49 protein-coding genes (1 of these 49 only partly in view) are annotated in these 51,745 nt (G+C 59.8%); 25 read left to right on the top strand and 24 right to left on the bottom strand.

Going from position 1 to position 51,745, the window contains the following annotated elements; translation table 11 throughout:
- Positions 1–282: 282 nt before the first annotated feature.
- Positions 283–1,482, bottom strand: coding sequence for a tyrosine--tRNA ligase (gene tyrS / locus AACY52_RS14720; protein WP_339415447.1), 1,200 nt, complete (start codon positions 1,480–1,482; stop codon positions 283–285).
- A 209-nt stretch (positions 1,483–1,691) separates the two neighbouring features.
- On the opposite strand from tyrS, the gene AACY52_RS14715 reads away from it, so the two are divergent.
- On the top strand, positions 1,692–3,101 hold the full coding sequence (locus AACY52_RS14715; RefSeq protein ID WP_339560573.1) for a peptidoglycan DD-metalloendopeptidase family protein: 1,410 nt from the start codon (positions 1,692–1,694) through the stop codon (positions 3,099–3,101).
- A 3-nt stretch (positions 3,102–3,104) separates the two neighbouring features.
- Positions 3,105–4,196 (top strand): anhydro-N-acetylmuramic acid kinase, encoded by a 1,092-nt coding sequence (locus AACY52_RS14710; RefSeq protein ID WP_339415445.1) that lies wholly within the window; start codon positions 3,105–3,107, stop codon positions 4,194–4,196.
- A 77-nt stretch (positions 4,197–4,273) separates the two neighbouring features.
- Here the strand turns inward: AACY52_RS14710 and erpA are convergent, their stop codons facing one another.
- Both erpA and argC read right to left on the bottom strand, forming a co-directional pair.
- The gene (erpA, locus tag AACY52_RS14705) at positions 4,274–4,624 is read right to left on the bottom strand and encodes an iron-sulfur cluster insertion protein ErpA (RefSeq protein ID WP_003176443.1); all 351 of its coding nucleotides are present in this window, start codon (positions 4,622–4,624) and stop codon (positions 4,274–4,276) included.
- Positions 4,625–4,777: 153 nt separating this feature from the next.
- Positions 4,778–5,812 (bottom strand): N-acetyl-gamma-glutamyl-phosphate reductase, encoded by a 1,035-nt coding sequence (gene argC, locus AACY52_RS14700; protein ID WP_339428458.1) that lies wholly within the window; start codon positions 5,810–5,812, stop codon positions 4,778–4,780.
- A gap of 135 nt (positions 5,813–5,947) precedes the next feature.
- Between argC and hemJ the strand changes: the two genes are divergently transcribed.
- The 6 genes from hemJ (at position 5,948) to coq7 (ending at position 10,395) form a co-directional block, all read left to right on the top strand.
- Positions 5,948–6,376, top strand: a complete 429-nt coding sequence (gene hemJ / locus AACY52_RS14695; RefSeq protein ID WP_339415443.1) for a protoporphyrinogen oxidase HemJ — start codon at positions 5,948–5,950, stop codon at positions 6,374–6,376.
- 24 nt (positions 6,377–6,400) lie between these two features.
- Positions 6,401–7,363 (top strand): nitronate monooxygenase family protein, encoded by a 963-nt coding sequence (locus tag AACY52_RS14690; protein ID WP_339438163.1) that lies wholly within the window; start codon positions 6,401–6,403, stop codon positions 7,361–7,363.
- 69 nt (positions 7,364–7,432) lie between these two features.
- On the top strand, positions 7,433–8,395 hold the full coding sequence (locus tag AACY52_RS14685; RefSeq protein WP_339415441.1) for a DUF805 domain-containing protein: 963 nt from the start codon (positions 7,433–7,435) through the stop codon (positions 8,393–8,395).
- 62 nt (positions 8,396–8,457) lie between these two features.
- On the top strand, positions 8,458–9,246 hold the full coding sequence (locus AACY52_RS14680) for an SDR family oxidoreductase (RefSeq protein WP_339415440.1): 789 nt from the start codon (positions 8,458–8,460) through the stop codon (positions 9,244–9,246).
- 46 nt (positions 9,247–9,292) lie between these two features.
- Positions 9,293–9,631: a histidine triad nucleotide-binding protein gene (locus AACY52_RS14675; RefSeq protein WP_003194682.1), complete on the top strand. Its 339-nt coding sequence runs from the start codon at positions 9,293–9,295 to the stop codon at positions 9,629–9,631.
- Positions 9,632–9,747: 116 nt separating this feature from the next.
- Positions 9,748–10,395: a 2-polyprenyl-3-methyl-6-methoxy-1,4-benzoquinone monooxygenase gene (gene coq7, locus AACY52_RS14670; protein WP_339438164.1), complete on the top strand. Its 648-nt coding sequence runs from the start codon at positions 9,748–9,750 to the stop codon at positions 10,393–10,395.
- Between the two features lie 65 nt (positions 10,396–10,460).
- Here the strand turns inward: coq7 and AACY52_RS14665 are convergent, their stop codons facing one another.
- Complete coding sequence (locus AACY52_RS14665; RefSeq protein WP_005792019.1) at positions 10,461–10,883, bottom strand: OsmC family protein; 423 nt, start codon at positions 10,881–10,883, stop codon at positions 10,461–10,463.
- 246 nt (positions 10,884–11,129) lie between these two features.
- Between AACY52_RS14665 and crp the strand changes: the two genes are divergently transcribed.
- Complete coding sequence (gene crp, locus AACY52_RS14660) at positions 11,130–11,774, top strand: cAMP-activated global transcriptional regulator CRP (RefSeq protein WP_065871978.1); 645 nt, start codon at positions 11,130–11,132, stop codon at positions 11,772–11,774.
- On the opposite strand, the gene AACY52_RS14655 is transcribed toward crp, so the two are convergent.
- The 14 genes from AACY52_RS14655 to AACY52_RS14590 form a co-directional block, all read right to left on the bottom strand.
- Entirely contained in the window at positions 11,771–12,466 is a 696-nt protein-coding gene (locus AACY52_RS14655; protein WP_339428460.1) for a lipoate--protein ligase family protein, read from the bottom strand. The two genes, crp and AACY52_RS14655, sit on opposite strands and share 4 nt — an antisense overlap.
- A gap of 160 nt (positions 12,467–12,626) precedes the next feature.
- Complete coding sequence (trpC, locus tag AACY52_RS14650) at positions 12,627–13,463, bottom strand: indole-3-glycerol phosphate synthase TrpC (RefSeq protein ID WP_339415436.1); 837 nt, start codon at positions 13,461–13,463, stop codon at positions 12,627–12,629.
- Positions 13,460–14,509, bottom strand: a complete 1,050-nt coding sequence (trpD, locus tag AACY52_RS14645) for an anthranilate phosphoribosyltransferase (RefSeq protein WP_339415435.1) — start codon at positions 14,507–14,509, stop codon at positions 13,460–13,462. The genes trpC and trpD overlap by 4 nt, the downstream gene beginning before the upstream one ends.
- Before the next feature lie 9 nt (positions 14,510–14,518).
- The gene (locus AACY52_RS14640) at positions 14,519–15,112 is read right to left on the bottom strand and encodes an aminodeoxychorismate/anthranilate synthase component II (RefSeq protein ID WP_339415434.1); all 594 of its coding nucleotides are present in this window, start codon (positions 15,110–15,112) and stop codon (positions 14,519–14,521) included.
- Positions 15,113–15,121: 9 nt separating this feature from the next.
- Positions 15,122–16,603 (bottom strand): anthranilate synthase component I, encoded by a 1,482-nt coding sequence (gene trpE / locus AACY52_RS14635; protein ID WP_339428461.1) that lies wholly within the window; start codon positions 16,601–16,603, stop codon positions 15,122–15,124.
- A gap of 70 nt (positions 16,604–16,673) precedes the next feature.
- Positions 16,674–17,492, bottom strand: coding sequence for a phosphoglycolate phosphatase (locus AACY52_RS14630; protein ID WP_339415432.1), 819 nt, complete (start codon positions 17,490–17,492; stop codon positions 16,674–16,676).
- The gene (gene rpe, locus AACY52_RS14625; protein WP_034101050.1) at positions 17,489–18,163 is read right to left on the bottom strand and encodes a ribulose-phosphate 3-epimerase; all 675 of its coding nucleotides are present in this window, start codon (positions 18,161–18,163) and stop codon (positions 17,489–17,491) included. Before rpe ends, AACY52_RS14630 begins: the two co-directional genes overlap by 4 nt.
- An 84-nt stretch (positions 18,164–18,247) precedes the next feature.
- Positions 18,248–19,396, bottom strand: a complete 1,149-nt coding sequence (locus AACY52_RS14620) for an iron-containing alcohol dehydrogenase (RefSeq protein ID WP_339415431.1) — start codon at positions 19,394–19,396, stop codon at positions 18,248–18,250.
- A 153-nt stretch (positions 19,397–19,549) separates the two neighbouring features.
- Positions 19,550–20,374: an ABC transporter permease gene (locus tag AACY52_RS14615; protein WP_339428463.1), complete on the bottom strand. Its 825-nt coding sequence runs from the start codon at positions 20,372–20,374 to the stop codon at positions 19,550–19,552.
- 12 nt (positions 20,375–20,386) lie between these two features.
- Positions 20,387–21,634: an ABC transporter permease gene (locus AACY52_RS14610; RefSeq protein ID WP_339415429.1), complete on the bottom strand. Its 1,248-nt coding sequence runs from the start codon at positions 21,632–21,634 to the stop codon at positions 20,387–20,389.
- Positions 21,635–21,745: 111 nt separating this feature from the next.
- Positions 21,746–22,786, bottom strand: coding sequence for an ABC transporter substrate-binding protein (locus AACY52_RS14605; protein ID WP_339415428.1), 1,041 nt, complete (start codon positions 22,784–22,786; stop codon positions 21,746–21,748).
- Between the two features lie 44 nt (positions 22,787–22,830).
- A complete protein-coding gene (locus AACY52_RS14600) occupies positions 22,831–23,943 on the bottom strand; it encodes an ABC transporter ATP-binding protein (RefSeq protein WP_049711272.1) in 1,113 nt (370 codons plus the stop codon).
- Between the two features lie 214 nt (positions 23,944–24,157).
- Complete coding sequence (locus AACY52_RS14595; protein ID WP_339415427.1) at positions 24,158–24,787, bottom strand: response regulator transcription factor; 630 nt, start codon at positions 24,785–24,787, stop codon at positions 24,158–24,160.
- A gap of 18 nt (positions 24,788–24,805) precedes the next feature.
- Positions 24,806–26,800 (bottom strand): transporter substrate-binding domain-containing protein, encoded by a 1,995-nt coding sequence (locus tag AACY52_RS14590; protein WP_339436905.1) that lies wholly within the window; start codon positions 26,798–26,800, stop codon positions 24,806–24,808.
- Positions 26,801–26,877: 77 nt separating this feature from the next.
- Between AACY52_RS14590 and AACY52_RS14585 the strand changes: the two genes are divergently transcribed.
- Positions 26,878–27,852, top strand: coding sequence for an alpha/beta hydrolase family protein (locus AACY52_RS14585; RefSeq protein WP_339560572.1), 975 nt, complete (start codon positions 26,878–26,880; stop codon positions 27,850–27,852).
- 140 nt (positions 27,853–27,992) lie between these two features.
- Here the strand turns inward: AACY52_RS14585 and AACY52_RS14580 are convergent, their stop codons facing one another.
- The 3 genes from AACY52_RS14580 to AACY52_RS14570 are packed head-to-tail and all read right to left on the bottom strand — an operon-like array spanning position 27,993 to position 30,458.
- On the bottom strand, positions 27,993–28,760 hold the full coding sequence (locus AACY52_RS14580) for a TerB family tellurite resistance protein (protein WP_339415424.1): 768 nt from the start codon (positions 28,758–28,760) through the stop codon (positions 27,993–27,995).
- A gap of 1 nt (position 28,761) precedes the next feature.
- On the bottom strand, positions 28,762–29,436 hold the full coding sequence (gene murU, locus AACY52_RS14575; RefSeq protein ID WP_339415423.1) for an N-acetylmuramate alpha-1-phosphate uridylyltransferase MurU: 675 nt from the start codon (positions 29,434–29,436) through the stop codon (positions 28,762–28,764).
- Positions 29,433–30,458, bottom strand: coding sequence for a phosphotransferase (locus AACY52_RS14570; RefSeq protein WP_339415422.1), 1,026 nt, complete (start codon positions 30,456–30,458; stop codon positions 29,433–29,435). Before AACY52_RS14570 ends, murU begins: the two co-directional genes overlap by 4 nt.
- A 130-nt stretch (positions 30,459–30,588) precedes the next feature.
- Between AACY52_RS14570 and AACY52_RS14565 the strand changes: the two genes are divergently transcribed.
- The 11 genes from AACY52_RS14565 (at position 30,589) to AACY52_RS14515 (ending at position 44,631) form a co-directional block, all read left to right on the top strand.
- The gene (locus AACY52_RS14565; RefSeq protein WP_339560571.1) at positions 30,589–33,399 is read left to right on the top strand and encodes an LPS-assembly protein LptD; all 2,811 of its coding nucleotides are present in this window, start codon (positions 30,589–30,591) and stop codon (positions 33,397–33,399) included.
- On the top strand, positions 33,374–34,714 hold the full coding sequence (locus AACY52_RS14560; RefSeq protein ID WP_065871786.1) for a peptidylprolyl isomerase: 1,341 nt from the start codon (positions 33,374–33,376) through the stop codon (positions 34,712–34,714). Before AACY52_RS14565 ends, AACY52_RS14560 begins: the two co-directional genes overlap by 26 nt.
- Positions 34,711–35,700 (top strand): 4-hydroxythreonine-4-phosphate dehydrogenase PdxA, encoded by a 990-nt coding sequence (gene pdxA / locus AACY52_RS14555; RefSeq protein WP_339428467.1) that lies wholly within the window; start codon positions 34,711–34,713, stop codon positions 35,698–35,700. Before AACY52_RS14560 ends, pdxA begins: the two co-directional genes overlap by 4 nt.
- Positions 35,697–36,509: a 16S rRNA (adenine(1518)-N(6)/adenine(1519)-N(6))-dimethyltransferase RsmA gene (gene rsmA, locus AACY52_RS14550; RefSeq protein WP_065891382.1), complete on the top strand. Its 813-nt coding sequence runs from the start codon at positions 35,697–35,699 to the stop codon at positions 36,507–36,509. Before pdxA ends, rsmA begins: the two co-directional genes overlap by 4 nt.
- Positions 36,510–36,615: 106 nt before the next feature.
- Positions 36,616–36,996 carry a Co2+/Mg2+ efflux protein ApaG gene (apaG, locus tag AACY52_RS14545; protein ID WP_339560570.1) on the top strand — a complete coding sequence of 127 codons (381 nt, stop codon included), beginning with the start codon at positions 36,616–36,618 and terminating at the stop codon, positions 36,994–36,996.
- Positions 36,996–37,835, top strand: coding sequence for a symmetrical bis(5'-nucleosyl)-tetraphosphatase (locus tag AACY52_RS14540; RefSeq protein ID WP_339496713.1), 840 nt, complete (start codon positions 36,996–36,998; stop codon positions 37,833–37,835). Before apaG ends, AACY52_RS14540 begins: the two co-directional genes overlap by 1 nt.
- A 9-nt stretch (positions 37,836–37,844) precedes the next feature.
- A complete protein-coding gene (glpE, locus tag AACY52_RS14535; protein ID WP_339428469.1) occupies positions 37,845–38,174 on the top strand; it encodes a thiosulfate sulfurtransferase GlpE in 330 nt (109 codons plus the stop codon).
- A 284-nt stretch (positions 38,175–38,458) separates the two neighbouring features.
- Positions 38,459–40,381 carry a PrkA family serine protein kinase gene (locus tag AACY52_RS14530; RefSeq protein WP_003194732.1) on the top strand — a complete coding sequence of 641 codons (1,923 nt, stop codon included), beginning with the start codon at positions 38,459–38,461 and terminating at the stop codon, positions 40,379–40,381.
- Positions 40,382–40,504: 123 nt separating this feature from the next.
- Positions 40,505–41,776 carry a YeaH/YhbH family protein gene (locus AACY52_RS14525; protein WP_339560569.1) on the top strand — a complete coding sequence of 424 codons (1,272 nt, stop codon included), beginning with the start codon at positions 40,505–40,507 and terminating at the stop codon, positions 41,774–41,776.
- Positions 41,773–43,338 (top strand): SpoVR family protein, encoded by a 1,566-nt coding sequence (locus AACY52_RS14520; RefSeq protein ID WP_049711259.1) that lies wholly within the window; start codon positions 41,773–41,775, stop codon positions 43,336–43,338. Before AACY52_RS14525 ends, AACY52_RS14520 begins: the two co-directional genes overlap by 4 nt.
- Before the next feature lie 63 nt (positions 43,339–43,401).
- Positions 43,402–44,631, top strand: a complete 1,230-nt coding sequence (locus AACY52_RS14515) for a multifunctional CCA addition/repair protein (protein ID WP_339436910.1) — start codon at positions 43,402–43,404, stop codon at positions 44,629–44,631.
- Between the two features lie 55 nt (positions 44,632–44,686).
- On the opposite strand, the gene folK is transcribed toward AACY52_RS14515, so the two are convergent.
- The gene (folK, locus tag AACY52_RS14510) at positions 44,687–45,205 is read right to left on the bottom strand and encodes a 2-amino-4-hydroxy-6-hydroxymethyldihydropteridine diphosphokinase (RefSeq protein ID WP_339415412.1); all 519 of its coding nucleotides are present in this window, start codon (positions 45,203–45,205) and stop codon (positions 44,687–44,689) included.
- Positions 45,196–45,549 carry a dihydroneopterin aldolase gene (gene folB / locus AACY52_RS14505; protein ID WP_032883867.1) on the bottom strand — a complete coding sequence of 118 codons (354 nt, stop codon included), beginning with the start codon at positions 45,547–45,549 and terminating at the stop codon, positions 45,196–45,198. Before folB ends, folK begins: the two co-directional genes overlap by 10 nt.
- Positions 45,550–45,623: 74 nt before the next feature.
- On the opposite strand from folB, the gene plsY reads away from it, so the two are divergent.
- Positions 45,624–46,193: a glycerol-3-phosphate 1-O-acyltransferase PlsY gene (gene plsY, locus AACY52_RS14500; protein WP_339415411.1), complete on the top strand. Its 570-nt coding sequence runs from the start codon at positions 45,624–45,626 to the stop codon at positions 46,191–46,193.
- A 33-nt stretch (positions 46,194–46,226) separates the two neighbouring features.
- On the opposite strand, the gene tsaD is transcribed toward plsY, so the two are convergent.
- Positions 46,227–47,252, bottom strand: a complete 1,026-nt coding sequence (tsaD, locus tag AACY52_RS14495; RefSeq protein ID WP_339560568.1) for a tRNA (adenosine(37)-N6)-threonylcarbamoyltransferase complex transferase subunit TsaD — start codon at positions 47,250–47,252, stop codon at positions 46,227–46,229.
- A gap of 202 nt (positions 47,253–47,454) precedes the next feature.
- On the opposite strand from tsaD, the gene rpsU reads away from it, so the two are divergent.
- From rpsU to rpoD, 3 genes are all read left to right on the top strand, one after another.
- Positions 47,455–47,670 (top strand): 30S ribosomal protein S21, encoded by a 216-nt coding sequence (gene rpsU, locus AACY52_RS14490; protein ID WP_002551877.1) that lies wholly within the window; start codon positions 47,455–47,457, stop codon positions 47,668–47,670.
- A 446-nt stretch (positions 47,671–48,116) separates the two neighbouring features.
- Entirely contained in the window at positions 48,117–50,087 is a 1,971-nt protein-coding gene (gene dnaG / locus AACY52_RS14485; RefSeq protein ID WP_339415410.1) for a DNA primase, read from the top strand.
- A 67-nt stretch (positions 50,088–50,154) separates the two neighbouring features.
- A protein-coding gene (gene rpoD / locus AACY52_RS14480; protein WP_339415409.1) for an RNA polymerase sigma factor RpoD crosses the window boundary here: on the top strand, positions 50,155–51,745 show its 5' portion. The gene runs 260 nt beyond the window's last position; 1,591 of the gene's 1,851 nt are visible here — the first part of the coding sequence; it begins with the start codon at positions 50,155–50,157; the stop codon falls past the right edge of the window.

Raw genomic sequence — 51,745 nt, 5'->3', positions numbered from 1 at the left:
CACTTGCGCTTCCGATCTCTCGTTAGCGGGAGGCGAATTCTACAGCGTTACACGCTGCTGTCAACACCTCTTTTTCTCCGCTTTCGACCGAGAGGATCGAAACGTTAATAGAGCCAAACAACACCGCCCTATCAACTCCTTCTGGGCCTCGATGAACTGAAGCAACTCGCCGTCGAATTTCGCATAACCCTTTGTTTACCAAGGAGTTTTCCGTTTCGACTGCGCCGGAAGTGGGGCGAATTATAGACAGATATAAATCGCCGTCAACACTTAATTTCAGGTTTATTCGGATTTGAGCGTAATACGCGCAAATGCCTTCTTTCCAGCCTGGCAAACGTGTGTAGCACCCAGCTCGCATATAAAGGTGCGATCTACAACCTCACCATCTATACGCACACCACCGGAACCCAACAAATCACGCGCAACCGCCGAGTTCTTCACCAAGCCCGCCTTATTAAGGACAGCAGCGATCGGCATCGCCTCGGCAGCGGACAGCTCAATCTCCGGCAGATCATCCGGCAGCTCGCCATCCTTCATACGGTTACCCGCCGCACGGTGAGCACTGGCCGCAGCCTCTTCACCATGGAAGCGCGCAACGATCTCTTCCGCCAGCTTGATTTTCACGTCACGCGGATTAGTGCCTGCTTCTACGTCAGCACGCAGCGCATTGATCTCATCCATCGAGCGGAAGCTCAGCAACTCGAAGTAGCGCCACATCAGCGCATCAGGAATCGAAACCAGCTTGCCGTACATCACACCCGGCGCTTCCTGGATACCGACATAGTTGCCCAAGGACTTGGACATCTTCTTGACGCCATCCAAGCCTTCCAGCAACGGCATGGTCAGAATGCACTGAGCCTCCTGCCCATACGCACGCTGCAGTTCACGCCCCATCAAGAGGTTGAATTTCTGATCAGTGCCACCCAGCTCAACATCAGCACGCAACGCTACCGAGTCGTAGCCCTGAACCAGCGGATAGAGGAACTCATGAATGGCGATCGGCTGGTTGGTGGAGTAACGCTTGTCGAAGTCATCACGCTCAAGCATGCGCGCAACGGTGTACTGGGAGGTCAAGCGAATGAAATCCGCCGGCCCCATCTGATCCATCCAAGTAGAATTGAACGCCACCTCGGTCTTGGCCGGATCAAGAATCTTGAACACCTGTGTCTTATAGGTCTCGGCGTTATCGAGCACCTGCTCACGGGTCAACGGCGGACGCGTGGCACTTTTGCCACTTGGGTCACCGATCATCCCGGTGAAATCACCTATAAGGAAGATGACCTGATGCCCCAGCTCCTGGAACTGACGCAGCTTGTTAATAAGCACGGTATGACCCAGGTGCAGATCCGGCGCCGTCGGATCAAAGCCAGCCTTAATACGCAGGGGTTGGCCACGCTTGAGCTTTTCGATCAGCTCAGCTTCGACCAACAGTTCTTCCGCACCACGTTTTATCAGCGCTAGCTGTTCTTCAACCGACTTCATAACAGACCCGCAAGGCTCAGATTCAAAAGGGAACCAACCATACAAGATCAGGGACTAATTACAAGTTTTGCCCTGCGAACGGACACCGTTCAGCAAGCCCAGCGTTCGCGAGCTTGCGCCACAGATGATTTGGTTATATTTTATACAGTTATTTCATCTTCATCATGTCATTCATCTTTTCCATTTCATCTTCAAAGTCAAAATTACCTATGACCACTGAACCGTCTAAAGCGCCGCCGCTTTACCCGAAGACCCACTTGCTCGCCGCAAGTGGCATCGCCGCCCTTCTCAGCCTGGCACTCCTGGTATTCCCTTCCAGTGACGTAGAAGCCAAACGAACATCCCTGAGCCTTGAACTGGAAAGTCCAGTTGAACAACTGACACAAGATCAAGACGCTTCCGACGCGCAACAAGCCACAAATGCACCCGCCGGCTCACCCTTCGCCCAGATAGAAAACAGCCCGAAGGACACACAGCAAGCTGGCGAGACGCCGACTGTAGAGGTGGCCAAGAGTCCTCTGCACCGCGAAATCATCGTAGGTAAGGGCGATACACTATCGACACTGTTCGAGAAAGTCGGCCTGCCTGCCGCTACCCTCAACGACGCACTGGCCAGCGACAAACAAGCCAAGCAATTCACTCAGCTCAAACGCGGTCAAAAGCTTGAATTCGAACTGACCCCCGACGGCCAACTCAACAAGCTCCACAGTACCGTCAGCGACCTTGAAAGCATCACGCTGACCAAAGGCGCCAAAGGCTTTGCCTTCAACCGCATCACCACCAAACCGGTGACGCGCTCGGCCTACGTTCACGGGGTGATCAACAGCTCCCTGTCGCAATCTGCCGCCCGCGCCGGACTGTCCCACAGCATGACCATGGACATGGCCAGTGTGTTTGGCTACGACATCGACTTCGCCCAAGACATCCGTCAAGGCGACGAATTTGATGTGATCTACGAGCAGAAAGTCGTCAACGGCAAAGTTGTCGGCACTGGCAACATCCTCTCCGCGCGCTTTACCAACCGCGGCAAGACCTACACCGCCGTGCGCTACACCAACAAGCAAGGCAATAGCAGCTACTACACCGCCGACGGCAATAGCATGCGCAAGGCCTTCATCCGCACACCGGTAGACTTCGCTCGCATTAGCTCGCGTTTCTCCATGGGTCGCAAGCATCCAATTCTGAACAAAATCCGCGCCCACAAAGGCGTCGACTATGCCGCCCCACGTGGCACGCCGATCAAGGCAGCAGGCGACGGTAAAGTGCTGCTGGCCGGCCGTCGTGGTGGCTACGGCAATACCGTGATCATCCAGCACGGCAACACCTACCGTACGCTGTATGGCCACATGCAAGGCTTTGCCAAGGGCGTGCACACTGGCGGCACCGTGAAGCAAGGCCAAGTGATCGGCTATATCGGTACCACTGGCCTCTCTACCGGGCCGCACTTGCACTATGAGTTCCAGGTCAATGGCGTACACGTCGACCCGCTGGGTCAGAAGCTGCCGATGGCCGACCCGATCGCCAAGGCCGAGCGTGCACGGTTCATGCAACAGAGCCAGCCATTGATGGCACGCATGGACCAGGAGCGCTCCACCCTGCTGGCTTCGGCGAAGCGTTAAAGTATGGCGCTCTATTTAGGCGTGATGTCCGGGACCAGCCTCGATGGACTGGACATTGCCTTGATCGAGCAAGATCCGGCGATCAAGCTGATCGCCACGCACTACATTCCCATGCCGGAAACCCTGCGCGCCGAGCTGCTTGCTCTGTGCGCCAGCGGCCCAGATGAGATCGCCCGTTCAGCCATTGCCCAACAAAACTGGGTGAATCTTGCCGCTCAAGGCATTCACACGCTGCTCAAGCAACAAAACCTCAAGCCTCAGGACATTCGCGTAATTGGCAGCCATGGCCAGACCATCCGCCATGAACCCGCCCGGGGCTTTACCGTGCAAATCGGCAACCCAGCCCTGCTCACCGAGCTGACGGGTATCACCGTCGTCAGCGACTTCCGCAGTCGTGATGTTGCCGCCGGCGGCCAGGGCGCCCCACTGGTGCCCGCATTCCATGAAGCACTGTTTAGCGACCACACCGGTAACCGCGCAGTATTGAATGTGGGAGGTTTCAGCAACCTCAGCCTGATCGAGACCGGCAAACCTGTAGCCGGCTTCGACTGCGGCCCGGGCAATGTCCTGCTTGATGCATGGATACACCAACAACGCGGCGAACACTTTGATCGTGATGGGCAGTGGGCGGCGAGCGGCAAGGTAGAGCCTCAACTACTCAACGACCTGCTCAGTGACCCATTCTTCATGACCAAGGGCCCTAAAAGCACCGGGCGCGAAGTGTTCAACCTGGGATGGCTGCACCAACACCTCAGCCACTTGCCCGCGTTCGAGCCTCAGGATGTGCAGGCCACGCTGCTGGAGCTGAGCGCCCTGACCATTGTCGATTCCCTACGGTCCGCACAGCCCCAGACAGAAACGCTGCTGGTGTGTGGCGGAGGCGCTCACAACGCCACGCTGATGAGTCGGCTGGCCGCGTTGTTGCCATCAACCCAGGTCAGCAGCACCGCCACCTACGGCGTGGACCCCGACTGGGTCGAAGCCATGGCCTTCGCCTGGTTGGCCCATTGCTGCCTTGAAGGCATTGCCGCCAACCGCCCCAGCGTCACCGGTGCACGCGGGCTTCGGGTACTGGGCGCGATCTACCCTGCCTGACCGCCTCCAGAATCCGCAGACAGCAAAACGCCGCTTGGCCTATCACAGCCAAGCGGCGTTTTAACATGCCCTGTCGATCAGATCGAGAACGAAGACCCGCAACCACAGGTGGTGGTAGCGTTAGGGTTCTTGATCACGAAACGCGAACCTTCCAGACCTTCCTGGTAATCCACCTCGGCTCCTGCCAGGTATTGGAAGCTCATCGGGTCCACGACCAGACTCACGCCCTCGCGTTCAACGATGGTGTCATCATCGGCTACATCTTCATCGAAGGTAAAACCGTACTGAAACCCTGAACAACCGCCGCCCGTTACAAATACGCGCAGCTTCAAGCGATCATTACCCTCTTCATCGACCAGGCTCTTCACCTTGTGCGCAGCACCGTGGGTGAATTGCAAAGCCGTGGGGGTGAAGGATTCAACGCTCATGCTAATAATCTCCCGGCGTACCGCCGCCATATGCGTAATGGCGGGCATTATCCGCTTCTCCTAGAAAAGCGGTCAACTATTATGGGAGCAGCGGCAAGCTTCGAGCTACTAGCTTCAAGCTTGCCGCTGATGACTTGAAGCTTGCCGCTGCCCTTAAGGCAGCATGCCTGCGTGGGACAGGCCCAGCTTCTCATCCAGGCCAAACAAGATGTTCATGTTCTGCACCGCCTGGCCCGACGCGCCCTTGACCAGGTTATCGATCACCGACAGCACCACGACCAGGTCGCCATCCTGCGGACGATGCACAGCAATCCGGCACACATTGGCGCCACGCACGCTGCGGGTTTCCGGGTGGCTGCCGGCTGGCATAACGTCGACGAACGGTTCGTTGGCATAACGTTTTTCGAACAGCGCCTGAAGGTCTACCGAGCGATCAACCACCGTTGCGTACAACGTAGAGTGAATGCCGCGAATCATCGGCGTCAGGTGCGGTACGAAGGTCAGGCCCACGTCTTTACCGGCCGCGCGACGCAGCCCCTGGCGGATTTCCGGCAAGTGACGATGCCCTTTTACTGCGTAGGCCTTCATGCTTTCTGACGTCTCGGAATAAAGCGAACCGACCGCCGCGCCACGACCAGCGCCGCTCACGCCCGACTTGCAGTCTGCGATCAAGCGCGAAGCGTCCGCCAGCCCAGCCTCCAGCAATGGCAGGAAACCCAGTTGAGTGGCTGTTGGATAGCAACCGGGTACCGCGATCAAACGCGCTTGCTTGATCTGCTCACGATTGACTTCCGGCAGGCCATAGACCGCTTCTTCCAGCAGTTCAGGCGCACCGTGAGGCTGGCCATACCACTTGGCCCACTCATCAGCGTCCTGCAAACGGAAGTCCGCCGACAGATCGATCACTCTGGTGCCCGCCGCCAGCAGCTCACCGGCCAAGGCATGGGCAACACCATGAGGGGTGGCGAAGAACACCACGTCGCAGGCGCCGAGGGTCTTGATGTCCGGAACGCTGAACGCCAGGCCATCGTAATGGCCTCGCAGGCTCGGATACATGTCGGCCACGGCCAGGCCGGCCTCGGATCGGGAGGTGATGACCACAACCTCAGCTTGCGGATGCTGAGCCAACAGACGCAGCAATTCGACACCGGTGTACCCCGTGCCGCCGACGATACCGACCTTGACCATAAACCTGCCCTCAACGAACCACTGGAAAGCCGTCGATAATAGGGGCCGTATCGTCCTGCGACAACCGTCAACGTGACGTACGGGCGCATGAGCCACTACTATCTTCAGTTACCGTGAACCTGGGAATAACTAGAAATGCTCTATCTATGGATCAAAGCCTTCCACATTGTCAGCATCGTCTGCTGGTTTGCCGGGCTGTTCTACCTGCCACGCCTGTTCGTCTACCACGCCCAAAGCGAGGACACCGTCAGCAAGGAACGCTTCAGCGTCATGGAGCGCAAGTTGTACCGCGGCATCATGAATCCGGCGATGCTGGCCAGCCTGGTATTCGGTATTTGGCTGATCGCCCTCAACCCCGGCATCTTTCAATCGGGCGCCTGGATCCACGCCAAGCTGACCCTGGTGGTGTTGCTGATCGGCTACCACCATATGTGCGGTGCGCAGGTAAAACGTTTCGCCCGTGGCGAAAACACCCGCAGCCATGTCTTTTATCGCTGGTTCAATGAAGTACCCGTTCTGATATTGCTGGCTATCGTAATTTTGGTCGTTGTCAAACCGTTCTAACTTCAATTACTCGGGGTACCTCCAATGTCGCTGCCCGCTCTGCTTGAACAACGTCTGCGCCTGCCCGTCGTGGTTGCGCCGATGTTTCTGATTTCCAACCCGCAACTGGTCCTGGCGTGCTGCCGCAATGGGGTGGTCGGGAGCTTCCCGGCGCTTAACCAACGCGAAAGCAGCGGGTTCAAGGCCTGGCTGGAGGAAATCGAAGCGGGCCTGGCAGAGCTGGACAATCCTGCGCCCTACGCCGTCAACCTGATCGTGCACAGCAGCAACCCGCGCCTGGAGGCGGACCTGGCGATCTGCGTTGAACACAAAGTGCCGATCGTCATTACCAGCCTGGGCGCTGTGAAGGAACTGGTAGACGCTGTGCACAGCTACGGCGGCCTGGTGTTCCACGACGTCACCACTCGGCGCCACGCTGAGAAGGCGGCCGAAGCCGGCGTGGATGGCCTGATCGCCGTAGCCGCGGGCGCCGGGGGCCATGCTGGCACTTGGAGCCCGTTCGCGCTGACCGCCGAGATTCGCCAGTTCTTCGACAAAACGCTGCTGCTGGCCGGCTGCCTCAACCACGGGCACGAGATTCTCGCCGCCCAGTTGCTCGGCGCCGACCTGGCCTATTTCGGCACTCGCTTTATTGGCACCACTGAAAGCCATGCCCCGGATGCCTATAAAGAGATGCTCCTCACATCGCGCGCCGCCGACATCGTGCACACTCCTGCTGTCTCCGGCGTCCCCGCCAGCTTTATGCGCCAGAGCCTGGAAAACGCCGGCTTCGACCTCGCCGCCCTGCAAGGCAAAGGCGAAGTCAACTTTGGCTCCAAGCTCAAACCGTTGAGCGACGAGGCCAAAGCATGGAAGACTGTATGGTCTGCCGGCCAAGGTGTCGGTGAAATCGATGATTTGCCAAGTGTCGATGAACTGGTTGCGCGCCTCGATGCCGAATACCGCAAGGCACGCGAACAGGCAGTTCAACTGCGCTGGCCTCGCTGACCCAACCGCAAGGCCCGCCGATTGAGTGGGCCTGCACAACCTCCCTGAACAAGTGACAAGGAAGCCCGCATGAGCGACAACCGTTTCAAGATTGTGTTTGATGGGGCCTTGCTCCCGGGCGTAGAAAGCACCACAGCCAAACTGAACCTGGCCGAGCTGTTCAAGAGCGAAGTTGAAGCCATCGAGAAGCTCTTCACCGGCCGCCCTGTTGCGCTCAAACGTGACCTGTCGCGCCCGGATGCCGAAACCTACCTCACCGCGCTGAAAAACGCCGGTGTGGACGCACGCATCGAAGCCGAACAACCCGTAGCCTTCAGCCTCGCCGAAACCCATGAGACGGATTCCGGGGCTTCCGACTTCTCCCGCCCGGACGCTTCACCCTATGCACCGCCGCGCGCTGCCGTAGGTGAAAACCTGCCGGAGTACTCCACCCTAAAAGTCTTCACTCTCCACGGGCGCATCGGGCGACTGCGGTATCTCGCCTGGACCCTGGTGTTGACCTTAGCGATGCTGGTCGCGGGTGGCATCATCAGCACCGTCAGCTTTGCGGTCGCCACGGCCTCGCCAACCGCAGGTACCCTCCTTGGGGTGTTGCTGGGTCTCGCGTTGTTTGTTGCGCTGGTGTGGGTCAGTGTACAAATCGGTGTGCAGCGCCTGCACGATCTGGGTTGGTCAGGCTGGCTGTACTTCCTCAACCTGGTACCGCTGGTGAACAGCGTCTTCCCGATCCTGTTGCTGGTATTGCCAGGAAATGCAGGCGCCAACCAATACGGCGCACCACCACCCCGCAACTCCACCGCGGTAAAAGTCCTGGCCACGCTGTGGTTGGCGTTTATCCCAGTCATGCTCGCCATCGTGGTGACCCTGGGCATGAACGGTTACCTGAACCAACTCGAAGCCAACATGGACAGCAGCTACGAAAGCAGCTCCATCACCGCCGATGAAGATGCCGACCAAGCCACGGCCGTAGAAGAAGACGAAGCGCAAAGTGCTGACGAAGCGGGCGAACCTGTAGACTCTCCAGAACAGTAAAGAAACGCGCCGGCCTGTGATGCCTTTGTCACAGGCGCGGCGGTGTTGCGATGGAGAAAGGCATGACCCGTTACGCTCTGATCACCGGCGCCTCCAGCGGCATCGGCCTGGCCTTGGCCGAAGCGCTGGCCCGTCGCGGCCGCAGCTTGATTCTGGTGGCCCGCCAGCGTGATCAGTTGGAAAGCATTGCAATCGAATTGACTCAACGCTTCGGTGTCGAGGTGCTGTTCCGGGCCTGCGACCTGGGCGAGCCACTGCGCTTGTCCGGGTTCCTGCTGGAGCTTGAAGAAGGCGAACGGCAGATCGACTTGCTGGTGAACTGCGCCGGCATCGGCACCAGCGGCCCCTTCCTGGCTCAGGACTGGATGACCGAGCAAGACCTCATAGAGGTCAACATCCTGGCCCTGACTCGTATGTGCCATGCCCTCGGTAACACCATGGCGCTGCAGGGCGGCGGGCAGATTCTCAATGTGGCGTCCGTCGCGGCATTCCAGCCTGGCCCGTGGATGAGCACCTACTACGCCAGCAAAGCCTACGTACTGCACTTTTCCGAAGGTTTGCGCGAAGAGTTGAAGACCTGCGGCATCAAGGTCTCGGTCCTCTGCCCCGGCCCGACACGCACCGCATTCTTCGGCACCGCGCAAATGGACACCGCCAAGCTCGACCGTAGCCAACAACTGATGAGCCCCGAAGAAGTGGCGCTTTATACCGTGCGCGCCCTGGAAAAGAACAAAGCCATCATCATTCCCGGCCGACGCAACCGCTGGATCGCGTTCAGTCCACGTTTCAGCCCCCGATGGCTGACCCGCAAGATCGCCGGTGCCATTAACAAGGCCTATTGCCCGCGCTGAACGGCTGAGTACACTCACCCTGCACATTCATAATGGAGAAACAGCTGTGGATACTCTGTTCACCAAGATCATCAACAGAGAAATACCCGCGAAGATTATCTACGAGGATGACCAGGTCCTGGCCTTCCACGATATTGCACCGCAGGCACCCGTGCATTTTCTGGTCATTCCCAAGAAACCTATCCGCACGTTGAACGACCTGACTGAAGACGACAAAGCCCTAGCAGGTCATATTCTGTTCACCGCCCAGCGCCTGGCCGTTGAGCAAGGCTGCGAAAAAGGTTTTCGTGTGGTGATGAACTGCAATGAAGACGGCGGGCAGACCGTTTATCACATCCATATGCACGTGCTGGGTCAGCGCCAGATGAACTGGCCGCCGGGCTGATCGGCCCTCGAACATGGGTCGTGACCCAGGCTGCGACCCCATGCCCTTGACGCGGCGCAAACGCTTCCCCCTCTCTTGCGGTAAACTGGCCGCCGAGATTCTTCCCGGAGGTCAGCATGACTACCCAACGTCACTACTCGCCGATTGACCGTTTGTTGCTGCACGCCGACACGGCCATGCGCACGCTGCTGCCATTCAGCGGCCAACCGTATCGCCCCTCGCCCGCCATCGTGCGCCCCGACGCACAGATGAGCGAGACCGAGACCCGCCACGTCGCCGGCCTAATGCGCATCAACCACACCGGTGAAGTCTGTGCCCAGGCGCTGTACCAGGGCCAGGCGCTGACCGCCAAGTTGCCGCAGGTACGCGCCGCCATGGAACATGCCGCCGAAGAGGAAATCGATCACTTGGCCTGGTGCGAACAACGCATTCGCCAACTCGGCAGCCATCCCAGCGTGCTGAACCCGCTGTTTTATGGCTTGTCGTTTGGTATCGGCGCTACTGCCGGGCTGATCAGCGACAAGGTCAGCCTGGGTTTTGTCGCGGCGACCGAACGTCAGGTGTGCAAGCATCTGGATGAGCATCTGGAACAACTGCCGGCCGAAGACGAAAAGTCCCGGGCGATTCTTGAGCAGATGCGTATCGATGAAGAACACCACGCCGAAAGCGCACTGGATGCTGGCGGTTTCCGCTTCCCGGCGCCGGTAAGGTTAGGCATGAGCCTCTTGGCCAAGGTCATGACCAAAAGCACCTATCGTATCTAAGCGTATAAAATCAGGCCAAAAAAAGGGCGCCGTCACAGCGCCCTTTCTTTTTGCCGATTGAGCGATCAGCCCAATTCGATGATTTCGTAATCATGGGTGATGGCCACACCGGCCGCGCCGAGCATGATCGACGCCGAGCAGTACTTCTCAGCCGACAGCTCGATAGCACGCTTGACCTGGGCTTCCTTCAACGCCCGGCCCTTCACCACGAAATGCATATGGATCTTGGTGAATACCTTGGGATCTTCAGTGGCGCGCTCGGCTTCCAGGAAGGCTTCGCAGCTTTCCACGGCCTGGCGGGACTTTTTCAGGATGCTGACCACGTCGAAATTGCTGCAACCGCCTACGCCAAGCAGGAGCATTTCCATCGGGCGTACGCCCAGGTTACGGCCACCGGCTTCCGGAGGGCCGTCCATGACCACCACATGGCCACTGCCCGACTCACCGAGAAACATGGCTTCGCCCGCCCATTGGATGCGTGCCTTCATCGCCCAGACTCCACTGCTAAAAAAGGGTCGCCAGCTTAGCACAGGGCCCGCAAGCGTCAGCGTTTCACGCAAAAGCGATCAATAGCAGGGTTTGCGCCAAAAATGGGCTAATCGAGACAGGATGTGTCTGTTAAGCTGGCGCCAAGCGGATGGCGTATCGCCACTATCCATACAACGTGTATCAATGCCGATACCGACGAATACAACAACTCCAACTAACTCGCGCAGTTTTTCCGGGACACAGCCATGGTTGCCCTTACTCCCATATCCAAGATCAAGAATCTCGACAAACTGTTGATGCACTGCCAGCGCCGTCGCCATCCAGCCAAGCACAACATCATCTGCGCCGGCGAACGTTCAGAAACACTGTTCTTCATTATCAAAGGCTCGGTCACCATTCTGATCGAGGATGAAGACGGCCGCGAGATGATCATCGCCTACCTGAACACCGGAGATTTTTTTGGGGAGTTGGGGCTGTTCGAACAAGCCGGTAAGGAACAGAAACGCAGCGCCTGGGTACGTGCCAAGATCGAGTGCGAAGTCGCTGAGATCAGCTACGCCAAATTCCGCGAACTGGCCCAGCAGGATCCCGACATCCTCTACGCCCTCAGCGGGCAGATTGCCCAGCGCCTGCGCGACACCACGCGCAAGGTCGGCGACCTGGCATTCTTTGATGTGACCGGCCGAGTAGCGCGCTGCCTGCTGGAGTTGTGCAAACAGCCCGACGCGATGACTCACCCCGACGGCATGCAGATCAAGGTCACACGCCAGGAAATCGGGCGCATTGTCGGCTGTTCACGGGAGATGGTCGGTCGCGTGCTCAAGGACTTGGAAGAGCGCAGCCTGGTGCACGTCAAAGGCAAGACGATGGTGGTGTTCGGCACCCGTTAACCCGGCAGGACGCTGGCCAGCATTTGACGATACAAGGTATCCAGCCGGCTGATCGCATCCGGTGCTGGGAAGGCTTCGTGCAGAGCGATATGGCTGTCGGCGCGAACCCGCTGCTCGAGACCGCAGGCTTCGTTAAAGCGGTTGACCGCCGCGATCAACGCATCGCGGTCGTTATCCAGCAACAAGGCACCGTGCACCAACCCCACCGGGCGGCCACCGCTTTGGCGCCAGCGCTGCGCGGTGCCGACCATTTTTCGGCCGTTGAGGTTGACGTTGTAGCGACCGTCGCAAAATGCCCCGTCGATTTCGCCGACAGAGGCGTCGCCACCCAGCTCGATCAGCAAGTCGCAAATCGGCTGGCATAAACGCAAGTAGCCGGTTTCGATGCGGTTCTGATCGCCCTCGCTGCGCGGTGGCGCGTAGACCAGGGCGATATTGACCGTGGCACTTGATTGCGGCACCGGCTCACCGCCGGTCTCGCGCAGCAATACAGGCCAACCGGCGGCGGCCGAGACCTGGCTGGCGGTGTCGAACGCCGGTAGCCGACTTAAACGACGCGGCATCACCAAGGCTTGATCGCTGGGTTGCCAGAACAGCAGGCCGAATTCCTGCTCGCCAGCGCAAACGGCTGCCAGCAAGGCTTGCTCGGCGGCCAGCCCAGCTTCAACAGTCATCGACACCGGCTTAACCATCAAACACCTACCTATCTGAATAAACACAAAACCCAATGTGGGAGCGGGCTTGCTCGCGAATGCGGTACATCAGACACATATTCAGTGACTGACCCACCGCATTCGCGAGCAAGCCCGCTCCCACATTTAGACTGCATTTCAAATCCTGACCGTGTTCAAGTCAGTCCAATGTCGAACCACTGACCGCCACACCACGCTCCGGGAAGAACAGACGCTGTAACTCCGCCCCCGGGTTTTCGGCACGCATGAAGGTCTCGCCCACCAGGAACGAATACACACCACTGATCTCCATCAACTCCACATCAGCGCGGTTGACGATGCCACTCTCGGTAATCACCAATCGGTCGCGCGGAATTCGCGGCAGCAGGTCAAGTGTGTTTTCCAAGCTGACTTCGAAGGTGTGCAGGTTACGGTTGTTGACGCCCACCAGCGGCGTGTCGAGGGTTTTAAGTGCGCGTTCCAGCTCATCGCCGTCGTGCACTTCCACCAACACATCCAGGCCGACGCTTTTGGCCACGGCCGCCAGTTCGGCCATCTTTACGTCATCCAGGGCGGAAACGATCAGCAACACGCAGTCAGCACCCAACGCACGGGCTTCGACGATCTGGTACGGATCGACCATGAAGTCCTTGCGGATCACCGGCAACTTGCACGCGGCGCGGGCTTGCTGCAGGAACAGGTCGGAACCCTGGAAGTAGTCGATATCGGTCAGTACTGACAGGCAGGTGGCCCCGCCCTTCTCATAGCTCTTGGCAATGTCTTCAGGAATGAAGATCTCGCGAATCACGCCCTTGCTCGGCGAAGCCTTTTTGATTTCAGCAATGACGGCGGGCTGCTTTTCCTTGGCCTGCTTGATAAGCGCATTGGCGAAGCCACGCGGCGCATCAGCGATCTTTGCCTGAGCTTCCAGTTCGGCGAGGCTCACGCGCGCTCGGCGCTCGGCGACTTCTTCAGCCTTGCGCGACAGGATCTTTTCCAGAACGGTCGGCACACTCATCCTTCATTCTCCATCTTGAATACCGCAGTGAATGCTCCCAGCTCTTCCAGCTTCTCGCGAGCCAGACCGGTGTGCAGCGCATCGTGGGCCAAGGCGACCCCTTCCTTAAGACTATAGGCATGGTCGGCTGCATAAAGTGCCGCGCCAGCATTCAAAACGATCATCTCAGCGGCTTTTTGACCATTCTCGGTCTTGCGACGCCCCAGGGCATCGCGAATCAGCTCGAGGGACGCCGCCGGGCTTTCCACTGCCAGGCCGTGCAGGCTCTGGCTCTTCATGCCCAAATCTTCCGGCTCGACCCAGTACTCGGTGACGTGGTCATCTTTGAGCTCCGCCACGAAGGTCGGTGCTGCCAGGCTGAATTCGTCCAGGCCATCTTTGGAATGCACCACCAGCACATGCTTGCTGCCCATGCGTTGCAGCACTTGCGCCAATGGCCGGCACAGCGCCTGGCTGAATACGCCCACCACCTGGTGCTTCACACCGGCCGGATTCGTAAGCGGGCCGAGCATGTTGAACAGGGTGCGCAGGCCGAGGTCTTTGCGCGGGCCAGCAGCGTGTTTCATTGCGCCATGGTGGGATTGAGCAAACATGAAGCCGATGCCGACGTTATCGATGCAGCGCGCCACTTGGACCGGCGTCAGGTTCAGGTAGATGCCGGCGGCTTCCAGCAAATCGGCACTGCCGCTCTTGCCGGACACTGCACGGTTGCCGTGCTTGGCCACAGTGCATCCGGCCGCCGCGACCACAAACGATGCCGCCGTCGACACGTTGAAGATGTTGGCACCATCACCGCCGGTGCCGACCACGTCGACCACGCCGTCGAGGGTCTTGAGCTCAACCTTGTCCGCCAGCTCGCGCATCACCGACACGGCGCCGACAATCTCGTCGATGCTCTCACTCTTCATGCGCATTGCCATCATGAAGGCGCCGATCTGCGCATCGCTGCATTGACCCGTCATGATCTCGCGCATCACATCGCTCATTTCAGCGGTGCTCAGGTCCAGATGGCCGACGATACGGCTCAGGGCAGTCTTGATATCCATGGAAAGTCCTTAGCGCGTGCCGCCGCTCTGCTTGAGAAAATTAGCGAACAGCTCGTAGCCCTGCTCGGTCAGGATCGACTCGGGGTGAAATTGCACCCCTTCGATATTCAGTGTCTTGTGGCGCAAGCCCATGATTTCATCGACCGAGCCGTCTTCCAGCTGGGTCCAGGCGGTCAGTTCCAGGCATTCCGGCAGGGTTTCACGCTTGACCACCAGCGAGTGGTAACGGGTCACCGTCACCGGCAGGTTAAGCCCATGAAATACGCCCACATCATGATGGAACACCGGGCTGGTCTTGCCGTGCATCACCTGGCGCGCGCGCACCACGTCACCGCCAAACGCCTGGCCGATAGACTGGTGGCCCAGGCACACGCCCAGGATCGGCAGCTTGCCGGCGAAATACTTGATCGCTTCGAGGGAAATACCCGCCTCGGTCGGCGTGCATGGGCCTGGCGACACCACGATGCGCTCCGGATTCAGCGCAGCGATTTCAGCCACGCTCAGTTCATCGTTGCGCACTACCTTGACCTCGGCACCGAGTTCACCCAAGTACTGCACAACGTTGTAGGTAAAGGAGTCGTAGTTATCAATCATCAGTAACATGGGGAAACCTCAAGAATTGGGGGTCTGTTCAGCCAGCGCAACAGCGCGGAACATCGCGCGGCGCTTGTTCAGGGTTTCTTCCCATTCGAGGGCCGGCACCGAGTCGGCGACAATCCCGCCACCGGCCTGCACGTGCAGCTCCCCGTCCTTGATCACGGCCGTGCGGATCGCAATGGCCGTGTCCATGTTGCCGTTCCAGGCGAAATACCCCACGGCGCCGCCGTAGACACCGCGCTTGACCGGCTCCAACTCGTCGATGATTTCCATCGCACGGATCTTCGGCGCGCCCGACAAGGTGCCCGCCGGCAGGATCGCGCGCAGTGCGTCCATCGCCGTCAAGCCGGCTTTCAGCTCACCGGTGACGTTGGACACAATGTGCATCACGTTGGAATAACGCTCGATCACCATCTTCTCAGTGAGCTTGACCGAACCGATTTCCGAGACACGCCCGGTGTCGTTACGGCCCAGGTCGATGAGCATCAGGTGCTCGGCAATTTCCTTGTCGTCGCTCAGCAGGTCTTCTTCCAGCGCCAAATCCGCCTCTTCAGTCGCGCCACGTGGGCGCGTTCCGGCGATCGGGCGCACGGTGATCAAGTTGTCTTCGACGCGCACCAGCACTTCCGGCGAACTGCCCACCACGTGGAAGTCACCAAAGTTGAAGAAGTACATGTACGGCGTCGGGTTGAAGCAGCGCAGCGCGCGGTACAGGTCAATCGGCGCAGCCTTGAAGTCGATGGACATGCGTTGCGACGGCACCACCTGCATACAGTCACCGGCAAGGATGTATTCCTTGATGGTATCGACGGCGCGCTCGTAGTCATCTTGGGTAAAGCTTGAACGAAAGATCGGGTCAGCGGCTGGCGGACGGCTGAGGTCCAGGCCGCGACGCGGAGTGATCGGCTGGCGCAGCTTCTCCAGCAGGGCTTCGAGGCTGGCAAGGCCGCTCTCGAAAGCGTCGGCCTGGGACGGGTCGGCGAGCACAATCGCGTGCATCTTGCCGGCGAGGTTATCGAACACGACGACCGCGTCGGAGACCATCAACAGAATATCCGGTACACCCAACGGATCCGGGTTCGGGCACTTGCCCAGGCGTTTTTCCACGTAGCGTACACAGTCGTAACCGAAGTAACCCACCAAGCCACCGTTGAAACGCGGCAGACCCTGGATGGTCGGCACGTTGTAACGCGCTTTGAACGCCTCGACGAACGCCAGCGGGTCTTCAACATCGTGGCTTTCGATCTCGACGCCATCATGGGTAATGCTCACATGATGGTCGTGCACACGCAGCACGGTGCGGCACGGCAGGCCGATGATCGAGTAACGGCCCCACTTCTCGCCGCCCTGTACGGACTCGAGCAGGTAAGAATTGGGCTCGTCGGCCAGTTTCAGGTAGATCGACAGCGGCGTGTCGAAGTCGGCCAGGGTTTCGCAGGCCAAGGGAATGCGGTTGTAGCCGGCAGCGGCCAAACGCAGGAATTCTTCGCGGGTCATGATGTGCCTCGTGGCTTGAGGGTCTAACAGTCAGGTATGCAAACGTGCCGCATGGCGCGGCCAGGATCAGTCAGGCGCGCCAACGCCAGCGGGCCAGGGCCTTGATGACTTTCATCCAGAGTTTGCGAGTGACCACCACGATGGAATTTCCAGAAGGGGACGGATCGGTATCAGGCAACGTTATCTCAGCGCTCGCTCCCAAGCAACCGGGGATTAGCAGGCGCAGGTCATCAATTACCAATGAAGGCGACTCTTCGGCAATCGGCCGGCCATGGTTGTAGCCGTAACTGAGGGCCACACACTGCACGCCCGCGGCCTTTGCCGCCTGCACATCGCTGCGCGAATCACCGACAAACAGCGACTGCGAGGCCGGGATATTGGCCATTTTCATCACGAAAAACAGTGCCGCCGGGTCGGGTTTTTTCTGCGGCAAGGTATCGCCACCGATGATCCAGCGGAAATACCGGCCAATTTTCATCTGGTCCAACAGCGGCGCGACGAAGCGTTCCGGCTTGTTGGTGATGAGGGCCATTTCCACGCCCTGCTTGCTCAGCCACTTGAGGGTGTCGCGCACGCCGGGGTAAACCACGGTCAGTTCGTGGCCGTCTTCATAGGCGGCGTTGAACAGTTCCAGGGCGTGTTCGACCTCGACCTCATCCACCCCTTCGGCATCAATGTTGTCGGCCAAGGCCCGGCGCACCAGCATCTGCACGCCGTTGCCCACCCACTCGCGCACCGACTCGATCCCGGCGGGCTTGCGTCCCAGTTTGAGCAGCATCTCGTCCACCGCCGCCGCCAGGTCGGGCACCGAGTCGATCAAGGTACCGTCCAGATCGAACATCACCAGCCGTGGCAATTTGCCGGGGAACAGTTGCTCAAAGCCGCTCACGGACGTGCCAGCGCCAATTCGGCGCGCATCTTGGCGATGACTTCCTGGTAGTCCGGCGCGTTGAAGATCGCCGAGCCGGCCACAAAGGTGTCGGCGCCAGCTGCTGCGATTTCGCGGATGTTATTGACGTTGACCCCGCCGTCGATTTCCAGGCGAATGTCACGGCCAGAAGCGTCGATCAGTGCACGGGCTTCGCGCAGTTTGTCGAGGGTGCCGGGGATGAACTTCTGCCCGCCGAAGCCTGGGTTGACGCTCATCAGCAGGACCATGTCGACCTTGTCCATCACGTATTTGAGCACGTCCAGCGGGGTGGCAGGGTTGAACACCAGGCCCGCCTTGCAGCCGCCTTCGCGGATCAGTTGCAAGGTGCGGTCGACGTGCAGCGAGGCTTCCGGGTGGAAAGTGATGTAGGTCGCGCCGGCTTCCACGAAGTCACCGATGATGCGGTCCACCGGGCTGACCATCAGGTGCGCGTCGATCGGCGCAGTGATGCCGTACTTGCGCAGCGCGGCGCAGACCATCGGGCCGATGGTCAGGTTGGGCACGTAGTGGTTGTCCATGACATCGAAGTGCACAAAGTCGGCACCGGCGGCCAACACCTTGTCCACTTCTTCACCCAGGCGGGCGAAGTCGGCGGAGAGAATCGATGGAGCAATGACGAAGGGCTGCATGACGCACCTTTTTTGAGCTAAATCACGATGGCGCGCATTGTATACCTCATGCTTTGCCGCGCGCACCGTGACCTGGCTCAATGACTAGTACGCGGCCCGATAGATTTTCTCGATATCGGCTGCGCTGAGCTTGCGCGGGTTGTTGCGCATCAGCCGTTCAATGCCCGCCGCTTCCACGGCCATGGCCGGGATAGCATCCTCGGGCACCCCGAAACTGCGGAGCCCCGCCGGGATTTCGACGGCGGCACACAGCCGCGTCATAGCCTCGACGGCTTGGTCGGCGGCATCGTTGACGCTCAACCCCGTGACATTCACGCCCATGGCCTGGGCAATGTCCTGCATGCGCTCCACGCAGGCCAACTTGTTCCAGTGCATTACATAGGGCAGCAACAGCGCGTTGCTCACGCCATGGGCGATATTGAAACGTCCACCCAGCTGGTATGCCAACGCATGCACCGCGCCGACCCCGGCATTCCCAAAGGCCATCCCCGCCATCAGGCTGGCGGTGGCCATGTCGTCGCGTGCCTGCAGGTTGGCCGGGTTGGCGTAGGCCTTGGGCAACGCGTTGGCAATCAGCTTGATCGCGCCAATGGCCAATGCATCGGTAATCGGCGAGGCGTTCAGCGACAGGTAGGATTCGATGGCATGCACCAGCGCATCCACGCCGCTGGCGGCGGTGACGCTGCGCGGGCAGGTCAGGGTCATTTGCGGGCTGATCAGCGCCACATCCGGCAGTAGATAATCGCTGACGATGCCCTTTTTCAGCTGCGCGACCTTGTCGGAGAGGATCGCCACATTGGTCACTTCCGAGCCGGTGCCGGCTGTGGTGGGAATGGCGATCAGCGGCGGCCCTTTGCGCGGTACCTGATCGACGCCGAACAAGTCCGCCAGGGCGCCGTGGTAGCCGGCATAGGCGGCCACGCTTTTGGCAATGTCGATGGCACTGCCGCCGCCCAGGCCGATCAAGCCGTCATGCCCGCCGTCGCGGTAGACGCGCATGCAATCTTCGACAATGGTGATTTCCGGGTCCGGCAGCACGCGGTCGAAAATTTCGTAGCTGCGTTCGCCCAGGTGTTCGAGTGCCAGCGCCACGGTGCCGGACTTGACCAGCGCGGCGTCGGTGACGATCAGCGGGTTATCCACATCCAGTCGCGTGAGCTCAAAGGCCAGTTGTTCGATGGCGCCCGCGCCGGTCAGCAGTTTATGGGCGATCTTGAATGAGGAAATACTCATGTGCGCGGCCTCCTATAGGTGGTGGGCTGGCACAAGGATAGCTGGAGATTTTGGGTTGCCTAGCATTCAGCGACTGAATGGTCATTTCTGGTTCAACACAGGACCATGTGGGAGCGGGCTTGCTCGCCCCCACATTTTGATCGCCGTTTGGCTTCAGACTTGGGCTGTGCGCAGTTTCTCGCTGCGCCCACGCAGCCATTCCAGGGTCAGCAGCAGCAACACCGAGAAGGCAATCAACAAGGTCGCCGCAGCAGCAATCGTCGGGCTGAGGTTTTCGCGGATGCCGCTGAACATCTGGCGCGGCAGGGTCGCTTGCTCGGGGCCGGCGAGAAACAGCGTGACCACCACCTCATCAAACGAAGTGGCGAAAGCAAACAGCGCCCCGGAAATCACCCCTGGTGCGATCAACGGCAAGGTCACCCGGCGAAACGCGGTCAATGGCGAAGCACCGAGACTGGCCGCCGCCCGCACCAGGTTGTGGTTGAACCCCTGCAAGGTCGCCGACACGGTGATAATCACAAACGGCACGCCCAACACCGCATGCACCACGATCAGCGAGAAAAAGCTGTTGCCCAGGCCCAGTGGCGCAAAGAACAGGTAACTGGCCACACCAATGATCACCACCGGCACCACCATCGGCGAAATCACCAGCGCCATTACCAGCGCCTTGCCGGGGAAATTCCCACGGGTCAGGCCAATCGCTGCCAAGGTGCCGAACACCATGGCCAGCACCGTGGCCGACGGGGCAACGATGACGCTGTTCTTAAGTGCACGCATCCATTCAGCCGAGGCGAAGAAGTCCTGGTACCACTTCAGCGAGAAGCCTTGCAGCGGATACACCAGGAAACTGCCACTGTTGAACGACAGCGGGATGATCACCAGCACCGGCAGTATCAAAAACAACAGGATCAAGCCGCAGAGGGTCCGCAAACTGTAGAACCAGACCCGCTCAACGGGCGACATATAAGGGCTCAGCATCGCAAGGTCTCCTTAGCTCAGGCGCAGGCGACTGGCGCCGACCAGCTGGTTGTAGATCAGGTACAGCACCACGGTGGCCAGCAGCAGCAAGCCGCCCAACGCCGTCGCCATGCCCCAGTTGATGCTGGTGTTGGTGTAGAACGCCACGAAGTAGCTGACCATCTGATCGTTCGGGCTGCCCAGCAGTGCCGGGGTGATGTAGTAACCAATTGCCAGGATGAACACCAACAGGCAACCGGCGCCCACGCCGGCGTAGGTCTGCGGGAAGTACACGCGCCAGAAGCTGGCGAACGGATGACAGCCCAGGGAAATCGCTGCACGCATATAAGTGGGCGAAATACCCTTCATCACGCTGTAGATCGGCAGGATCATGAACGGCAGCAGAATATGCACCATGGAGATGTAGACCCCAGTTCGGTTGAACACCAGTTCCAGAGGTGTATCGATCAGGCCCACGCCCATCAGTGCACTGTTGATCAGGCCGCCGGATTGCAGCAGTACGATCCACGCCGCTACCCGCACCAGGATCGAGGTCCAGAACGGCAGCAACACCAGGATCATCAGCAAGTTGCTTTTGCGCGCCGGCAAATTGGCCAGCAAATAGGCCAGAGGATAGGCCAGCAGCAGGCAGAGGGTGGTGATCACCAGGCCCATCCAGAAGGTGCGCGCAAAAATGTCCAGGTAGATCGCCTGGTCTGGCGTGGCCGGCGCCACTTCGCCGAGGTCGTCGATGCGGTGATCGACGGCCGCCAACAAATAGAACGGCGTCAGGCTGCTGGTATTGCGCCGGATCGCCTGCCAGTACGCCGGGTCGCCCCAGCGTTCGTCGAGGTTTTCCAACGCTTCTTTATAAGAGGCCGGCGTTTCGCTGAACGGCAGCGCCCGCGCGGTTTTGGTCAGCAGGCTGCGGTAGCCGGCCAGTTCCATGTTGAGGCGCTTGGACAGGTCGCCCAAGGTCTGGTTTTTGCGCGCTTCGCCCAAGTCTTCACTGAGGGCCTGATACACCGGCTCGCCCGGCAGACCACGACCATCCCAGGCCGTCACCGCCACCACCGTGCGCGGCAAACCGCCCACCACTTCCGGGTTGCCGACGCTTTTGACCAGCAGTGCGACAATCGGCACCAGGAACACCAGCAGCAAAAACAGCACCAACGGCGCAATCAAGGCCTGGGCCTTCCAGCGGTTGAGCCGCTCGGCACGCGCCAGGCGCTGCTTGAGGGTAGGGCTGTTGACCTCGTTCGAGGGAACGGCGATGGCCATGGCTGACTCCGAAAAACTGAAATAAAGACTACACCTATGGCTGGGCTCTGATTGGCAGTGAGCGGGCTTGCCCGCTCACTGCAACAGACCTATCCACCCCAGCAGGCGGTGTTACTTGGCAGCCCAGGAGTTGAAGCGCTGCTCGAGCTGCTCACCGTTATCCGCCCAGAAGCTCACGTCGATCTGCACCTGGTTGGCGATGTTTTCCGGGGTGGTCGGCATATCCTTGAGGATGTCCTTGGCCAGCAACGGTACGGCTTGGGTGTTGGCCGGGCCGTAGGCGATGTTTTCCGAGTAGATCTTCTGCTGCTGCGGTTGCACCGAGAACGCGATGAATTTCTTCGCTGCTTCGGCACGGTCCTTGGCCAGGCCTTTAGGAATGGCCCATGCGTCGAAGTCGTAGATGCCGCCGTTCCACACCACTTTCAGGTTGCTTTCTTTTTGCACAGCGGCGATGCGGCCGTTGTAGGCCGAGCTCATCACTACGTCACCCGAGGCCAGGTATTGCGGCGGTTGTGCACCCGCTTCCCACCACTGGATCGACGGTTTGAGTTCGTCGAGTTTCTTGAACGCACGGTCCTGGCCATCTTTGCCGGCCAACACTTTGTAGACGTCCTTCGGCGCGACGCCGTCTGCCATCAAGGCGAATTCCAGGGTGTACTTGGCGCCTTTACGCAGGCCACGCTTGCCCGGGAATTTCTTGGTGTCCCAGAAATCTGCCCAACTGGTGGGTGCCGTGGTGAGCTTGTCGGCGTTGTAGGCCAACACGGTCGACCATACGAAGAAGCCTACGCCGCACGGCTGGATCGCACCCTTCACGTAGTCGGCGGTGTTGCCGAACAGTTTCGGGTCCAGCGGTTCGAACATGTCCTCGTCGCAGCCACGGGACAGCTCCGGGGATTCCACTTCCACCAGGTCCCAGGACACGCTCTTGGTGTCGACCATGGCTTTGACCTTGGCCATTTCACCGTTGTACTCACCGGCGACGATCTTGCCGTTGCCCGCGCTTTCCCACGGTGCGTAGAAAGCTTTGACCTGGGCCGCCTTATTCGCGCCACCAAAGGACACGATCGTCAGGTCCGGGCCCGCCATGGCCTGTGTCGCGCCCATCAAGCTCAAGGCCAGGGCGGAATATTTAAGGGATCTCAACATTGTTGTTCTCTCCACGTGCAGGGTTGGTGAAGCCATGGGGGCGATCAGTTCGCCTCTAGAAGTGGGTCGAGTGCGCGAACGTGCTCGACTTGCCAGCCAATCGGTACCACGTCGCCGACCGCCAGGGCTGGGTCCAGCTCGGCAATCGGTTGTTTCACAAAAAAATCGGCTTTGCCGCAGACTTCCAGGCGCACACGCACGTGGTCGCCCAGGTAGATGAATTCCGCCACACGCCCGGAGAAGCGGTTGACGCAGCTTTCGCTGGAACCATTGAGGCTGACGCGTTCCGGGCGCACCGACAGGGTCACCGGGCCGCCGATCTGGCCGACGTTGACCGCCAGTGCCTCGACCTTCTCGCCACGTGCCAGCTCCACCACGCAGCGCTCGCCGGTGTGGCTGTGCAGACGACCATTGAGGCGGTTGTTCTCGCCGATGAAGTTGGCAACAAAGGTGTTCTTCGGTTCTTCGTACAAGGTGCGCGGCGCGGCGATCTGCTGGATTTCGCCCTGGTGGAACACCGCCACGCGGTCGGACATGGTCAGCGCTTCGCCTTGGTCGTGGGTCACGTACACCACGGTCACGCCGAGGCGCTGGTGCAGGTGCTTGATCTCCATCTGCATGTGTTCGCGCAGTTGCTTGTCGAGGGCGCCGAGGGGTTCGTCCATCAGTACCAGTTGCGGCTCGAACACCAACGCACGGGCCAGGGCCACGCGCTGTTGCTGGCCGCCGGAGAGTTGCGCCGGATAACGCTGGGCGAAGGCGTCGAGCTGGACCATGCTCAGCACGCGTTTGACCCGCTCGCTGACATCGGTCTTGCTCAAGCCGCGCACCGACAGCGGGAACGCCAGGTTCTCGGCGACGGTCATGTGCGGGAACAGCGCGTAGTTCTGGAACACCATGCCGATGTCGCGCTTGTGCGGCGGTACATTGTTGATGGAGCGCCCGGCCAGCTGGATCTCGCCTGCCGTCGGCGTTTCAAAGCCGGCCAGCATCATCAGGCTGGTGGTCTTGCCCGAACCGGAAGGCCCGAGCAAGGTGAGGAACTCGCCCTTGCGAATCTCCAGGTTGAGGTCTTTGACGATCAGGTTCTCGCCGTCGTAGCTCTTCTGCACGCCACGAAAGCTGACCAGCACATCATTTGAATCCACCTCGCTCATACCCGCACCTTTGTATTTTGGACTGCTGTGAGACAAGCGTAGTCCAGGCGCGAGCCCCCGGAAATCGGGGGCCAGGAGAGATTCGCATCAGCCGGATGGAAGGTTTGGGGTAGGGATTGCCCTACAACGATGGCGGGGATGGGACAGTGCAACGCCGCGATACGGCGGAAATGGGTTCAGCGCATCTCACCGTTAGTCGCAAACAGGCATGTCATCACAACAACTTGTGCTCCATGGCGTACTTCACCAGTTCAGCCAGCGAAGTGATATGGAGTTTTTGCATCAACCGCGCCTTGTGGGTGCTGATGGTCTTGCTGCTCAACGCCAACTGTTGGGCGATGTCGTTGACGTTGGCGCCCTGGGCCAAGCGTTCGAATACCGAGAACTCGCGCTCCGACAGCAACGAATGCAGCGGCCGGGTATCGGTGAGGCCCACTTCGAAAACCATGCGGTCCGCCAGGTCCGGGTCGATATAACGCCCACCAGCCGCCACCTTGCGAATTGCCGTGAGCAACAGCGCCGGGTCGCTGTCCTTGGTGGCATAGCCGGCGGCGCCGACCTTCAAGGCACGGGCGGCCATTTGCGCTTCGTCGTGCATCGACAGCACGAGGATCGCCGGCGGATTGTTCAGCGCACGGATGCGTGCAATCGCCTCCAGGCCGTTGACGCCAGGCATTGAGATATCCAGCAGCACCACTTCACACGGCACATTGCGCAAGGTCTCCAACAGTTGTTCGCCATTGCTCGCTTCGCCAACGACCAACAGGTCTTTGGCCAGGCCGATCAATTGCTTGATGCCTTCACGAACGATGGTGTGGTCTTCGGCTACCAGTACGCGGATCACAGGGACTTCCTCTTGGTGTTATGCATCCAACGGCACCGTAACACTCAAGGTGGTGCCCTCCCCCAACTCGCTGTCCAGGCTCAGTTGCCCGCCCATGATCAGCACCCGCTCGCGCATGCCCACCAGGCCAAACGACACCGGGCGCCCCTGGGCCTTGACGAAACCGACGCCATCATCACTGATGGTCAGCCGCAAATCGGTGCCCTCGACGGCGAGGGTCAGCTCCACAGTATGCGCCTGGGCATGACGCATCACATTGGTCAGCGCCTCCTGCAGGATCCGGAACAGGCCAATGGCCTTGGCATCGCTGAGGGCCGGCAGGTTATCCGGGACTTGTACCAGACAGGGAATTTGCGTACGGGCTTCGAAGCGCCGGGCCTGCCATTCAATGGCCGAGGCAATGCCGGCATCGAGAATCGGCGGGCGCAGCGCTGTCGCCACATCGCGCACCAGCTGGAATAGCTGGGCGATCAGGCGCTTCATGCTGTTCAAGCGGTCGTGCAAACCGGGGTCGAGTTGCGCATAGCTCAGCTCGCACATTGAGGTCTCGAGCTTGAGCACCGTGAGCATTTGCCCAAGCTCGTCGTGCACCTCACGGGCGATGCGCGCCTTTTCTTCTTCGCGCACGGTTTCCAGGTGGGCGGACAGCTCGCGCAATTGCGCTTCACTTTGCAGCAAGGCAGTCAGGGTACGGCGTAGCTCAGTGACATCGTTGAGGTAGACCACCAGGTATTCGGCCTCGGCAAAACGCAGGAAGCTCAAGGACACGTTGGTCGGCAGGATGCTGCCGTCAGCACGCTGGCAATCGGTGGCGAAATTCTGCGGACCGTCTTCGCTGGCCCGCGCGCGCCTCCACAGGTTGAGCCAGCGGTCCATATGCAGGCTTGGATCAAGGTCAACCAGCGGCCGCTCGATCAGCGCACCGGGGCCGTAGCCGAGCATGCTCTCGGCCGCACGATTGGCGTAGCGCACATGGCTATCCCAGTTGACCCAGAGGATGCCGACAGTGCTTTGGTCGATAGAAAACTGCGTCAACCGCAAGGCTTCGGCACCGGCGGCGCGGGCCGTGCTTTCTTCGCGGGCGGCCAGCAAGCCGTGTTCCAGCACCCGCTGCTGGCGACGCTGCCAAAACACGACAGCCAGGCTGGCGAGCAGCAACAGCCCCAGCAACAGGCAGAGGTTTTGCCACAGCCCTGGGGATGCTGTGAGGTGTGGGTATTTAGGTTGCAGCCAGCGGCTGTGCAGTTGGTCAAGGTCGCGTGCGGGGATGGCGCGCAAGGCGCTTTCCATGATGCTGGCCAATTCTGGCCATTCCCGCCGCGTAGCCACCCGCAGCAATTGCGGCAGGCCAATATCGCCCACCACCGCCAGCCCGGCGAATTCCGCTTCGCCGGACAGACGGCTCAATTGCGCTTCGTCCACCACCGCGTAGCGTGCCTGCCGGCTCACCAGCAATTGCAGAGCCTGGCGCTCCATGGGCACGCCTTGAAGGTTGAGGCCGGGGTAGGTGCTGCGCAGGTAATCGGCCACAGCGCTGGGCATGCGCACGGCGACGCGGGATTGCTCATCGAGTTTCTCCAACTCCACGGCCCCACCGCCATCGCGGATACCGACGATGTGTTGCGGCACGCGCATATAAGGGTCGGTGAACAACCACAGACGCAAACCGGCAGGGGTTTGTTGCAGGCCGGGGGCGATGTCCACTTCGCCATCGCGTACGGCGGCTTCCAATTGCTCCTGGTTGGGGAAGTTGCGCCAGGTCAGCTCGATGTTCAGCGCCTTGGCTAACCATTGCATCAACTCGACATTGGCCCCGGACAGCCGCTGCAAACGCCGGTCGTATTGCGCGTAAGGTGCCTGCAACACCAGGCCCACCCGCAGCTCCGGGTGCTGGGCCAGCCATTCGCGTTGCTGCACATTGAGCTGCGCCTGGGGAACGGCGGGCGCAGGGGCGGCGTTTGCCATCAAGGCAAGGCACATACAGCCGATAACCAGCAGACAGCGAAAACCCATGATCCACGTCTCACATCACTGACAAACACTGACCAACCCATTAGGCTGCTGGAATCACTTCTGGCCGGGAATTAACGATGCCCTTTTTACACCGTTCGGCACTGCCAGCATTGTGCCTGTCGCTGCTTTTTACCAGTGCCTTTTCTGTACAGGCCGCTGACGCCCCTGAGCCTGCCGCAGAAAAACCCGTCGAGCGCCAGCCTTTGCCTGAGCGCAGCCTGGCAGAAGCCAGCGCCCTGGAGCGCAAAATCCCGCAACAGGAGCAGCAACAATTACAGGCCGGCAGCGATTCATTCCTCGCCCTGTGGAAACCGGCCAACAGTGCCGAACCCGAAGGTGTGGTGATTATCGTACCGGGCGCCGGGGAGAATGCTGACTGGCCGCAAGCGATCAGTCCGTTGCGGCACAAATTGCCGGATGCCAACTGGGGCAGCCTCAGCCTGTCGTTGCCGGACGTGAGCGTGGACACCCTGCCGCCGCGTGTGATGGAAGCGCCCAAGGCCACCGTCGATGCCAGCAGCAAGGAAGCGAGCACCGCCGACAAACCCATCGAGCAGGCTGCCAGCGCTGAGGCCGAGGGCACTGACCCGGCAGTGGTTCCTGGGGCCGACGAGCAGGACAAGACCGATGCTTCGCGCATCTTTGCCCGCATCGATGCCGCCGTGGCCTTCGCCCAGACCCAGCGTGCGCGCAGTGTGGTGCTGCTCGGCCATGGCACCGGCGCCTGGTGGGCGGCGCGCTATTTGAGCGAGAAGCAGCCGTCCCAGGTGCAGAGGTTCGTCATGGTCGCGGCGCAGACGCCAACCGGGCGCCATCCGGACATCCAGCAACTGGCCCCCGGCCTGAAGCTGCCGACCGCCGACGTGTTCTATCAAGACGACCCTCAGACACGCAAAAACGCCCTGGCCCGCGCCCAGGCGGCCAAGCGTTTGAAGAATGACGGTTATAAACAGGTGTCGCTGAAAACCTTGCCCGGTAACAGCGCGGCTGAGCAGGAGCAGTTGTATCGACGGGTTCGCGGGTGGTTGAGTCCGCAGGCGACGACTGACTGAAACCGGATTGGCAACCCGGTCGAAATGTGGAAGCTGGCTTGCCTGCGATGGCGGAATATCAGTGCCAAAGGCATTGCTGACCCGCCGCTATCCCAGGCAAGCGAGCGCCCACAGTAGATCGGGTTTTCACGCAAAAATAATCAGCGGAAATCCCGCCGCTCGCGAATCAACGCATAAGCGCTATGCAATTCGCGAGTACGTTCGGTCGCCTCACGCACTTGCGTAGCGCTCGCGCCACTGCCGGCAACCTTGTCCGGGTGATGGCGGCTGAGCAGGCGGCGATAAGCCTGCTTGATCACCGACGGTTCGGTGGTGGCCGTCACACCCAGCACACGCAACGCGTCCTGATAGGTAGGCCCCCGACTGACCAGCGGCTTACGCTCCGGTGTGTAGTCGGCCGCCAACGCCTGGAGCTGTTGCGGCGTCCAGCCCAGCCATTTGCCCCACAAGTCGATCAAGTCACGCTCGGCGTCATCCGCCTTGCCGTCTGCCCAGGCCATGCGCCAGCACGCACGCAATACACCTTCGGCCGCGTGGGGTTGCGCCTTGAGCACCCGCAGATAGCGGCGCACCCGGTCGGAGCCGGACTTGCCACGATTGAACGCTGCGATAGCACGACGTTGGGCTGACTCGGTCATGTCCAGCGAGCGCATCTCCTGGCGCGCCTGTTGAATATGGCCGTCCACCACGCGCCCATTGCTCTTGGCCAAACGCCCCAGCAACACAAACAACAGCTCGTCATTGCGCAACGCCGGGCGCCCGCCCAGCCGCTCGCGCAACTGCGCCCAGCTTTGCAGTTGCAGGCGACGGTCCAGCGCCTGCCCCAACAGCGCACCCAACAAGGCCCCCGGAATACTGGCTATGGCAAAGCCAGCCCCCGCGCCGATCAGCGTCCCTGGCCACAGCATGTTACTGCCCCGCTGTCAGCAGGGTTTCGACTTGCGCCAGGCGCTCCAGCGTACCGACATCAATCCAGCGTCCCGCCATGTGCTCCCCCGTTACCAGACCTTTAGCCATGGCCGCCCGCAGCAGCGGCGCCAGCTTGAAGGCACCCGCACTGCAACCCGCGAACAACGTGGGGTCGAGCACTGAAATGCCACTGAAGGTCAGGTTATCGGCACCGGCCGCAGCATCATGAAGCAAACCTTGATCAAGGTAGAAATCGCCACCTGAAGGGTGATGCGCCGGGTTGTCGACCATCACCAGATGGGCCAGGCCCTTGAGCGGTCGCTTGAGTTGGGTGAAGTCGTAGTCGGTCCAGATATCGCCATTGACCACCAGGAAGGGTTCGTCGCCCAGCAACGGCAATGCCTGGAAAATCCCACCGCCGGTTTCCAGCGGCTCGCCCTCGGGGGAGTAACGGATGCGCAAGCCAAACTGCGCGCCGTCCCCCAGATAACATTCAATCTGCTGGCCGAGCCAGGCATGGTTGATCACGATGTCAGTGAAGCCGGCCTTGGCCAGCGCCTCCAAGTGATACTCGATCAGACGCTTGCCGCCGGCCTGCACCAGCGGCTTGGGCGTGTGCAACGTGAGCGGACGCATCCGCTCACCTTTGCCAGCGGCCAGGATCATCGCCTTCATACGCTCATCTGCGCAGGTGGGCGCAGACTTGCCAGCAATTCACCCAGCTCGCTCAACTCCGAACGGTCCGCCAACACCGCGTCTATATAAGCAAAGAAGCGCGGCACATCGGCCAGGTAGCGTGGCTTGCCGTCACGATGGCAGATGCGCGCGAAGATACCGATGACCTTGAGGTGGCGCTGCACGCCCATCAGGTCGCTGGCACGCAGGAAGTCTTCGAAATCGGCCTGCACCGGGATGCCCAGTCGTCCCGCGCGCTCCCAATAGCCGCGCTGCCATTCCCGCACGCGGGCCTGGGGCCAACTGAGGAAGGCGTCCTTGAACAGGCAGGTGATGTCGTAGGTCACCGGGCCGTAGACCGCATCCTGAAAATCCAGCACGCCGGGGTTCGGCTCGCTGATCATCAGGTTGCGTGGCATATAGTCGCGGTGCACCAACACCTTCGGCTGCGCCAGGGCACTGTTGATCAGGTGGTCACTGACACGCTGCCAGAGCGCTTGTTGTTGCGTATCGAGTTCGATACCCAGATGGCGACGCACGTACCACTCCGGAAACAATTCGAGCTCACGACGGAGTAAGGCCACGTCATAGCTTGGCAATGGCGCGTCCATCGGCAACTGCTGAAAAGCCAGCAAGGCATCGATGGCTTGGGCAAACAATGGGTCGGCGTTTTTGTCGTCAATCACGTCCAAATAGGTTTTTCTGCCCAGGTCATTGAGCAAAAGAAAGCCTCGCGGCAAATCTTCTGCATAAATTTTTGGAACATTTATCCCTGACTTCGCCAGCAAATGTGCGATATCGACGAAAGGTTTGCAGTTTTCCTGGGGGGGTGGCGCATCCATTACCACGAATGTATGACCACCGCCTTCCCAACGGAAATAGCGCCTGAAACTCGCGTCGCTGCTGGCCGCGGTCAATGTGGCCGGGGGTACGGCACCCCAGCCTTGAGCGTTGAAAAGGATCGGCAACTGCTCATCCAGCCAGACTTCCAGCTGTTGTAAACGTAGATCTTGCTCTGGCATTACAAGGGTCTCCGACGGCGCTAGCCGTCAAGCGGGGCATGCTTTATTATCACGCATCTTTTTCAGACCATCGAGAGGCGTGCGGCCCAAACCGCGGGCAGATGGCACGCAGGAAGCCCGGACTAATAAGATGGCATTGAAATCCCCCGCGTTTCGTAGAAAATTTCCGTTGCTGGTAACCGGCAGTCTGCTGGCCTTGCAACCCTTCGCCACCTCATTCGTGGTCGCCGCGGAACAGTATGACTGCTCAGTCTCTGCTTCGGGTGCCTGGGATTGCGCGCCGAAAACCGCCGCAGCCCCTCTGCCACCACGCCCGGTGCATGACGGCGCAGCCGTCAGCTCCGCCAACAGCACGGCGCAAGCCGAGGCTGGCGGCAAAGCCGAGGCCGTGCCGCAGACCGCACTGGTCACCGACTCCAAGGGCCGTGGCCTGCGCTCGCGCAGCGCCGACTACAGCCACCTGGACTGGGTACCGCACGACAAGCTGACCGCAGCGCAGTTGGCCGAAACCGGCCCGTATTGCGGCGGTGCGTACATCGAGCCGATTCGTCCTGGCATGAACGACAAGACGAACAAGAGCGATGCGCCCACCTTCATCGGTGCCAAAGCCTCGCGTTACGAGCAGGAGTCGCAAGTCGCGACCCTGGCCGGTGACGTCGTCATGCGCCAGGGCAGCATGCAGATGGAGTCCGAAGAAGCCAGCCTGTACCAGGCCGAGAACCGTGGCGAGCTGAATGGCAAAGTCCGTCTGCGCGACAACGGTGCACTGATCGTCGGCGACCATGCCGAAGTGCAGCTCGACACCGGCGCCGCCCAGATCGACAACGCCGAATACGTGCTGCACAAGTCACGTATCCGCGGTAACGCGCTGTACGCCAAGCGTGCCGAAAACGCGATCATCCGTCTCAAGGACGGCACGTACACGACGTGCGAGCCAGACAGCAACGCCTGGCAGCTGCGAGGCAACAACATCACGTTGAACCCGGCAACCGGCTTCGGTACGGCGACCAACGCAACATTGCGGATCAAGAACATCCCGATCCTGTACACCCCGTACATCTATTTCCCGATCGACGACCGTCGTCAATCCGGCTTCCTGCCACCGAGCTTCAGCAGCGGCAGCGAAAACGGCTTTACCCTGGTTACGCCGTACTACTTCAACCTGGCGCCAAACTACGACGCCACGTTGTACCCGCAATACATGACCAAGCGCGGCATGATGATGGAAGGCGAATTCCGCTACCTCACCAAGTCTAGCGAAGGCCAGTTCGGCGGCGCGTACCTGAACGACGACAACGACGAGCGCAGCAAGCAGACCGATTACGAAAAAACCCGTTATATGCTCAATTGGCAACACAAGGGCGGGTTGGATTCGCGTGTAATGACCCAGGTCGACTACACAACGATCAGCGACCCTTACTTCTTCCAGGACCTCAAGTCCAACCAGGAAGGCGTCGAAAGCCGTGACTTCGTCAACCAGCAAGGTGCCGTGACGTATCGCGGCGACACCTTCCAGGCACGCCTGAACCTTCAGGCCTACCAGTTGGCAACGATCTCCCAGATCACCCCGTATGACCGCCTGCCGCAGATCACCTTCAACGGTCAGCTGCCATACCACCCTGGCGGCTTGAACTTCAGCTACGAGACCGAAGCCGTGCGCTTCGACCGCGACCTGGAGAATGGATTCTTCAAGGATCAGGACGGCGTAGCAACACGCCGCCTGGATACCTACGTCACGGGCCTGACCCGTGCGAACGGTACTCGCCTGAACGTAGCGCCGGCCGTCGAATACCCGATGAACTGGACCTACGGCTTTGTTACGCCGAAGCTCAAGTACGTGTACACCAAGTACGACCTGGACCTGGACAGCATTGGCAAGAACGACATCATTGCCGCTCAAGCTGCAGCCACGCCGGCCAACCCGTACGCAGGCGGCACGTTCAAAAGCTCCCAGGACCGTGCGGTTCCGATCGCCAGCGTAGACAGCGGCCTGTACTTCGACCGCAATACCAACTGGTTCGGCAAAGACTATCGCCAGACCCTCGAGCCGCGTGCGTTCTACCTGTATGTGCCGAACAAGGACCAGGCGGACATCCCGGTCTTCGACACCAGCGAGTACTCGTTCAACTACGCGTCGTTGTTCCGCGACAACCGTTTCAGCGGCTCCGACCGTATCGGCGACGAGAACAAGCTGTCGCTGGGCTTGACCAGCCGCTGGATCGAAGACAACGGTTTCGAGCGTCAGCGCGTAGCCGTGGGCCAGGCGCTGTACTTCAAGGATCGTGAAGTTCAACTGCCGGGCATCCTCGCCGCCGACCGTGCCGATGCACAGTCGGACGTATCGCCAGTCGCCCTGGACTACGAGTTCCGCTTCAACCGCGATTGGCGTGCCACGGCTGACTACAACTGGGACACCGAGGAACACAGTCCTCGTTCCGGCAGCGCGATGCTTCACTACCAGCCGGAAGACAACCCGAACAAGATCATCAACGTCGGTTATCGCTATCGTAACGACCAAGTCGTCTACAACCAGCTGACCGGCAAATGGCAGTTCGGCGGTGACTACGGCCAGCCAGGCGACGCGAACTTCGTGAAGGATTACTACAAAATCCAGCAACACGACTTCTCGATGATGTGGCCGATCATTCCTCAGTGGAACCTGATCACCCGCTGGCAGTATGACTACGCTCGCAACCGTACGCTGGAAGCCTTCGGTGGTTTCGAGTACGACAACTGCTGCTGGAAACTGCGCGTCATCAACCGCTACTGGGTTTCCAACGACGAATACAGCCAGATCGCCCCGCTTAACGAAAAGGGTGACCACGGGCTCTTCCTCCAGATCGTCCTCAAAGGACTCGGCGGCCTGACCGGCGCCAAGGTAGAGAGCTTCCTCGACAAAGGCATTGAAGGTTATCGTGAACGTGAAAACCAAGCTTTCTGATTGTCTGCGCCCGCTAGTGCTGGGCGCGCTGTTCCTGGGGACCGCATCGGCACACGCTGCGGTTCAACAGCTGGATAAGGTAGTGGCCATCGTCGATAACGACGTGATCATGCAGAGCCAACTGGACCAACGCGTCAAGGAAGTCCAGCAAACCATCGCCAAACGTGGCGGTGGCGTGCCACCGACCAGCGTCCTGGACCAACAGGTTCTGGAGCGCCTGATCGTCGAAAACCTGCAATTGCAGATCGGTGATCGTTCCGGCATCCGTATTTCGGACGAGGAACTGAACCAGGCGGTAGGCACCATTGCCCAGCGCAACAACATGAGCATTGACCAGTTCCGTGCAGCCCTGGCCCACGACGGTTTGTCCTATGAGGACGCCCGTGACCAGATCCGCCGTGAAATGATCATCAGCCGTGTGCGTCAGCGCCGTGTCGCCGAGCGGGTTCAAGTGTCCGAGCAGGAAGTGAAGAACTTCCTGGCGTCGGACCTTGGCAAGATGCAGCTTTCCGAAGAACTGCACCTGGCCAACATCCTGATCCCGACACCGGACAGCGCCAACTCCGAGCAGCTCAATGCAGCCGCCGCTAAAACCCAGGCTATTTATGATCGATTGAAGGCAGGTGCCGACTTCGCCCAAATGGCGATCGCCCAGTCGGGCAGCGACAACGCCCTCGAAGGCGGTGACATGGGCTGGCGTAAAGCTGCTCAGCTGCCTCCACCGTTCGACCGCGAGCTGAGCGCTATGGAAGTGGGTGGCATTACTCAGCCAGCCCGTACCCCAGGCGGTTTCATCATTCTCAAGTTGCTGGAAAAACGCGGTGGCGAGACCTCGCTGAAAGACGAAGTACACGTTCGTCACATCCTGGTCAAACCAAGCGAAATCCGCACCGAAGCCCAAACCAAGGAACTGGCCCAGAAGATCTATGACCGCATCGAAAGCGGTGAAGACTTCGCCACCCTGGCCAAAAGCTTCTCGGAAGACCCGGGTTCTGCTCTCAACGGCGGCGACCTGAACTGGATCGACCCGAAAGCCTTGGTGCCAGAGTTCCAGCAAGTGATGGCCGATACTCCGCAAGGTGTGCTGTCCAAGCCGTTCAAGACCCAATATGGCTGGCATGTGCTGGAAGTCCTTGGCCGTCGCGCCACCGACAACACCAACCAGGCCCGCGAGCAACAAGCACTGAACGTATTGCGTAACCGCAAATACGACGAAGAGCTGCAAACCTGGCTGCGTCAGATCCGCGACGAAGCCTACGTTGAGAACAAGCTGCCAGGCGCCGAGCAAACAGGCACCGACCAGGCTACTCAGTGAAACCCCAGCGTTTCGCGGTGACACCCGGCGAGCCGGCCGGCATTGGTCCTGACCTGTGCCTGCTGCTCGCCTCGCAATCCCAGCCATACCCCCTGATCGCCATTACCAGCCGCGACCTGCTCCTTGAGCGGGCCGCGCAACTGGGTGTGGCCGTCAATTTGCTGGACGTGGCGCCGGGTTACTGGCCCGACCTGCCCGCTCCCGCCGGCAGCTTGTATGTGTGGGACACGCCGCTGCTGGCCAAGGTAGTGGCCGGGCAACTGGACAAGGCCAATGCGGCGTTCGTGCTGGAAACCCTGACTCGCGCAGGGCAAGGCTGCATCGACGGCGACTTCGCCGGCATGATCACCGCCCCAGTGCACAAGGGCGTGATCAATGAGTCTGGCATCGCCTTTTCCGGCCATACCGAATTCCTTGCCGAGCTGACCCACACCGCTCAAGTCGTCATGATGCTGGCCACGCGCGGCCTGCGAGTCGCCTTGGTGACCACGCACCTGCCCCTGCGTGAGATTGCGGACGCCATCACTGCCGAACGTTTGGAGCGTGTGACGCGCATCCTGCATGCCGACCTGCAACAGAAATTCGGCATCGCCCAACCGCGCATCCTGGTCTGTGGGCTCAACCCCCACGCGGGTGAAGGCGGCCACTTGGGCCATGAAGAAATCGACATCATCGAACCAACCCTGGAGCGTCTGCGCCAAGAAGGCATGGACCTGCGTGGCCCACTGCCTGCGGACACTCTGTTTACCCCCAAATATCTGGAGCACTGCGACGCAGTGCTGGCGATGTACCACGACCAGGGGCTGCCGGTGCTTAAATACAAAGGCTTCGGCGCCGCCGTCAACGTGACACTGGGCCTGCCGATCATCCGAACGTCCGTCGACCATGGCACTGCCCTGGACCTGGCGGGCAGCGGCAAGATCGATACCGGCAGCCTGCACGTGGCCCTGGAAACCGCCTATCAGATGGCCGAGACCCGTATATGACCGAGCATTACCAACACCGGGCGCGTAAGCGCTTCGGGCAAAACTTCCTGCACGACGCTGGCGTGATCGACCGTATCCTGCGGTCTATCCATGCCAAGCCCGAAGACCGTCTGCTGGAAATCGGCCCGGGCCAGGGCGCACTGACCAAAGGTCTGCTTAACAGTGGCGGCCAACTGGATGTGGTTGAGTTGGACAAGGACCTGATCCCGATCCTCAACCAGCAGTTCGCCGACAAGCCGAACTTCAACCTGCACCAGGGCGATGCACTGAAGTTCGACTTCAACAGCCTCAACGCAGCGCCCAACAGCCTGCGGGTGGTGGGCAACCTGCCATACAACATCTCCACGCCGCTGATCTTCCACCTGCTGAACAACGCCGGGATCATCCGCGACATGCACTTCATGCTGCAAAAGGAAGTGGTCGAGCGCCTGGCTGCAGGGCCTGGTGGTGGCGATTGGGGTCGTTTGTCGATCATGGTTCAGTACCACTGCCGCGTCGAACACCTGTTCAACGTCGGGCCCGGCGCGTTCAACCCACCGCCGAAGGTCGACTCGGCCATCGTGCGCCTGGTGCCTCACGCCGTGCTGCCCCACCCGGCCAAGGATCACAAATTGCTGGAGCGAGTCGTACGCGAAGCGTTCAACCAGCGCCGCAAAACCTTGCGCAATACACTCAAGAACCTGCTGAGCACCGCTGAAATCGAAGCTGCTGGTGTCGACGGCAGCCTGCGCCCCGAACAACTGGACCTCGCGGCGTTCGTGCGCCTGGCCGACCAGCTTGCCATCCAGCCTGCGCCAGCCGCGGACTGAAGCCGGCAGTACTTGGGCCAGACACCATGTCTGGCCTAGTGCCCCGCTCTTGGCCTAGACTGACCCGCATCTGCTGTCCTCCGCTTTTGCTTTTAAGGCCTCTTGCATGTCCGATCCTCGCTACCAGATCGACGTCAGCGTCGTCACCCGCTTCCTGGCGGACCAATCACAACCTGAACATAACCGCTTCGCCTTTGCCTACACCATCACGGTGAAAAACAACGGGCTGGTGCCGGCCAAGCTGCTGTCCCGCCACTGGGTGATCACCGACGGTGACGGCCAGGTCGAAGAAGTACGCGGCGCAGGCGTGGTGGGCCAGCAACCGCTGATCGACATCGGCGCGAGCCACACCTACAGCAGCGGCACGGTGATGACCTCCGAAGTCGGCACCATGCAGGGCTCCTATCAGATGAAGGCCACCGACGGTAAATTGTTCGACGCCATCATCCCACCCTTCCGCCTCGCCGTGCCGGGAGCCCTGCACTGATGGCGACCTATGCGGTCGGAGACCTGCAAGGGTGCCTGGAGCCCCTCAAGTGCCTGCTTGACCGCGTGGCCTTCGACCCAGAGAAAGATCGCCTGTGGCTGGTCGGTGACCTGGTCAATCGCGGCCCCGAGTCCCTCGAGACGTTGCGCTACTTATATAGCCTGCGCGATTCCCTGGTGTGCGTATTGGGCAACCACGACCTGCATCTGCTCGCGGCCGGCCATAACATTGAGCGTCTGAAAAAGGGCGATACCCTGCGGGAAATCCTCGAAGCACCGGATCGCACCGAGTTGCTCGACTGGCTTCGCCGGCAAAAAATCCTGCATTACGACGAAGGCCGCAATATGGCCTTGGTCCATGCTGGCATCCCGCCCCAGTGGACACTGAAGAAAGCCCTCAAGTGCGCCGCCGAAGTCGAAAGCGCCCTGGCCGATGACAACCTGTACACCGCCTACCTCGACGGCATGTACGGCAACGAGCCGGTGAAGTGGGACAACGACCTCACCGGCGTTGCACGCCTGCGGGTGATCACCAACTACTTCACGCGCATGCGCTTCTGCACCGCCGAGGGCAAGCTCGACCTCAAAAGCAAGGAAGGCGCCGACACCGCATTGCCGGGTTACAAGCCCTGGTTCGCGCACAAGGACCGCAAGGCCCGCGACACCCAGATCATTTTCGGTCACTGGGCGGCACTTGAAGGCCAATGCGATGAGCCCGGCGTGTTCGCCCTCGACACCGGTTGCGTCTGGGGTGGCGCCATGACCCTGATGAATATCGATACCGGCGAGCGCCAGAGCTACCAGTGCGAACCGCCCCAACCTATCACCGCCAAGCCCTAGGAGCCCGCCATGAGCGAATTCAAACGTATCCCTCCCGAACAAGCCCAGGCCCTGCGCGAGAAAGGCGCCGTAGTGGTCGACATCCGTGACCAGCCGACTTATCTGGCCGCCCACATCCGCGGCGCCCAGCACCTGGACAACGTCAACATCGCCGATTTCATCCGCGCCGCCGACCTCGATGCGCCCGTGATCGTGGCCTGCTACCACGGCAACTCCAGCCAGAGCGCTGCGGCTTATCTGATCAGCCAGGGCTTCTCCGACGTCTATAGCCTGGATGGCGGCTTTGAGCTGTGGCGTACGACCTTTCCTGCAGAAATTTCTTCCGGCGATTCGCAATAATTTTTTTAACACCCCGCTACCCCGCGTGACGCTTGGGCTCGCGCCGTTTCTGACGAACGGCGCAGCCAAACTAATTGCGCATCGCGCCTTGACCTCTCCGATTCCGAACTATCCTTAAGCGCAGGCCATCCGAATCAGGGGAGAGCCGGTACACCGGCGTGCGGGTCATCGGTAGTGTTTCAGGGTGCTTGGGGGGAAAACAGTCATTGGCGTCTGCCAATGTCTGCCAGCATCGACTGATTGATCCGGCGTCGGCTCCACGTATCGAGCGAGGTGACGACGTCATGAGTATCTTTAGCCACTTCCAACAACGCTTCGCGTCCACACAGCAAGAAGAACTCACGCTGCAAGAGTATCTCGAGCTGTGCAAACAGGACCGCAGCACCTACGCGTCTGCCGCCGAACGCCTGCTACTGGCAATTGGCGAGCCGGAGCTGGTGGAAACCGCCAACAACTCGCGGCTGTCGCGAATATTCTCCAACAAGGTGATCCGCCGCTATCCGGCCTTTGAAGACTTCCACGGCATGGAAGAGTGCATTGACCAGATCGTCTCCTACTTCCGCCACGCCGCCCAGGGCCTGGAAGAGAAGAAACAGATCCTCTACCTGCTCGGCCCCGTCGGCGGCGGTAAGTCGTCCCTGGCCGAAAAACTCAAACAACTGATCGAGAAGGTGCCCTTCTACGCCATCAAGGGCTCACCGGTCTTCGAGTCGCCCCTGGGCCTGTTCAACGCCACGGAAGATGGCGCAATCCTCGAAGAAGACTTCGGCATCCCGCGCCGTTACCTCAACACCATCATGTCGCCCTGGGCCACCAAGCGCCTGGCCGAATTCGGCGGTGACATCAGCCAATTCCGCGTGGTGAAACTCTACCCGTCCATCCTCAACCAGATCGGCGTGGCCAAGACCGAACCGGGTGACGAGAACAACCAGGATATCTCGGCACTGGTGGGCAAGGTCGATATCCGTAAACTCGAAGAATTCCCGCAAAACGACGCCGACGCCTACAGCTATTCAGGCGCACTGTGCCGGGCCAACCAGGGCCTGATGGAGTTCGTGGAGATGTTCAAGGCGCCGATCAAGGTGCTGCACCCACTGCTTACCGCAACCCAGGAAGGCAACTACAACAGCACTGAAGGGCTGGGCGCGATTCCGTTCACCGGAATCCTGCTGGCCCACTCCAATGAATCGGAATGGCACACCTTCCGTAACAACAAGAATAACGAAGCCTTCATCGACCGGATCTACATCGTCAAGGTGCCGTACTGCCTGCGCGTCAGCGATGAAATCAAGATCTACGACAAGCTGCTGTTCAACAGCTCCCTGGCCAAGGCCCATTGCGCACCCGACACCCTGAAGATGCTCGCCCAGTTCACTGTGCTGTCGCGCCTCAAGGAGCCGGAGAACTCGAATATCTATTCGAAGATGCGCGTGTACGACGGTGAAAACCTCAAGGACACCGATCCCAAGGCCAAGTCGATCCAGGAATACCGCGACACGGCAGGTGTGGACGAGGGCATGAACGGCCTGTCGACGCGCTTCGCGTTCAAAATCCTGTCCAAGGTCTTCAACTTTGACCCCCACGAAATCGCCGCCAACCCGGTGCACCTGCTTTACGTGCTGGAACAGCAGATCGAACAGGAGCAATTCCAGGCGGAAACCCGCGAGCGCTACCTGCGTTTCCTCAAGGAGTACCTGGCGCCGCGCTACATCGAATTCATCGGCAAGGAAATCCAGACCGCGTACCTGGAGTCCTACAGCGAGTACGGCCAGAATATCTTCGACCGTTACGTGCTGTACGCCGACTTCTGGATCCAGGACCAGGAATACCGCGACCCGGAAACCGGCGAGATCCTCAACCGCGTCGCACTCAACGAGGAACTTGAGAAAATTGAGAAACCGGCCGGCATCAGCAATCCGAAGGATTTCCGCAACGAAATCGTCAACTTCGTGCTGCGCGCCCGGGCCAACAACAATGGCAAGAACCCGACTTGGCTCAGCTACGAGAAGCTGCGAGTGGTCATCGAGAAGAAAATGTTCTCCAACACCGAGGATCTGCTGCCGGTCATCAGCTTCAACGCCAAGGCCAGCAAGGAGGATCAGCAAAAGCACAACGACTTCGTCACACGAATGGTCGAGCGCGGCTACACCGACAAACAGGTACGGCTTCTTTCGGAATGGTACCTACGGGTCCGGAAATCGCAGTGAGGCAGCTGCAAGCTTCTAGCTGAAAGCCGCAAGAGAAAAGCTATTGAACCCGTGGTTGCGCGGAATTGATGGGCTTTGACTTGCGGCTTGTAGCTTACGACTTGAAGCTCCCCGGAGGGGCCTATGAGCTATGTGATCGACCGACGCCTCAATGGCAAGAACAAGAGCACGGTAAACCGCCAGCGTTTCCTGCGGCGTTACCGTGACCACATCAAAAAAGCCGTCGAGGAGGCCATCAGCCGCCGCTCCATTACGGATATGGAGCATGGCGAGCAAATCAGCATTCCCGGACGGGACATCGACGAACCGGTGCTGCACCACGGCCGGGGCGGCAAACAGACCGTCGTGCATCCGGGCAACAAGGAATTCACCACCGGTGAGCACATCCAGCGCCCACAAGGCGGTGGCGGCGGTAAAGGCCCTGGCAAGGCGGGCAATTCCGGCGAAGGCATGGACGAGTTCGTGTTCCAGATCACTCAGGAAGAATTTCTCGAATTCATGTTCGAGGACCTGGAGCTGCCTAATCTGGTCAAGCGCAACCTGACCGGCACCGACACCTTCAAGACCGTTCGCGCCGGGATCAGCAACGAGGGCAACCCTTCCCGCATCAATATCATCCGTACCCTGCGCTCGGCCCACGCGCGGCGCATCGCACTGTCAGGCAGCAGCCGCGCCAAACTGAGAGATGCCAAGGAAGAGCTGGCGCGTTTGAAACGTGAGGAACCGGACAACTTCGGCGACATTCAGCAAATCGAGGCGGAAATCGAGAAACTCAGTGCGCGCATTCATCGTGTGCCGTTCCTAGACACCTTTGACTTGAAATACAACTTGCTGGTCAAACAACCCAACCCCAACTCCAAGGCAGTGATGTTCTGCCTGATGGACGTGTCCGGCTCCATGACCCAGGCCACCAAGGACATCGCCAAGCGCTTCTTTATCCTGCTTTACCTGTTTCTCAAGCGGAACTACGACAAGATCGACGTAGTGTTCATCCGCCATCACACCAGCGCGCGGGAGGTCGACGAGGAGGAGTTTTTCTATTCACGGGAAACGGGTGGGACCATCGTCTCCAGTGCCTTGAAGCTGATGCAGGAGATCATGGCCGAGCGCTACCCCGCCAACGAGTGGAACATCTACGCGGCCCAGGCCTCGGACGGTGACAACTGGAACGACGACTCGCCCATCTGCCGCGACATCCTGATCAACCAGATCATGCCGTTCGTGCAGTACTACACTTACGTTGAAATCACCCCCCGTGAGCATCAGGCCCTGTGGTTCGAATACGAGCGCATTGGCGAAGCCTTTGCAGACACATTCGCCCAGCAGCAACTGGTCTCGGCCGGCGATATCTACCCGGTCTTCCGTGAACTCTTCCAGCGCAGGTTAGTGACATGACCGCCAAAAAAGAGCATAAGCGCCAACCCATATCCACGGGGTCCGAGTGGACCTTTGAACTGATCCAGGCCTATGACCGGGAAATCAGCCGCATCGCGGCGGGTTATGCCTTGGACACCTACCCCAACCAGATCGAAGTGATCACCGCGGAACAGATGATGGATGCCTACGCCTCTGTCGGCATGCCGTTGGGGTATCACCATTGGTCCTACGGCAAACACTTTCTCAGCACCGAGAAGTCCTACACCCGAGGACAGATGGGTTTGGCGTACGAGATCGTGATCAACTCCGACCCGTGCATTGCCTACCTGATGGAAGAAAACACCATCTGCATGCAGGCGCTGGTGGTGGCCCATGCCTGCTACGGACACAACAGCTTCTTCAAGGGCAATTACCTGTTCCGCACCTGGACCGATGCCAGTTCAATCATTGATTACCTAGTGTTCGCCAAGCAGTACATCATGCAATGCGAGGAACGCCACGGCATTGATGCGGTGGAAGACTTGCTCGACTCTTGCCATGCGCTGATGAACTACGGGGTCGACCGCTACAAACGGCCCTACCCGATTTCCGCCGAAGAAGAACGCCTGCGCCAGAAGGAACGCGAGGAGCACCTGCAAAAACAGATCAACGACCTGTGGCGCACCATTCCAAAACGTGCAGGCAAAAACAGCGACAAGGACAATGCGCGCTTCCCCGCCGAACCTCAGGAAAACATCCTGTACTTTCTGGAAAAACACGCCCCACTGCTGGAGCCCTGGCAACGGGAAATCGTTCGCATCGTGCGTAAGATCGCCCAGTATTTTTATCCACAGCGCCAGACCCAAGTGATGAACGAAGGCTGGGCGACGTTCTGGCACTACACGCTGATGAACGACCTGTACGACGAAGGCCTGGTCACTGACGGTTTCATGATGGAGTTCCTCACCTCCCACACCAGCGTGGTGTTCCAGCCGGGGTTCGACAGCCCGTATTACAGTGGTATCAACCCCTACGCACTGGGCTTCGCCATGTACCGCGATATCCGGCGTATGTGCGAACACCCTACCGAAGAAGACCGCCGCTGGTTCCCGGAAATCGCTGGCACCGATTGGTTGTCCACCATCAAGTTCGCCATGAGCAGTTTCAAGGACGAGAGTTTTATCCTGCAGTACCTGTCACCCCAGGTGATTCGGGACCTCAAGCTGTTCAGCATCATGGATGACGACCTCAAGGATGACCTGGTGGTACCGGCCATCCACGACGAGCCCGGCTACCGCACCATCCGCGAAACGCTGGCGGCGCAGTACAACCTGGGCAACCGCGAGCCGAATGTGCAGATCTACAGCATCGATGTGCGCGGCGATCGCTCGTTGACCTTGCGCCACCAGCAACATGACCGCAAACCCCTGGGCGAATCCACCGAGGAAGTACTCAAGCACCTGCACCGCCTATGGGGCTTCGACATTCATTTGGAAACGCTGCAGGGCGACCAAGTGATGAAGACTCACCATGTACCGCCGCGCAGCGAGCATGGCGACAACGACTACGGCCGACTGGACCTCGCCGTCGTTCATCTCTGAAACAGCAAAGCCTCCATTGGCTAGGCACAGGCGGTATCCTGTGCGGCTAATGGAGGCTTTTTCATGAAAATCTACAAAGTCGGCGGTGCCGTGCGTGACCGCCTGCTGGGCATCAAGGTCACCGATGTTGACCGCGTCGTCGTGGGGGCGACCACCGAAGAGATGCTGGCCAAAGGTTTCAAACCCGTCGGCGCTGACTTCCCCGTGTTTCTCGACCCGAAAAATGGCGATGAATACGCCCTTGCCCGCACAGAGCGCAAGAGTGGCCGGGGTTATGGCGGCTTTGTGTTTCATGCGAGCCCAGAGGTGACGCTGGAAGAAGACCTGATCCGTCGCGACCTGACCATCAACGCCATGGCGGAAGACGATGAGGGTAATTTGACCGACCCTTATCATGGCCAGCATGATCTTGAAGCGCGCATCCTGCGCCACGTTTCCCCGGCGTTCGCCGAAGATCCGCTACGAGTGCTCCGCGTTGCGCGCTTTGCTGCACGTTACGCGCACCAGGGTTTTACGGTCGCTCCGGAAACACTGGCGCTGATGCGTCAACTCAGCGAATCCGGCGAACTGGAAGCCCTGACGCCTGAGCGCAGCTGGAAAGAAATCTCCCGAGCGCTGATGGAAGACCAGCCCCAGGTGTTTATCCAAGTACTGCGCGACTGCGATGCATTGAAAACCTTGATGCCCGAAGTCGATGCACTGTTCGGCGTACCGCAACCCGAAGCCCATCACCCCGAAATCGATACGGGCATACACACTTTGAGCGTGCTGGAACAGGCCGCCCTGCATAAACAGCCGCTGACCGTGCGCTGGGCCTGCCTGCTGCATGACTTGGGCAAGGGCCTGACGCCGGTGGATAAGTTACCGCAGCATATTGCTCACGAACACACCGGCTTGAAGCTGATCAAGGCCGTCAATGAACGCTTCAAAGTACCGAAGGACTGCCAGGAGCTGGCGCTGCTGGTGGGCCAATATCACACCCACGGCCATCGGGCGCTGGAGTTGAAAGCCTCGACGCTGCTGGAATTGCTGCAAAGTTTCGACGTTTACCGGCGGCCGCAGCGCTTTGAAGAGTTTGTGGTTGCGTGCGAGATGGATGCCCGAGGCCGAAAAGGCTTAGAGCAGCGAAGTTATCCACAGGCGGATTATTTGCGCGGGGCGGCGAAGGAGGCGCGCGAAGTGCCGGTGGCACCACTGCTGGAAAAAGGCTTCAAAGGCCCGGAACTGGGTGAAGCGCTCAAACGCGAACGCCTGAAAGCGCTGAAGGCCTACAAAGAACAGCCTATTTCCTAGACGCGGCCCTGCTGTGGTGAGGGCGCTTGCTCCCTCACCACAGCAAGCTCGGCGCCTACAAGAGCGCGTCTGGGGTGAGTTGCTGGCCTTGCCATTCAAACCCGACAGGCGCGAGCACCTGGTCGATTTGCGCATTGCGCCATAACTCAGCCAGGGTCTTGCCCACTTCAGGATGCACACGCTCTGGCGCCATCAACGACAGCGGCCACAGCACAAACGCGTTTTTCAGGATCTCTGCACGCGGCAGGACCAAACCATCGAAGTTACCCACCAGCTCGCCGTACAGCAGCACATCGATATCCAGCGGCAGGCCCTTGCGGTCCGGTGCATAGCGACCATTATCGGCCTCGATGAATTTCAACCGGCGATCCAGCGCCATCAGCGGCAGGTCGGTGTAGGCCGAGACCACCAGATTGAAGAACGGACCGCTCTTGATGCCCACCGGCTGGCTTTCGAACACTGGCGAGCAGCGCACATCCGTCAAAAAGCTCGCCAGCGCGTCAAGGCCGGCGCGCAGATGAGATTCGCGCTCGATATTGCTGCCTAGGCCAAGGTATACCTGAGTTAGCGACATCCGCGCTCGATCTCCACGCCCACACCCTTGGCAGCCGGCACGGCCCCCGGCTTGGTCAACTTGAGGTGCAGCCAAGGAATCTGGAACTCACTCATCAGTACTTGCGCCAGGCGTTCGGCGAAGGTTTCCACCAACTGGTACTGGGATTGCTCGGCAAATGCCTGGATGCGAGCGGACACGCTGGCGTAATCCAGTGCCAGGGTCAGGTCATCGCCAGCGGCGGCCGGGCGGTTATCCCAGGCGAAGCTCAGGTCCAGGCGCAGGCATTGGCGTATCCCGCGCTCCCAGTCATAGGCCCCGATGACGGTGTCGACTTCCAGGCCTTCGATAAACACTCTGTCCAAGCACTCTTCTCCGCAGCACGACAAGGGCGCAATGCCCCGTTAGAATCAGGGCGTCCTCACCCGGAATAGTTAGCATGTTTTGGTCACTGGCGATCCTCGCCTACCTGCTCGGCTCGCTGTCCTTCGCCATTTTGCTCAGCCGCCTGACGGGAAATCCCGATCCGCGAATGAGTGGCTCAGGCAATGCCGGCGCCACCAATATGTTGCGCCTGGCCGGTAAGAAGCTCGCCGTGCTCACGCTGCTGGGCGACGTGTCCAAGGGCTTGCTGCCCGTGCTGATCGCCAGCCTCGCCGGCCTTACCCTGCAACAACAGGCCTGGATCGGCATATGCGCCGTCCTCGGCCATCTGTTTCCACTGTACTTCCGCTTTCGCGGTGGCAAAGGCGTCGCCACGGCAGCCGGCATGCTGCTGGGGATTTACCCACCGGCGGCGTTGCTGGCTGTACTTGCCTGGCTCCTGACGTTCTACCTGACCCGCACCAGCTCACTCGCCGCGCTGATCGCCACCCCGCTCACCCTGCCGCTGTTGGCCTGGCAAGAACCGGCGGCGTTGTTGCCGATGAGCGCACTGACACTGCTGATCGTCTGGCGCCACCGGGGCAATTTACGCGACCTGTTTGCCGGGCGCGAACGGCATTTTTAAATACGTTCGATGAGCCCGGCTCACGTTACGGCCCTACAGCGGCGACAACTGCTCCATCGGCCAGCGCGCCTGCACACTGATCGCCAGGCTTTCGTGCTGCCCCGCCTGCAAGCGTTGGCAACCGGCATAGGCGATCATCGCGCCATTGTCGGTGCAAAACTCTGGCCGCGCGTAGAAAACGTCGCCCTTCATCTCACCGAGCATTTTTTCCAGTGACGTGCGCAACGCCTTGTTGGCACTGACGCCGCCTGCGATCACCAGGCGCTTCATGCCCGCCTGTTTCAGGGCGCGCTGGCACTTGATGGTCAAAGTCTCCACCACGGCCTGCTGGAACGCCAGCGCGATGTCGCAACGGGCTTGCTCACTGTCGTCCCCGGCGCTGACGCTTTGCTGCCAGGTGTTCAGCGCAGAGGTTTTCAAACCACTGAAACTGAACATCAGGCCAGGCCGATCGCACATCGGGCGTGGGAAGGTATAACGGCCGGCAACGCCTTTTTCGGCAAGACGGGCGATTTCCGGGCCGCCGGGATAATTGAGGCCCATCATCTTCGCGGTCTTGTCGAACGCCTCACCGGCGGCGTCATCCAGGGACTCACCCAAAAGGGTGTATTGGCCGATTCCATCCACCTGAACCAGTTGCGTATGGCCGCCTGAAACCAACAAAGCGACGAACGGGAACTCTGGTGGCGTTTTTTCCAGCATGGGCGCCAATAAATGGCCTTCCATATGGTGCACACCGAGGGCTGGAATACCCCAGGCAAAAGCCAGCGCCTGGGCGCAAGAGGCCCCAACCAGCAGGGCTCCGACCAATCCAGGGCCAGCGGTGTAGGCGATCGCGTCGATCTCGGTCGGCACGCAACCGGCCTCATCCAGCACCTGGCGAATCAGGGGCAGCATGCGTTTGACGTGATCACGGCTGGCCAGCTCCGGCACCACGCCGCCATAGGCGCGGTGCAGGTCGATCTGACTGAACAGCGCATCGGCCAAGAGCCCGCGTTCACTGTCGTAAAGTGCGACACCGGTTTCGTCGCAGGAGGTTTCAAGTCCCAGTACTAGCATGGGTTTGCGCCTTGTAGAGGCTAGATTCGAAGGCGCGCATAATAGTCGCCACTCCCCCTCCCGACTAGCGGTTTTCGATCAGAGGCTTTGCATTCCGGGCAATGAGGGGTTAACATCCGCAACCCTTAAAAACCGACGACCTCAGCCGCGAATTTTTTGCGACGAGAACGTTGATCCCGGTAATGAAAGAAGGTAGCTCTGGATGCCAGCCGTCAAAGTTAAAGAGAACGAACCCTTCGACGTAGCTCTGCGTCGTTTCAAGCGCTCCTGCGAAAAAGCCGGTGTACTGGCTGAAGTTCGTAGCCGCGAATTTTATGAGAAGCCAACTTCTGAGCGTAAGCGTAAAGCAGCAGCCGCTGTTAAGCGTCACGCCAAGAAAGTTCAGCGCGAACAGCGCCGCGCCGTTCGTCTGTACTAATACACAGACGTCCGTAGCAAGCTTCTGCCAAGCCCGGCCCTCAGCCGGGCTAATGGCATTTGCGGATATCGCTTGATGCTTCACTGTTGACGCCGCACATGCGACTGAGACAACTGCTTCACACGTCAGGACTGGCTCTTTTGCCAGCGGTGCACGTCTCTTCTGACGAGCCTAACAAGGCTACTGACGCGCACACTTATTATTCAAGCAGGCGATCAACTGTATCGACTGTGCCCGACAATGCGCTTCCGAGGCCCGCCATTGGCCAAGACCGGAGGCCAGGGCAACATTTCCATGCCGAAAACCTGATTGAAATTAACGTCAGTGAATGATCGGCAGATACACTTCCTGAAAGCCCAAGCAGACAACCGATGATCGAGCCACACGATACGTGCGCTTGAGCACTTAGCGGGCCCTCATTTACACGCAGTGATGACGAGAACGCCATGGCCGGGCTAATTCCCCAGAGCTTTATTGACGACCTTCTGAACCGCACCGACATCGTCGATGTTGTCAGCTCGCGCGTGCAACTGAAAAAAGCCGGCAAGAACTACACCGCTTGCTGCCCGTTTCACAAAGAGAAAACCCCATCGTTCAGCGTCAGCCCCGACAAACAGTTCTACTACTGCTTCGGTTGCGGCGCAGGCGGTAACGCCCTGGGCTTTCTCATGGACCACGACAACCTGGATTTCCCCCAGGCGATCGAGGACCTGGCGAAAGCTGCCGGCATGGAAATCCCTCGCGAAGAAAGTGGCCGACCGCACAAACCGCGGCAACCCACAGATTCGCCGCTGTACCCACTGCTGACCGCCGCTGCCGACTTCTACCGCCAGGCGCTTAAAAGCCATCCGCAGCGCAAAGCCGCCGTCGACTACCTCAAGGGCCGCGGCCTCACCGGTGAAATCGCCCGTGACTTCGGCCTCGGCTTCGCCCCGCCCGGCTGGGACAACCTGTACAAGCACTTGAGCAGCGACACTCTCCAGCAAAAAGCCATGATCGACGCCGGCCTGCTGGTGGAAAACGCCGAAACCGGCAAACGCTATGACCGCTTCCGCGACCGCGTGATGTTCCCGATCCGCGACAGCCGTGGCCGCATCATCGCCTTTGGTGGTCGAGTACTGGGGGATGACAAGCCCAAGTACCTGAACTCCCCGGAAACCGCGGTGTTCCACAAAGGCCAGGAACTCTACGGCCTGTTCGAGGCGCGCAAGAACAACCGCAACCTCGATGAGATCATCGTGGTTGAAGGCTATATGGACGTGATCGCGCTCGCCCAACAGGGCCTGCGCAACGCCGTGGCCACACTCGGCACCGCCACCAGCGAAGAACACATGAAGCGCCTGTTTCGCGTGGTGCCCAGCGTATTGTTCTGCTTTGACGGCGATCAGGCCGGCCGCAACGCCGCCTGGCGCGCACTTGAAGCAACGCTGTCGAGCCTGCAGGACGGGCGTCGCGCACGCTTCCTGTTCCTGCCTGAAGGCGAAGACCCGGACACCTTGGTGCGCTCCGAAGGCACCGACGCGTTCCGCGCGCGCATCAATCAACATGCACAGCCCCTGGCAGACTATTTTTTCCAGCAACTGACCGAAGAGGCCGACCCGCGCTCCCTCGAAGGCAAGGCCCACATGGCCACCCTCGCGGCGCCGCTGATCGATAAAGTCCCAGGCGCCAACCTGAAATCACTGATGCGCATGCGCCTGCTGGAAATCACTGGACTGAGCGGCGAAGCCGTCAGCCAGCTGGTGCACAACGCACCGCAGGAGGCGCCGCCGACCTATGACCCAGGCATGGATTACGACGCTATGCCGGACTACTCCGACTTCCACCAACCGCAGGAGGCCTACACGCCCCAGCAGGAGTGGACACCGAAGAAGCCCGGCGCCGGCGGCAAGAAATGGGACAACAAACCCTGGAGCAAGAACGGCAAGCGCGGTGATCGCGATGAGGCCTTCGCCCCGCGAACGCCTGTGGCCGTAGAAGCGCCAACGCTCATTGCGTTGCGTACGCTCATCCATCACCCGCAACTGGCGGGCAAGGTCGAGAGCGCCGACCATTTTGCCAACGCGAGCAACACCTACGCTCAGGTGCTGATCGCCTTGATCGAGGCGGTACAGAAAAATCCTAAGCTAAACTCAATTCAGCTGATGGCTCGTTGGCATGGCACCGAACAAGGCCGCCTATTGAAAGCACTCGCGGAAAAGGAGTGGCTAATTGACGGCGATAACCTTGAACAACAGTTTTTAGACACCATTACTAGGTTATCTGCGGGTCAGCACACGCAGACCCTCGATGAACTCATCAAGAGAGCAAGGCAGCCTGGATTATCGGCTGAAGAGCAAAATCAGATAGCAAAACAGATGCGCGACCTCTTAAAACAGAATGTTTCCGCATCAAACCCGACCTCAGCTGGCGTGTGAGGTCATAGCTCGGGTATAATCCTCGGCTTGTTTTTTGCCCGCCAAGACCTTCAGTGGATAGGGTGTTATGTCCGGAAAAGCGCAACAGCAGTCTCGTATCAAAGAGTTGATCGTTCTCGGTCGTGAGCAGGGTTACCTGACTTACGCGGAGGTCAACGACCACCTGCCTGAGGATATTTCAGATCCAGAGCAGGTGGAAGACATCATCCGCATGATTAACGACATGGGGATCAACGTATTCGAAGCTGCGCCAGATAAGGATTCTCTTATGCTGGCGGACGCCGATACCGACGAGGCTGCAGCTGAAGAAGCTGCTGCCGCGCTGGCTGCTGTGGAGACCGATATCGGTCGAACCACCGACCCTGTGCGCATGTATATGCGTGAAATGGGTACCGTCGAGCTGCTGACACGCGAAGGCGAAATCGAAATCGCCAAGCGTATCGAAGAGGGCATCCGTGAAGTGATGGGCGCAATCGCGCACTTCCCTGGCACGGTTGACCATATTCTCTCCGAGTACACCCGCGTCACCACCGAAGGTGGTCGCCTGTCCGACGTGCTGAGTGGCTACATCGATCCGGACGACGGCATTGCGCCGCCTGCCGCCGAAGTGCCGCCGCCTGTCGACCCGAAAGCGGTGAAAGCCAACGACGATTCCGAAGACGACGATGCTGAAGCCAGCAGCGACGACGAAGATGAAGTTGAAAGCGGTCCGGATCCGATCGTGGCTGCCCAGCGTTTCGGTGCGGTTTCCGATCAAATGGAAATCACCCGCAAGGCGCTGAAAAAGCACGGTCGCGGCAATAAGCTGGTTATTGCCGAGCTGGTGGCGCTCGCCGAACTGTTCATGCCGATCAAGCTGGTACCGAAGCAATTCGAAGGCCTGGTCGAGCGTGTTCGCAGTGCCCTTGAGCGTCTGCGTGCACAAGAGCGTGCGATCATGCAGCTCTGTGTCCGTGATGCGCGCATGCCGCGCACCGACTTCCTGCGCCAGTTCCCGGGCAACGAAGCTGACGAAAGCTGGTCCGACGGCCTCGCCAAAGGCAAAGGCAAATACGCCGAAGCCATTGGTCGCCTGCAGCCGGACATCATTCGCTGCCAGCAAAAGCTGATCGCACTGCAGACCGAAACCGGTCTGACGGTTGCCGAGATCAAGGACATCAACCGTCGCATGTCGATCGGTGAGGCCAAGGCCCGCCGCGCGAAGAAAGAGATGGTCGAAGCGAACTTGCGTCTGGTGATCTCCATCGCCAAGAAGTACACCAACCGTGGCCTGCAATTCCTCGACTTGATCCAGGAAGGCAACATCGGCTTGATGAAGGCTGTGGACAAGTTTGAATACCGTCGTGGCTACAAGTTCTCGACTTATGCCACTTGGTGGATCCGTCAGGCGATCACTCGCTCGATCGCCGACCAGGCCCGCACCATCCGTATTCCGGTGCACATGATCGAGACCATCAACAAGCTGAACCGCATTTCCCGGCAGATGTTGCAGGAAATGGGTCGTGAACCGACCCCGGAAGAGCTGGGCGAACGCATGGAAATGCCTGAGGACAAAATCCGCAAGGTATTGAAGATCGCTAAAGAGCCGATCTCCATGGAAACGCCGATTGGTGATGACGAAGACTCCCATCTGGGTGACTTCATCGAAGACTCGACTA

It is taken from the genome of Pseudomonas sp. EA_65y_Pfl1_P113 (assembly GCF_963970525.1).
Classification (GTDB): Bacteria; Pseudomonadota; Gammaproteobacteria; order Pseudomonadales; family Pseudomonadaceae; genus Aquipseudomonas; species Aquipseudomonas tritici.
The sequence above is the reverse complement of the archived record's forward strand: the minus strand, read 5'-3'. Positions and strand labels throughout refer to the sequence as shown.

Coding starts and splice junctions, on each gene's coding strand:
- tyrS (WP_339415447.1), bottom strand. CDS start 1,482: ATGAAGTCGGTTGAAGAACAGCTAGCGCTGATAAAACGTGGTGCGGAA.
- AACY52_RS14715 (WP_339560573.1), top strand. CDS start 1,692: ATGACCACTGAACCGTCTAAAGCGCCGCCGCTTTACCCGAAGACCCAC.
- AACY52_RS14710 (WP_339415445.1), top strand. CDS start 3,105: ATGGCGCTCTATTTAGGCGTGATGTCCGGGACCAGCCTCGATGGACTG.
- erpA (WP_003176443.1), bottom strand. CDS start 4,624: ATGAGCGTTGAATCCTTCACCCCCACGGCTTTGCAATTCACCCACGGT.
- argC (WP_339428458.1), bottom strand. CDS start 5,812: ATGGTCAAGGTCGGTATCGTCGGCGGCACGGGGTACACCGGTGTCGAA.
- hemJ (WP_339415443.1), top strand. CDS start 5,948: ATGCTCTATCTATGGATCAAAGCCTTCCACATTGTCAGCATCGTCTGC.
- AACY52_RS14690 (WP_339438163.1), top strand. CDS start 6,401: ATGTCGCTGCCCGCTCTGCTTGAACAACGTCTGCGCCTGCCCGTCGTG.
- AACY52_RS14685 (WP_339415441.1), top strand. CDS start 7,433: ATGAGCGACAACCGTTTCAAGATTGTGTTTGATGGGGCCTTGCTCCCG.
- AACY52_RS14680 (WP_339415440.1), top strand. CDS start 8,458: ATGACCCGTTACGCTCTGATCACCGGCGCCTCCAGCGGCATCGGCCTG.
- coq7 (WP_339438164.1), top strand. CDS start 9,748: ATGACTACCCAACGTCACTACTCGCCGATTGACCGTTTGTTGCTGCAC.
- AACY52_RS14665 (WP_005792019.1), bottom strand. CDS start 10,883: ATGAAGGCACGCATCCAATGGGCGGGCGAAGCCATGTTTCTCGGTGAG.
- crp (WP_065871978.1), top strand. CDS start 11,130: ATGGTTGCCCTTACTCCCATATCCAAGATCAAGAATCTCGACAAACTG.
- AACY52_RS14655 (WP_339428460.1), bottom strand. CDS start 12,466: ATGGTTAAGCCGGTGTCGATGACTGTTGAAGCTGGGCTGGCCGCCGAG.
- trpC (WP_339415436.1), bottom strand. CDS start 13,463: ATGAGTGTGCCGACCGTTCTGGAAAAGATCCTGTCGCGCAAGGCTGAA.
- trpD (WP_339415435.1), bottom strand. CDS start 14,509: ATGGATATCAAGACTGCCCTGAGCCGTATCGTCGGCCATCTGGACCTG.
- AACY52_RS14640 (WP_339415434.1), bottom strand. CDS start 15,112: ATGTTACTGATGATTGATAACTACGACTCCTTTACCTACAACGTTGTG.
- trpE (WP_339428461.1), bottom strand. CDS start 16,603: ATGACCCGCGAAGAATTCCTGCGTTTGGCCGCTGCCGGCTACAACCGC.
- rpe (WP_034101050.1), bottom strand. CDS start 18,163: ATGCAGCCCTTCGTCATTGCTCCATCGATTCTCTCCGCCGACTTCGCC.
- AACY52_RS14620 (WP_339415431.1), bottom strand. CDS start 19,396: ATGAGTATTTCCTCATTCAAGATCGCCCATAAACTGCTGACCGGCGCG.
- AACY52_RS14615 (WP_339428463.1), bottom strand. CDS start 20,374: ATGCTGAGCCCTTATATGTCGCCCGTTGAGCGGGTCTGGTTCTACAGT.
- AACY52_RS14610 (WP_339415429.1), bottom strand. CDS start 21,634: ATGGCCATCGCCGTTCCCTCGAACGAGGTCAACAGCCCTACCCTCAAG.
- AACY52_RS14605 (WP_339415428.1), bottom strand. CDS start 22,786: ATGTTGAGATCCCTTAAATATTCCGCCCTGGCCTTGAGCTTGATGGGC.
- AACY52_RS14600 (WP_049711272.1), bottom strand. CDS start 23,943: ATGAGCGAGGTGGATTCAAATGATGTGCTGGTCAGCTTTCGTGGCGTG.
- AACY52_RS14590 (WP_339436905.1), bottom strand. CDS start 26,800: ATGGGTTTTCGCTGTCTGCTGGTTATCGGCTGTATGTGCCTTGCCTTG.
- AACY52_RS14585 (WP_339560572.1), top strand. CDS start 26,878: ATGCCCTTTTTACACCGTTCGGCACTGCCAGCATTGTGCCTGTCGCTG.
- AACY52_RS14580 (WP_339415424.1), bottom strand. CDS start 28,760: ATGCTGTGGCCAGGGACGCTGATCGGCGCGGGGGCTGGCTTTGCCATA.
- murU (WP_339415423.1), bottom strand. CDS start 29,436: ATGAAGGCGATGATCCTGGCCGCTGGCAAAGGTGAGCGGATGCGTCCG.
- AACY52_RS14570 (WP_339415422.1), bottom strand. CDS start 30,458: ATGCCAGAGCAAGATCTACGTTTACAACAGCTGGAAGTCTGGCTGGAT.
- AACY52_RS14565 (WP_339560571.1), top strand. CDS start 30,589: ATGGCATTGAAATCCCCCGCGTTTCGTAGAAAATTTCCGTTGCTGGTA.
- rsmA (WP_065891382.1), top strand. CDS start 35,697: ATGACCGAGCATTACCAACACCGGGCGCGTAAGCGCTTCGGGCAAAAC.
- apaG (WP_339560570.1), top strand. CDS start 36,616: ATGTCCGATCCTCGCTACCAGATCGACGTCAGCGTCGTCACCCGCTTC.
- AACY52_RS14540 (WP_339496713.1), top strand. CDS start 36,996: ATGGCGACCTATGCGGTCGGAGACCTGCAAGGGTGCCTGGAGCCCCTC.
- glpE (WP_339428469.1), top strand. CDS start 37,845: ATGAGCGAATTCAAACGTATCCCTCCCGAACAAGCCCAGGCCCTGCGC.
- AACY52_RS14530 (WP_003194732.1), top strand. CDS start 38,459: ATGAGTATCTTTAGCCACTTCCAACAACGCTTCGCGTCCACACAGCAA.
- AACY52_RS14525 (WP_339560569.1), top strand. CDS start 40,505: ATGAGCTATGTGATCGACCGACGCCTCAATGGCAAGAACAAGAGCACG.
- AACY52_RS14520 (WP_049711259.1), top strand. CDS start 41,773: ATGACCGCCAAAAAAGAGCATAAGCGCCAACCCATATCCACGGGGTCC.
- AACY52_RS14515 (WP_339436910.1), top strand. CDS start 43,402: ATGAAAATCTACAAAGTCGGCGGTGCCGTGCGTGACCGCCTGCTGGGC.
- folK (WP_339415412.1), bottom strand. CDS start 45,205: ATGTCGCTAACTCAGGTATACCTTGGCCTAGGCAGCAATATCGAGCGC.
- plsY (WP_339415411.1), top strand. CDS start 45,624: ATGTTTTGGTCACTGGCGATCCTCGCCTACCTGCTCGGCTCGCTGTCC.
- tsaD (WP_339560568.1), bottom strand. CDS start 47,252: ATGCTAGTACTGGGACTTGAAACCTCCTGCGACGAAACCGGTGTCGCA.
- rpsU (WP_002551877.1), top strand. CDS start 47,455: ATGCCAGCCGTCAAAGTTAAAGAGAACGAACCCTTCGACGTAGCTCTG.
- dnaG (WP_339415410.1), top strand. CDS start 48,117: ATGGCCGGGCTAATTCCCCAGAGCTTTATTGACGACCTTCTGAACCGC.